55 protein-coding genes and 9 pseudogenes are annotated in these 57,671 nt (G+C 30.7%); 33 read left to right on the top strand and 31 right to left on the bottom strand.

The window, feature by feature from the left end:
• Window positions 1-570 precede the first annotated feature (570 nt).
• The 3 genes from thyX to bhDAH_RS07435 form a co-directional block, all read right to left on the bottom strand.
• The gene (gene thyX / locus bhDAH_RS07445; RefSeq protein WP_015633360.1) at window positions 571-1,410 is read right to left on the bottom strand and encodes an FAD-dependent thymidylate synthase; all 840 of its coding nucleotides are present in this window, start codon (window positions 1,408-1,410) and stop codon (window positions 571-573) included.
• A 256-nt stretch (window positions 1,411-1,666) separates the two neighbouring features.
• Window positions 1,667-2,557 (bottom strand): P12 family lipoprotein, encoded by an 891-nt coding sequence (locus bhDAH_RS07440; protein ID WP_015633359.1) that lies wholly within the window; start codon window positions 2,555-2,557, stop codon window positions 1,667-1,669.
• Between the two features lie 374 nt (window positions 2,558-2,931).
• A complete protein-coding gene (locus tag bhDAH_RS07435) occupies window positions 2,932-3,561 on the bottom strand; it encodes a Vsp/OspC family lipoprotein (RefSeq protein WP_015633358.1) in 630 nt (209 codons plus the stop codon).
• Between the two features lie 768 nt (window positions 3,562-4,329).
• On the opposite strand from bhDAH_RS07435, the gene bhDAH_RS07430 reads away from it, so the two are divergent.
• Entirely contained in the window at window positions 4,330-4,860 is a 531-nt protein-coding gene (locus bhDAH_RS07430) for a hypothetical protein (protein ID WP_015633357.1), read from the top strand.
• Window positions 4,861-5,421: 561 nt separating this feature from the next.
• On the opposite strand, the gene bhDAH_RS07425 is transcribed toward bhDAH_RS07430, so the two are convergent.
• The 4 genes from bhDAH_RS07425 to bhDAH_RS07410 are packed head-to-tail and all read right to left on the bottom strand — an operon-like array spanning window position 5,422 to window position 8,295.
• Window positions 5,422-5,976 (bottom strand): chromosome replication/partitioning protein, encoded by a 555-nt coding sequence (locus bhDAH_RS07425; RefSeq protein ID WP_062705975.1) that lies wholly within the window; start codon window positions 5,974-5,976, stop codon window positions 5,422-5,424.
• A gap of 55 nt (window positions 5,977-6,031) precedes the next feature.
• Window positions 6,032-6,796 (bottom strand): ParA family protein, encoded by a 765-nt coding sequence (locus bhDAH_RS07420; RefSeq protein ID WP_062705978.1) that lies wholly within the window; start codon window positions 6,794-6,796, stop codon window positions 6,032-6,034.
• Entirely contained in the window at window positions 6,772-7,347 is a 576-nt protein-coding gene (locus bhDAH_RS07415) for a DUF226 domain-containing protein (protein ID WP_149029016.1), read from the bottom strand. The genes bhDAH_RS07420 and bhDAH_RS07415 overlap by 25 nt, the downstream gene beginning before the upstream one ends.
• Before the next feature lie 6 nt (window positions 7,348-7,353).
• Window positions 7,354-8,295: a plasmid maintenance protein gene (locus bhDAH_RS07410; protein WP_062705982.1), complete on the bottom strand. Its 942-nt coding sequence runs from the start codon at window positions 8,293-8,295 to the stop codon at window positions 7,354-7,356.
• A 226-nt stretch (window positions 8,296-8,521) separates the two neighbouring features.
• Between bhDAH_RS07410 and bhDAH_RS07405 the strand changes: the two genes are divergently transcribed.
• From bhDAH_RS07405 to bhDAH_RS07395, 3 genes are all read left to right on the top strand, one after another.
• A complete protein-coding gene (locus bhDAH_RS07405; protein ID WP_062705985.1) occupies window positions 8,522-9,160 on the top strand; it encodes a hypothetical protein in 639 nt (212 codons plus the stop codon).
• A gap of 131 nt (window positions 9,161-9,291) precedes the next feature.
• Window positions 9,292-10,641: a protelomerase family protein gene (locus tag bhDAH_RS07400; RefSeq protein WP_062706037.1), complete on the top strand. Its 1,350-nt coding sequence runs from the start codon at window positions 9,292-9,294 to the stop codon at window positions 10,639-10,641.
• Window positions 10,642-10,738: 97 nt separating this feature from the next.
• Window positions 10,739-11,182, top strand: a complete 444-nt coding sequence (locus bhDAH_RS07395) for a hypothetical protein (RefSeq protein ID WP_062705988.1) — start codon at window positions 10,739-10,741, stop codon at window positions 11,180-11,182.
• On the opposite strand, the gene bhDAH_RS07390 is transcribed toward bhDAH_RS07395, so the two are convergent.
• The 4 genes from bhDAH_RS07390 to bhDAH_RS07375 form a co-directional block, all read right to left on the bottom strand.
• Window positions 11,166-11,447, bottom strand: a complete 282-nt coding sequence (locus bhDAH_RS07390) for an acylphosphatase (RefSeq protein WP_062705991.1) — start codon at window positions 11,445-11,447, stop codon at window positions 11,166-11,168. The genes bhDAH_RS07395 and bhDAH_RS07390 overlap by 17 nt on opposite strands.
• An 85-nt stretch (window positions 11,448-11,532) precedes the next feature.
• Window positions 11,533-13,161 carry a PTS transporter subunit EIIC gene (locus bhDAH_RS07385; protein WP_062705994.1) on the bottom strand — a complete coding sequence of 543 codons (1,629 nt, stop codon included), beginning with the start codon at window positions 13,159-13,161 and terminating at the stop codon, window positions 11,533-11,535.
• A 170-nt stretch (window positions 13,162-13,331) separates the two neighbouring features.
• On the bottom strand, window positions 13,332-14,915 hold the full coding sequence (locus tag bhDAH_RS07380) for a PTS transporter subunit EIIC (protein WP_247098916.1): 1,584 nt from the start codon (window positions 14,913-14,915) through the stop codon (window positions 13,332-13,334).
• 188 nt (window positions 14,916-15,103) lie between these two features.
• Window positions 15,104-16,351, bottom strand: coding sequence for an ankyrin repeat domain-containing protein (locus tag bhDAH_RS07375; RefSeq protein ID WP_062706000.1), 1,248 nt, complete (start codon window positions 16,349-16,351; stop codon window positions 15,104-15,106).
• 94 nt (window positions 16,352-16,445) lie between these two features.
• On the opposite strand from bhDAH_RS07375, the gene bhDAH_RS07370 reads away from it, so the two are divergent.
• Window positions 16,446-17,009 carry a hypothetical protein gene (locus bhDAH_RS07370; protein ID WP_025407025.1) on the top strand — a complete coding sequence of 188 codons (564 nt, stop codon included), beginning with the start codon at window positions 16,446-16,448 and terminating at the stop codon, window positions 17,007-17,009.
• 8 nt (window positions 17,010-17,017) lie between these two features.
• Here the strand turns inward: bhDAH_RS07370 and bhDAH_RS07365 are convergent, their stop codons facing one another.
• Window positions 17,018-17,710 (bottom strand): ImmA/IrrE family metallo-endopeptidase, encoded by a 693-nt coding sequence (locus bhDAH_RS07365; protein WP_025407026.1) that lies wholly within the window; start codon window positions 17,708-17,710, stop codon window positions 17,018-17,020.
• Window positions 17,711-17,783: 73 nt separating this feature from the next.
• Between bhDAH_RS07365 and bhDAH_RS07360 the strand changes: the two genes are divergently transcribed.
• The 4 genes from bhDAH_RS07360 (at window position 17,784) to bhDAH_RS07345 (ending at window position 21,867) form a co-directional block, all read left to right on the top strand.
• Window positions 17,784-18,263, top strand: a complete 480-nt coding sequence (locus bhDAH_RS07360) for a hypothetical protein (RefSeq protein WP_247098915.1) — start codon at window positions 17,784-17,786, stop codon at window positions 18,261-18,263.
• Between the two features lie 88 nt (window positions 18,264-18,351).
• Window positions 18,352-18,750: a hypothetical protein gene (locus bhDAH_RS07355; RefSeq protein ID WP_420869287.1), complete on the top strand. Its 399-nt coding sequence runs from the start codon at window positions 18,352-18,354 to the stop codon at window positions 18,748-18,750.
• Between the two features lie 109 nt (window positions 18,751-18,859).
• Window positions 18,860-20,215 carry an NCS2 family permease gene (locus tag bhDAH_RS07350; RefSeq protein WP_149029015.1) on the top strand — a complete coding sequence of 452 codons (1,356 nt, stop codon included), beginning with the start codon at window positions 18,860-18,862 and terminating at the stop codon, window positions 20,213-20,215.
• A gap of 833 nt (window positions 20,216-21,048) precedes the next feature.
• A complete protein-coding gene (locus tag bhDAH_RS07345) occupies window positions 21,049-21,867 on the top strand; it encodes a CRASP family complement regulator-acquiring lipoprotein (protein ID WP_062706006.1) in 819 nt (272 codons plus the stop codon).
• A gap of 182 nt (window positions 21,868-22,049) precedes the next feature.
• Here bhDAH_RS07345 and bhDAH_RS07340 read toward each other — a convergent pair whose 3' ends face one another.
• Window positions 22,050-22,343, bottom strand: coding sequence for an adenine deaminase C-terminal domain-containing protein (locus bhDAH_RS07340; RefSeq protein WP_236842425.1), 294 nt, complete (start codon window positions 22,341-22,343; stop codon window positions 22,050-22,052).
• 311 nt (window positions 22,344-22,654) lie between these two features.
• Window positions 22,655-23,044, bottom strand: a complete 390-nt coding sequence (locus bhDAH_RS07335) for an amidohydrolase family protein (protein WP_236842426.1) — start codon at window positions 23,042-23,044, stop codon at window positions 22,655-22,657.
• Window positions 23,045-23,770: 726 nt separating this feature from the next.
• On the opposite strand from bhDAH_RS07335, the gene bhDAH_RS07330 reads away from it, so the two are divergent.
• The 6 genes from bhDAH_RS07330 to bhDAH_RS07305 all read left to right on the top strand — a co-directional run bounded on the left by bhDAH_RS07330 (window position 23,771) and on the right by bhDAH_RS07305 (window position 29,828).
• Window positions 23,771-24,574, top strand: a complete 804-nt coding sequence (locus bhDAH_RS07330) for a 5'-methylthioadenosine/adenosylhomocysteine nucleosidase (protein WP_062706009.1) — start codon at window positions 23,771-23,773, stop codon at window positions 24,572-24,574.
• A 315-nt stretch (window positions 24,575-24,889) separates the two neighbouring features.
• A complete protein-coding gene (guaA, locus tag bhDAH_RS07325; protein ID WP_062706012.1) occupies window positions 24,890-26,428 on the top strand; it encodes a glutamine-hydrolyzing GMP synthase in 1,539 nt (512 codons plus the stop codon).
• A 19-nt stretch (window positions 26,429-26,447) separates the two neighbouring features.
• Window positions 26,448-27,905: an IMP dehydrogenase gene (gene guaB / locus bhDAH_RS07320; protein ID WP_062706016.1), complete on the top strand. Its 1,458-nt coding sequence runs from the start codon at window positions 26,448-26,450 to the stop codon at window positions 27,903-27,905.
• A 500-nt stretch (window positions 27,906-28,405) separates the two neighbouring features.
• Window positions 28,406-28,555, top strand: coding sequence for a hypothetical protein (locus bhDAH_RS07315; protein ID WP_155719672.1), 150 nt, complete (start codon window positions 28,406-28,408; stop codon window positions 28,553-28,555).
• Between the two features lie 129 nt (window positions 28,556-28,684).
• Complete coding sequence (locus tag bhDAH_RS07310) at window positions 28,685-29,563, top strand: hypothetical protein (protein ID WP_062706019.1); 879 nt, start codon at window positions 28,685-28,687, stop codon at window positions 29,561-29,563.
• Window positions 29,564-29,660: 97 nt separating this feature from the next.
• Window positions 29,661-29,828 carry a hypothetical protein gene (locus bhDAH_RS07305; RefSeq protein WP_155719673.1) on the top strand — a complete coding sequence of 56 codons (168 nt, stop codon included), beginning with the start codon at window positions 29,661-29,663 and terminating at the stop codon, window positions 29,826-29,828.
• A gap of 548 nt (window positions 29,829-30,376) precedes the next feature.
• Here the strand turns inward: bhDAH_RS07305 and bhDAH_RS07300 are convergent.
• A complete protein-coding gene (locus bhDAH_RS07300) occupies window positions 30,377-30,952 on the bottom strand; it encodes a hypothetical protein (protein WP_062706022.1) in 576 nt (191 codons plus the stop codon).
• Window positions 30,953-31,233: 281 nt separating this feature from the next.
• Here bhDAH_RS07300 and bdr (bhDAH_RS07295) point away from each other — a divergent pair, with 281 nt between their 5' ends.
• The 5 genes and pseudogenes from bdr (bhDAH_RS07295) to bhDAH_RS07280 all read left to right on the top strand — a co-directional run bounded on the left by bdr (bhDAH_RS07295) (window position 31,234) and on the right by bhDAH_RS07280 (window position 33,538).
• Entirely contained in the window at window positions 31,234-31,383 is a 150-nt protein-coding gene (bdr, locus tag bhDAH_RS07295; protein ID WP_236842427.1) for a Bdr family repetitive protein, read from the top strand.
• Window positions 31,384-31,758: 375 nt separating this feature from the next.
• A complete protein-coding gene (locus bhDAH_RS07290) occupies window positions 31,759-31,980 on the top strand; it encodes a hypothetical protein (protein WP_062706025.1) in 222 nt (73 codons plus the stop codon).
• Between the two features lie 453 nt (window positions 31,981-32,433).
• A pseudogene (locus tag bhDAH_RS07705) lies at window positions 32,434-32,611 on the top strand (single-stranded DNA-binding protein); the annotation flags it as partial.
• 206 nt (window positions 32,612-32,817) lie between these two features.
• Complete coding sequence (locus tag bhDAH_RS07285; protein ID WP_155719674.1) at window positions 32,818-32,964, top strand: hypothetical protein; 147 nt, start codon at window positions 32,818-32,820, stop codon at window positions 32,962-32,964.
• Window positions 32,965-33,121: 157 nt separating this feature from the next.
• Window positions 33,122-33,538 carry a DUF261 family protein gene (locus bhDAH_RS07280; RefSeq protein ID WP_062706028.1) on the top strand — a complete coding sequence of 139 codons (417 nt, stop codon included), beginning with the start codon at window positions 33,122-33,124 and terminating at the stop codon, window positions 33,536-33,538.
• A 105-nt stretch (window positions 33,539-33,643) separates the two neighbouring features.
• Here bhDAH_RS07280 and bhDAH_RS07275 read toward each other — a convergent pair whose 3' ends face one another.
• Together bhDAH_RS07275 and bhDAH_RS07270 are read right to left on the bottom strand one after the other, a co-directional pair.
• Window positions 33,644-33,961 (bottom strand): hypothetical protein, encoded by a 318-nt coding sequence (locus tag bhDAH_RS07275; RefSeq protein ID WP_247098914.1) that lies wholly within the window; start codon window positions 33,959-33,961, stop codon window positions 33,644-33,646.
• A 939-nt stretch (window positions 33,962-34,900) separates the two neighbouring features.
• A complete protein-coding gene (locus bhDAH_RS07270) occupies window positions 34,901-35,317 on the bottom strand; it encodes an Mlp family lipoprotein (protein WP_015633338.1) in 417 nt (138 codons plus the stop codon).
• Window positions 35,318-35,488: 171 nt separating this feature from the next.
• Here bhDAH_RS07270 and bhDAH_RS07265 point away from each other — a divergent pair, with 171 nt between their 5' ends.
• Both bhDAH_RS07265 and bhDAH_RS07260 read left to right on the top strand, forming a co-directional pair.
• The gene (locus bhDAH_RS07265; RefSeq protein ID WP_015633339.1) at window positions 35,489-36,049 is read left to right on the top strand and encodes a DUF603 domain-containing protein; all 561 of its coding nucleotides are present in this window, start codon (window positions 35,489-35,491) and stop codon (window positions 36,047-36,049) included.
• A 16-nt stretch (window positions 36,050-36,065) separates the two neighbouring features.
• Window positions 36,066-37,104: pseudogene (locus bhDAH_RS07260) on the top strand (PBSX family phage terminase large subunit); the annotation flags it as partial.
• Window positions 37,105-37,431: 327 nt separating this feature from the next.
• Here bhDAH_RS07260 and bdr (bhDAH_RS07625) read toward each other — a convergent pair.
• The gene (gene bdr / locus bhDAH_RS07625; RefSeq protein WP_338023263.1) at window positions 37,432-37,638 is read right to left on the bottom strand and encodes a Bdr family repetitive protein; all 207 of its coding nucleotides are present in this window, start codon (window positions 37,636-37,638) and stop codon (window positions 37,432-37,434) included.
• Window positions 37,639-38,282: 644 nt separating this feature from the next.
• Here bdr (bhDAH_RS07625) and bhDAH_RS07250 point away from each other — a divergent pair.
• The 4 genes from bhDAH_RS07250 (at window position 38,283) to bdr (bhDAH_RS07235) (ending at window position 41,896) form a co-directional block, all read left to right on the top strand.
• Window positions 38,283-38,927, top strand: a complete 645-nt coding sequence (locus bhDAH_RS07250; RefSeq protein WP_015633340.1) for a Vsp/OspC family lipoprotein — start codon at window positions 38,283-38,285, stop codon at window positions 38,925-38,927.
• A gap of 377 nt (window positions 38,928-39,304) precedes the next feature.
• Window positions 39,305-39,949, top strand: coding sequence for a Vsp/OspC family lipoprotein (locus tag bhDAH_RS07245; RefSeq protein ID WP_015633341.1), 645 nt, complete (start codon window positions 39,305-39,307; stop codon window positions 39,947-39,949).
• A 377-nt stretch (window positions 39,950-40,326) separates the two neighbouring features.
• Window positions 40,327-40,977, top strand: coding sequence for a Vsp/OspC family lipoprotein (locus tag bhDAH_RS07240; protein WP_015633342.1), 651 nt, complete (start codon window positions 40,327-40,329; stop codon window positions 40,975-40,977).
• A 514-nt stretch (window positions 40,978-41,491) separates the two neighbouring features.
• Complete coding sequence (bdr, locus tag bhDAH_RS07235) at window positions 41,492-41,896, top strand: Bdr family repetitive protein (RefSeq protein ID WP_015633343.1); 405 nt, start codon at window positions 41,492-41,494, stop codon at window positions 41,894-41,896.
• Between the two features lie 561 nt (window positions 41,897-42,457).
• Here bdr (bhDAH_RS07235) and bhDAH_RS07230 read toward each other — a convergent pair.
• Window positions 42,458-42,892: an Mlp family lipoprotein gene (locus bhDAH_RS07230; protein ID WP_015633344.1), complete on the bottom strand. Its 435-nt coding sequence runs from the start codon at window positions 42,890-42,892 to the stop codon at window positions 42,458-42,460.
• Between the two features lie 35 nt (window positions 42,893-42,927).
• Window positions 42,928-43,536: an Mlp family lipoprotein gene (locus tag bhDAH_RS07225; RefSeq protein WP_015633345.1), complete on the bottom strand. Its 609-nt coding sequence runs from the start codon at window positions 43,534-43,536 to the stop codon at window positions 42,928-42,930.
• Between the two features lie 186 nt (window positions 43,537-43,722).
• Between bhDAH_RS07225 and bhDAH_RS07220 the strand changes: the two genes are divergently transcribed.
• From bhDAH_RS07220 to bhDAH_RS07210, 3 genes are all read left to right on the top strand, one after another.
• Complete coding sequence (locus bhDAH_RS07220) at window positions 43,723-44,370, top strand: Vsp/OspC family lipoprotein (RefSeq protein WP_015633346.1); 648 nt, start codon at window positions 43,723-43,725, stop codon at window positions 44,368-44,370.
• A 413-nt stretch (window positions 44,371-44,783) separates the two neighbouring features.
• Window positions 44,784-45,371 (top strand): Vsp/OspC family lipoprotein, encoded by a 588-nt coding sequence (locus tag bhDAH_RS07215; RefSeq protein ID WP_043924568.1) that lies wholly within the window; start codon window positions 44,784-44,786, stop codon window positions 45,369-45,371.
• A 126-nt stretch (window positions 45,372-45,497) separates the two neighbouring features.
• Window positions 45,498-46,532: a variable large family protein gene (locus bhDAH_RS07210; RefSeq protein ID WP_043924569.1), complete on the top strand. Its 1,035-nt coding sequence runs from the start codon at window positions 45,498-45,500 to the stop codon at window positions 46,530-46,532.
• Window positions 46,533-46,655: 123 nt separating this feature from the next.
• On the opposite strand, the gene bhDAH_RS07205 is transcribed toward bhDAH_RS07210, so the two are convergent.
• The 9 genes and pseudogenes from bhDAH_RS07205 to bhDAH_RS07700 all read right to left on the bottom strand — a co-directional run.
• Window positions 46,656-47,279, bottom strand: a complete 624-nt coding sequence (locus bhDAH_RS07205; protein WP_043924570.1) for a Vsp/OspC family lipoprotein — start codon at window positions 47,277-47,279, stop codon at window positions 46,656-46,658.
• Between the two features lie 141 nt (window positions 47,280-47,420).
• A pseudogene (locus bhDAH_RS07200) lies at window positions 47,421-48,529 on the bottom strand (variable large family protein).
• Between the two features lie 249 nt (window positions 48,530-48,778).
• The gene (locus tag bhDAH_RS07565) at window positions 48,779-48,910 is read right to left on the bottom strand and encodes a hypothetical protein (protein WP_257722533.1); all 132 of its coding nucleotides are present in this window, start codon (window positions 48,908-48,910) and stop codon (window positions 48,779-48,781) included.
• A 279-nt stretch (window positions 48,911-49,189) separates the two neighbouring features.
• Window positions 49,190-49,450: pseudogene (locus bhDAH_RS07195) on the bottom strand (P12 family lipoprotein); the annotation flags it as partial.
• Between the two features lie 263 nt (window positions 49,451-49,713).
• Window positions 49,714-50,541 (bottom strand): annotated as a pseudogene (locus bhDAH_RS07190) (variable large family protein); the annotation flags it as partial.
• Window positions 50,542-50,599: 58 nt separating this feature from the next.
• The gene (locus bhDAH_RS07185; protein ID WP_015633347.1) at window positions 50,600-51,703 is read right to left on the bottom strand and encodes a variable large family protein; all 1,104 of its coding nucleotides are present in this window, start codon (window positions 51,701-51,703) and stop codon (window positions 50,600-50,602) included.
• A 122-nt stretch (window positions 51,704-51,825) separates the two neighbouring features.
• Window positions 51,826-52,902, bottom strand: coding sequence for a variable large family protein (locus tag bhDAH_RS07180; RefSeq protein WP_015633348.1), 1,077 nt, complete (start codon window positions 52,900-52,902; stop codon window positions 51,826-51,828).
• Window positions 52,903-53,007: 105 nt separating this feature from the next.
• Window positions 53,008-54,031: pseudogene (locus bhDAH_RS07175) on the bottom strand (variable large family protein).
• 123 nt (window positions 54,032-54,154) lie between these two features.
• Window positions 54,155-54,519 (bottom strand): annotated as a pseudogene (locus bhDAH_RS07700) (variable large family protein); the annotation flags it as partial.
• Between the two features lie 40 nt (window positions 54,520-54,559).
• Here bhDAH_RS07700 and bhDAH_RS07695 point away from each other — a divergent pair.
• From bhDAH_RS07695 to bhDAH_RS07165, 4 genes and pseudogenes are all read left to right on the top strand, one after another.
• Window positions 54,560-54,907, top strand: coding sequence for a hypothetical protein (locus bhDAH_RS07695; RefSeq protein ID WP_144033222.1), 348 nt, complete (start codon window positions 54,560-54,562; stop codon window positions 54,905-54,907).
• Between the two features lie 36 nt (window positions 54,908-54,943).
• Window positions 54,944-55,118: pseudogene (locus bhDAH_RS07690) on the top strand (variable large family protein); the annotation flags it as partial.
• A 121-nt stretch (window positions 55,119-55,239) separates the two neighbouring features.
• Window positions 55,240-55,333: pseudogene (locus bhDAH_RS07745) on the top strand (variable large family protein); the annotation flags it as partial.
• A 175-nt stretch (window positions 55,334-55,508) separates the two neighbouring features.
• The gene (locus bhDAH_RS07165; protein ID WP_043924572.1) at window positions 55,509-55,691 is read left to right on the top strand and encodes a hypothetical protein; all 183 of its coding nucleotides are present in this window, start codon (window positions 55,509-55,511) and stop codon (window positions 55,689-55,691) included.
• 97 nt (window positions 55,692-55,788) lie between these two features.
• Here the strand turns inward: bhDAH_RS07165 and bdr (bhDAH_RS07160) are convergent, their stop codons facing one another.
• Window positions 55,789-56,592, bottom strand: a complete 804-nt coding sequence (gene bdr / locus bhDAH_RS07160; RefSeq protein ID WP_015633349.1) for a Bdr family repetitive protein — start codon at window positions 56,590-56,592, stop codon at window positions 55,789-55,791.
• A 697-nt stretch (window positions 56,593-57,289) separates the two neighbouring features.
• The gene (locus tag bhDAH_RS07155) at window positions 57,290-57,427 is read right to left on the bottom strand and encodes a hypothetical protein (RefSeq protein WP_247098913.1); all 138 of its coding nucleotides are present in this window, start codon (window positions 57,425-57,427) and stop codon (window positions 57,290-57,292) included.
• Window positions 57,428-57,671: the final 244 nt, after the last annotated feature.

Raw genomic sequence — 57,671 nt, 5'->3', positions numbered from 1 at the left:
ATAATGCTACACATCTTACTACTAATAATTTTGGTTACCAAAAAGAACAGCAAGCAAAGACAAAATGAGATAAGCTTAAAAAAGGCGTAAGTTCTTTGATTCCAAAAGTTCAAGAAAGTAATAAAAATACCTATAAAACATACGAAGAAATAGAATTTATAAAAACGTATCCCAAAGACCAAAATGAGTTAGAACAAACTTGACGGTACTACTGATGCTAGATAAGTTTACCTTTAAATTAAGTACTTTAAATAAAAATTACTAAGATAGGCCACAAGTAAGCCTATCTTTACTGTTAATACATATATTCGTTTATTAGAGACTAGAATACAATTTACAACAACAAGATAAAGGACCTTATGTATAAAAGATAGGTATCTTAATAACACCACCTAAACAATTAACTTTAGACCATAGAACTTATGATAAGAATTTATATTATCCAAAATACCATTGATAGAAATATCCTCAGCTGGTGCTGCAACATCAGGAATTGAATCTTTAGTCACAATGTTTTACTTTGATTTATTACTACTTAAGTTAAATAATGCCATAAAGAAGTTTCGTTTATTATACAATATTAAGTTTATCTTGTAGCCTCTTTAATGCCTTATCACTTAATTTTAGTTTACTGGTATCCAAAACTCCAGAAATTGCAACTATCTCTTCATAAGATAATCTACACCCTTTTAAGATATGATTTTTGAAACTTTTAGTAGCAATAGGCACAATCTTTTCAATAATATCAAGCAATATCTTGGCATATTCGCGCATTTCCTTTGATGAATGTTCTCTAACCTCTTTTGACTCATTTAAAGCTAATCTTAATTTTATAAAATGAAAAAGATTATTTAAATCAATCTGCCAATACCATTCGGTATATAAACTTAAGGGCAAAACTATTCTAGAGACTTCCTTTGAAACATTATAATCTATCATATTTTGATATAGCTCGTAACAAGAACTTTGAATTTCCTTTAAATTACTTATTATATCCTTTGTAAAGTTATATGTAATTCCTTCATCCTCACCTTGACTATTCTCAATATTTTGAATTTTCATGTCTTCTTCTAAAGGCACATAGAACTCTTCCCTCATCAAACTATAAGAACCAGAAACTTCATTCATCCTTGCTGTTCTATGTCTCATCCATTGTCTTGCAATAAATATGGGAGCCTTAACATGAAATGCAAACACTACTTGTTCAAATGGACTTGTATGTTCATTTCTGATTAAATAATCGATAAGCTCATTATCTTCCCTCTTAATGCTCTCACTTCGATATGAAATCCTTGCTGCTTGAACTATTCTTGCGTCACTACCCATATAGTCAATAAGCTTTATAAAGCCTTTATCCAAAACCTTATATTCCTGATTTAACAAGCCCTCTTTTTCGATCTCAGTATTCAAACATGTACCCCCACTTTTTATTTATTCGTTACTCAATTTACATTATTATAACAAAGCTATTTAACACCTTTCAAAAACAATTTGGAACAATAATCCTTATACTTACAAACCCTTAAGATATGGTAATAAAAAATGCATAGTCAATTACAAAGGTAAGCATTTTTAGAAACTTATTTAAAAAATTAAAGAGAGCCCCCTATAAAGGAACTCTTCTTGCAAATACTAATATTATAAAATATTTAAACCTTTGGTATCTCTATCTTACAAGACTTGATAGATAAGATTTAGCTTCTTTAATGAGTTCCTCTATATCTTTCCTTATTCCCATTGCTTCTCCTATTTTCCCAGAAGAAGATTCTAATAAACTTAAAGAATTTTCTGCATATCGTCGTGCTTCTCTGGATAATTGTCCTGATAAATAATTAGCTACTCTTCTGAAAGAGGACCGTAATGCATTTTTTAATCTTTCAGTAATGGCTTCTTTTAAAGTTTTTTCAGCTTCTTCAAAAAAGTATTTTGCGGAACTTCTTTCATTAAAGCCTGCATCAACTTGGGTCATCAACATATCGATCTGAGTCCTTTTTTCATTGAACCTATTTTGCAACTTAATTAGTTCTTGTATCTTTGCTCTATCTGTTTGACTATTGATTTTAGGAAGAGACCTTTGCTCTTGAAGTTTCGTCTGAAGTTCTGAGAATATTCTATAAAAATCGGATTCCAATTGCTTAGACTCTGATTGAAGCTTGCGTGAGTTCTCAATTAATTGATCAAATTTGGAATCTTCAAGGACACTTTTTACCTTTTCAATTTCTTCTTGTGCTTCCTTTTCTTCTTTAGTGCTTGGAATTAAATCTTTTTCTTCTATTTCTATAGTTTCTTGTTGAGGATATTGAAATGCCGGAATAGCATCATCAACAGGTGCTACAGGATCGCCCTGAACTACTTGACGTACTCCTTCTTCCATATTTTTAACAACATCTACTTGCTCTTCTTTACCTTCCTGTTTATGGTCTGAACCTTCTATATTTTTATTTTCTTCTAAAAATTTTTCCCTTGCTTTGCTTAGCAAATCATTAAGGGCATCTATATCACATGATAACAAACACAATAATATGAACATACATACTGTTAAAATACTTTTTTTCATATTTCCCTCCTGAGATATCAAATTACTCAATTATTGAGTCTCAATATTGAAATACAATAATTACTAACAAATATATACCATTTAATTTAAATTACAAAAATAAATTCTGTAGAATAGTGAGATTATTTTACTCTGTGCCACTTAAAAGCAGTACAAAGTTATTTTACTAAGCAAACTTATACAATAAAAAATATAATCTTAATCTAAACGCTGGGAAAGTAAATAAAGTAAAGATAAAAGATGGTCTTAAATAATATCAGAAGCTAAGAGCATAGTGCTCTTAGCTTTCTATTTATTGACTTTATTTTTCCAGTTACTTACATTTTGATTAAAATTTAATCTTATAATAATATTTAAAATTATATATACCTTAGTTAAGGTTTAACAGGGGTCGCTGGCTTAGCAGGAGCAGCTGTAAGCTCCGCAATTGCAGCTTCTACTGCATCTTTAGCAGCGGTTAACAACTCATCTATTGCTGTATTTAACTTACCAAGTTCTTCAGCTCCCTTAGTACTATCAGCATTACCTTTCTTTATAGCCTTTGGGGCTTCAGCACTTTGACCAAGATTATTATGCTGCGCTTTTACTTTGGTTAAGAAATCATCACTTCCCTTCTTAGCAGCAACAACCTTTTCCTTTAGTCCAGCAAACTTGCTGGCCCCAATTTCCAATTTTGTCAACTTACCCTGTACATCTGATATTAATTGATATACCCCTGCAACTAATGAATCATTTTTATCTGCTTCAGCAGTAAGACCATCTGCATTAACTTTCTGTCCAATAGCTTTAGCAAGCTCATCAATAGACTTAACTAAGGTCTCTACTTCTTGAACACTTGCAGCAAAAGTAACAGCGTTTTTTATATTTGCACTTATTTTTGATAAATCAAGAACTGTTCCATCAGATTTAGTTACTTCACCCTTTTTAAGCTCTGGGCCTCCATTATTACAAGATATAAATAAAAATAAAGTCATCAATATCGCACTTAATGTATTCTTCTTCATTATTATGTGCCTCCTTATTAACATACATTAATAGTGCAAAAATTTTACTTTTCAAGTTTTTAAAAAAAATTATAAAAAAATTCGTAAATAATTTTACAAAACAAAAATATTATCAATATCTATACAAATCTATATAAATAATTCAAGCAAAAAATGTAACTAAACATCAATAAAACTCAATAAAATTACACTCAATTTGAATAATACATTCAACTCACATCCCAAACAACTTTGTTAGCTGCACAAAGAATTAATTACAAATATGTGTTAAATCTTATAATCTCACGGCACATGAGAATAATGGCAGGATAAAATTAATAAAATCTATATAGAACTATATATTATTTAAAATAAAGCAAAGCACTTACATACATTTACATGGCAATATCACCAGCTACTAAAACATCAAATAAATTTGATACTACTTAAATAATATAATACTTTACATAACGGTAAGTTTAAATACATAAATAGACAGCCATATTTCAAAATATTTATGATACAATCTGTGACTAAATATACTATTTTCAAGTAATATCCTAAGTCGATGAACAGATAAATTAATACTTTAAAGGAAAGAATAATTTCTCTGTAATTAAATTAAACACAATTATAAATTCATTAAAGTTTAATTTAAGATTATTAATCTTGTTTTTCAAATTTATTAAAGTATAATGTTTAAAAGATATCATAATGATTATTTACAAAAACTATAAATGATGCATAAATAATATACTATATATTAACATAGTATTAAAAGGAGGGGATATGTCATTTTCTTTCAAGAATTTTAAATTAACAAAAATGTTATTCATATTTTTACTTGCAGCATGTTCTTCCTTGCAAGTTGAACATGATAAAATCAATAACAAGGTAAGAATATATCAATATTTAAACGAAAACTTCGAATTAAAAGGCGTGGTTGATCATCAAAATAACACAACGCAAATATTTTTATATACTAAAATAAGAAATCACAGTATAGTTAAACAAACTCCATTAATACTACCAGATGGCACTAAAATAGAAGGTAAAACAAGCTATGAATATGATAGTAAAGCTTCGCTTGGCAAATGGGTTAACGCCTCCTCTTTTAGCTTAAACAAAGCCATATTAAAGAAAATACTAAATGAAGATGAGCATGTATATAACAAGGAAGACATTAAAGTTCAAGTCGGCCTAGAAACATTGAAAATCAATAAAGCCAAAATTATAGAATTCCTATCAAAATTGAACGCAATTGAAAAGCAACATACCCAAAAGCAACATCCCGACAAACAAAATACTCACAAACAATAATCAAAGCTTTAAAATTAACGATACATCCCTAAACGTTAGTTTTAAAGCTTTTTTATTATCCTTATCAACTTATCAACTAATAAGCTTATATAACCACTTGCTCATAAAAGCATCACCTTTAAAGTGAAATCACTATAGATTTTAAAACAAATTTTTCAAAAGAAACAAGAAAATTTAATACAAAAACTAATTTATTAATTAAAGAATAAACATATAAAATATAAGCTATACAATAACACCATATTTAAACCCAACACTATATATAGAATGGAAGGCGAAAACAAGATAATGACCTGCATAAGAAATTTAAAATCTACATATTTAAACTAAATTAGCATAAAATGACAAAGGCTACCTACCGTAGCCAACCTATTATTCTAATCAAACAATAAGAGTGAGACTTCAAATCTCAGTCTATAGGATAATTATAAACTATTTTATTTTTTTGTAAAGTCTTTTTTGAAAGTTTTTATGCTATTTAAAAAATATTCTCAAGAACCTATTATCAAAACTTGATAAGTTATCAAACCAATATAAATACCCAATTAAGACACAATGGGGTTATTGTACTTTTACAGTATTATATCTATCGCGCATCTTATTAAAAAAATCTTTTTCATTCTTGTATATTTCTTTAAGCAAAAAGCTAGCAAATTTTGTATTGGATTTGTAAAAATGAAAACTCTCTTCATCATCTAGTTGAAACCTTAAAGGTCTTAGAGGGTTGACATTGCTTTTACTAATGATATTAGTATTTTCCAGCACCTTAATTGCATAATCTACCCCTCTACTTAAAATCAAATCATAATCAATCTTACCGCTATCAATTCCTGTAACTAACTTAATATACCTATATATGGAAGTTTTTGCTATTTTATAGCTCTTGATAAAAGCTGTAAAACTTTTATATCCATCAAGAGCATAGTATTTGCTTTCATTAATTTCTTTTAAAATTCTGGCTGTTTCTATCTTATTATAAGATTCTTCTTTGATTAAAATCTTAAGCTTTTCTTTTAATTCTAAATATCTCTCTTCTCTCGTCTTATTTAAAGTCTTAATCTTGCAAACTTCTAAATCAATTCTCCTAACTATCTCTATTTTTCTATTCTTACTCATAATATACCTCATTGAGCTAGTTCCAAATGGAACTGCTAGTTCCATTTGGAACTAGTCATTGACTATTAATCTTACTTAAAAAATTCTCTAATATTTCTTGATAAGCTTTGTAATAGTCTTCATTTGGATTAAAATCGCCCCTATAAAAAATAGTTTTTCTTAAATTATCTCTCTTTGGAACACTTCCTAAAAAATTTTCCTTATACTCACTCTCAATAAATTCTTTCAATTCCTTATCTATGTTCTGCCTTTCAATTAGGTTAGTTACTAAATAAAACGTTGGCAATTCACTTCTAAATATATCTCTTAATCTGTTAGTTATTAAATCTAAACTCTCAATCGCCCACTGATCGGTTGGTAAAGGAATGACAAGATAATCAGTGATTATTAAACTATTATTAAGTAAACTTCCTAAAGTAGGGGCTGTATCCATAATGATAAAATCATACCTATGTTGTATATAACTTAAAAATATTTTAAGCAGACTTTCTTTCAAAGATATATTTTCTTCATTAAACTGACTTAAGGTCAAGTGACTTGCTATAAAATCAATATTCTCATTGATCTTTACAACTGAATTTTCGATATCTAATTCCTTTTTTAAGACTCTGTATATATTTACTCTCTTTATATCTATATTTTGACCCTTTAGGAGATTAATATAAAAACTTGTACTACTAGCTTGTGGATCCAAGTCAATGAGGAGTATTTTATACCTTTTATTTGCAAGAATATTACTAAAAAACAAAGCTGTTGTACTTTTTCCGACACCGCCTTTAATTGAGGCTACAGTAATTATTTTTGGTTTTCTTCTATCCATCTTAATATTCCTTTGTCTTTAAGATATTCTTTTCCGTAAAATTGGTGCACTTCTCTTTCCAACTTTAGAGTCCTGTCTAATAAAGAATTATAGAAAAGCTTTTCTCTATTCTCTACCCTCAGCAGCGTATGTAAACTTCTTAGATAACAAAAAACACTTCCCTTTTTAAATCTAAACTCAATGTAAGAAATTTTTGTTAGTTTGGATATTTTTTTTACTTCGTTTTCCCTATAATTGATGATAAATGGTTTTGGTAGCTTTGTAAATCCATAGTAGATGCCTATGAATTTATCCCCTTGCCTCATTTGAAACAAATGAAGACTTTCGTATTTATTAGGATCGAAAACGTTTCTAAAACACAGCCAAAATTTACCCTTATTTGGTCTTGCTTCAAAATTATTTATCATGCTGAAAATCTTTGTGTGGTACATTTTTTTATAATCTTTGTCTTCAATTTTTTTAAAAAAGTTTTTACCCTTCCGATCTAATTCTAATTTTCTTGCCATTAACTTTGCTTTTAACTCATGTGTTGCCTTTTCCACTTTTTCCATATTTCCTTAATTAGAAACTAACAATCTCACTTTCACAATGTCCGTTATTAACTCGCTTACCTTTATCATTCCATTTGGAGCGTCTATGTAGTTCATCTTTGGTTTTCTTATCCTTTCTTGATCTTGGTATGAATTTTGTGCTTTGGTTCTGTTTTTGTCTTTGAATTCTCCTATTATCATATTGAAATCCGTTTTTATATTCCTTTTTGACATAAACCATATTTTGTTCTTTTTTTTCTTGAGTATTGTCTTAAAGAAACTTACTGCATCATTTACATTATATTCTCTTAACTCTTCCATGAAGTCTTTTAGATTCCATAGCGTGTTTTTGTAGCTTATCTGTTTTTTTACAATGGTTTTTATTTCATTGAGATCTTTCTTTTTTATTTCTTTAAATCTTTGTAATATGATTCTTTCTAAGTTCTTCTCTTTGTTTTTTAGATCTTGTGAATTAGAGTTCTTATATTTATAATATTTACTTTCTATATCACTTAATAGATGTGAAAATATTTGATGTGAAATTTTGAATTGTTGATTTTGTTCTTTCAATTTATCTTTTTTAATAACATTGTCTCTTGCTTGATCTATGTTTTTTTTTCTTTGCATGAAATAGGCTTTGCTTATTGCTTTGTTAGCTATTTTTTCAAGAGTTTTGTTGATTATGTAGTAAGTAAAACTACCATTGTTTTTTCCAAGTGGGTTAAAATCTATTTTTAATAGACCAATTTCTTCAAAGTTTTTAATGTCGCTTTGTATGGTCCTTTTTGTTACTTTTTTAAATCCTTTTTTTTCTAAGATTGAATTTACCATCATTACGACATTTCTTAAGGAATACCTTCTCTTATTTTTAAAATAATTGTGTTGCAACTTTTGAATTACCCAAAACACCTTTAATCTTCGATCTACTACTTTGTTAAATGGCATCTTGCTGATCTTTTTTTGTCTCATTTTAAACTCCTATAGTTTGATCTTTATCTTTAAAATGCTAATAATATTCTAATTAAATGTTAGGAAAAAGTAAAGCCTTTAAATAATACATTCATACCTTAAATTTGTTTTTATATTGTTTTATTTTGATAGTCGTAAAATTATGTTGTTCTAATTTGTGAATTATTTGCTATATTGTTAAGTAGATATTTTTTTAAGGATAGGTAGATTTTATAACGGGGGATTTTTGAAAATAGTTTACAAGATTTTTTTATCTTTCATTTTCATATTTTGTTCCTGCAATTTTGATACTGCATCAAAATTTTTTATTTCTCTAGAAGAAGCAATAAAATTGGAAATTTCAGGTTATGAATGTTTAGGTCGTAATAAATTTAAAACTTACGTTCATTCTAAAAAGTATTTTGACTCTGTTAAGGATATTAACGGTTATTCTTATTACTTTATATTGGATAAAGACATGAAAAGTATTGTTATGCAGATAATTTTGTATTCAAAAATAGCAGGTTTATTGGATTATAAATTTGGGTTTGTTTTTGATTTTGGCTTTAAGTTTGATTTTTTTAATGCGGCTCTACCCGATTCATTTGAGTTTCAAGTTAAAAAAGTCTTTAAAAAAGAAACCGTCTTAAACAGTAATCTTGATATAGATAAGGATATACAAGTTTCTACTTATACTTTTAGTTTAGAGCATATAAAAAAGATTAATCGTGAATTTGAGATTAAAAATCATGAAAATGATATTAATTCAAGTACAGGTGAACTTATGTACCTTGTGGGAAGTCCCAAATATTCTACCTTGAGAGAAGCATATATTGTTCTCTATTACTATGTTTTTAAGGCTATTGAGAGATTTATGCAACAATAATAGCTATTGATAGTTTTTTATTATTATAAATTTTATTTAATCATTTATCTTTATTATTATTTTTATTTTATAAGTTGGTAGCATCTTAAAGAGATGCTCTTATTATTTTTTCTTGCTATAATTTGTTTAGTATGTCGTTGAAAGTTAATATAAAAAAAGAGCTTGAATGTTTTAGAAAAAACCTGGAAGAAATATATGTTAGGTATTTGAAATGCGAGATTTCATATCCTAAATTAAATAAAAATCTAGTTATTCTTGCTGAAAAACATAAAAGCATTCTCTTAAGGAAGGATAAGTTTACTAATCTTTCAATCATATTAAATCTTTCTAAAACCCGTAAAATAATAAAGGAATATATCAATCTTTCAGTGATTGAGGAGATAAGACAGAAAAATAAGCTTTTGTTTTTTTGGGTTCCCAAAGAAGTAAAGGCACTATCTAATATCGATATAAAAGATTTATGCAAAATTGAGGAGTTGATGGTTGCTAATAATATTTTGGGTCGAAAGGTTTATTTTGAGTCTTTCTTAAGCTTGTTTAAAAGTCCTGAATGGTTGAATAATTATTCACATCATTATAAGATTTCAAAAATTAATAGCTATAGAAGAGAGCAAATATCAGTTAAGATAAACTTAAAAACTTATACTGAGATAATAAATATCTTGTTGACTCAAAAAAGGGATATTAGGTTAAAGTTTTATGGGGTATTAATGGCAACTGGACGGCGTCCTGTTGAAATAATGAAAGTCTCTAAATTTTATGTTGAAGATAGTGAACATATTCTTATGAAACATATTGCAAAGAAAAAAGAGCATAATTTAATTCATGAAATTGTTTTCCCCACTTTTGCTGATTCCCAATTGATTATTGATTCAATAGAGGATATAAGATATATGGAAAGAACAGAAAAACTTTCGAAAGAGATTATATCTTCAAATCTTGCTTATAGTTATAATAGGCTGTTTCGTAAGCTCTTTGAAAATATATTTGAACCTGAAGAGTCAGTTTATTTTTGTAGAAGGCTTTATAGTAGATTTTCTTATCTTGCATTTGCCCCAAAGAACATGGAGCTAAATTTGTGGATAACCACGGTTTTAGGACATGAGCATGATGATATAATAACGGCTTTTCATTATAATCGTTATGTCTTAGAAAACTTAGATGAGAATGCTGATATTGATTTGCTTAAGTTGATTGAAAGACGGATATATACGTATGTTAGGAGAAAGACTACATATTCTGTTATTACTATGCAAAAATTAAATGCATTGATAGAAGAGTGTGGCGTTATGGATGATAATTATGCCAAGACTTTACATGTAATTAAAGATTTGATGAGCGAAGATGGTTTAGAGGAGTTGGAAATGTTAAGGGGCTTTAATGTTAGAATTCGTAAGGCTTTCAAGCAAAAATATGGTTATAATTATAACTATGCCAAGCTTGGTGAGTATTTAGCTTTAATTTTTGGATATGATGTTTAAGGGCATTGTAAAAAATTAATTTTGCTTTTATGTTCGATATCCAATTAATTTGGAGTATTTTTAAAATACCCTGATTTGTAATATATTTGTTAATTGTATGGACACAGGATTTCTTTATTTTTTTAAGAAGGCATTAAGTGCCGATGATAATAGAATGATTTATATTTCTTATCTTTATGATAATTTGGTTTCAATTGAACCGATGCAGGATTGGTTGAAAGTTGATTTTAGAGACTCTAAGAGAGGCAAGAAATATTTTTTCCTTTTTAAGAGAAGTAAATTAAATGGAGAATTTATCTCTTGTAATTTTTTAAGGACGGAAACTAATTATGGGCTTGACATTAAATTTTCCGATGGCAATCTAAATATTTTTTGTAAGGATAAAAAGTCATTAGATTTTTTGAAGTTTAGAGTTGAGCATTTCTTTAAATCTAATTCAAGGCCTCTTAATTTTGCAAATAAAGGTAGTAATAAGGCAAAAATTGGTAAGATGAGAGTAATCAAGGGTAAGACTAGTAAAAATATTAATAGTAGGAACTGAAGTTCTTGAAATCGAAGGGATATCTTTCATCTAAGATTTTTTTTTCTATTTTTTCAATTTTTGAATAACCATTGCCTTTTTTTAAGGTGTTTTCAAATAATTCAATTTGTTCTTTATTGCTGAAAAAGGCTACTATTTCAACCCTTCCATCGTCTAGATTCTTAACAAATCCTTTGATCGCTATTTTAGTTGCGATTTGTTCCGTAAAGAACCTAAAGCCTACACCTTGTACTTTACCAGAAATGAAGTATTGATTTTTATGCATAGTCTTATCCTTTTTTGTAAAATATAAGAGGAGAGATTTTAAAATGCCTCTCCTCTTATTGATAGTTTATATTCTTAAATATTTCTTAGGCATTGATATAAATTTTATCCATTTCCATTCTTATATTGTCAGATAATCCTCCAAATATAATCTGGACACTATTTCCCTTTTTAAGCATTCCGCTTGCTCCAATGGATTTAAAATAAGTAACGGGCTTTACTAATTCTATTTGATTGACATTTATTCTTAATCTTGATGCACATGCGTCAAGGTATGTGATGTTGTTTTTACCTCCAAGTCCTTCTAGTACTTTTCTGGCAGTTTCCGATATTTCTGTTTTTTGTGAACTTATGTTTGTAATATTTTCTTCTTCTTCACGGCCTGGTGTTTTTAGGTTGAATTTTATAATTGCAAATTTGAAAATGTAGTAGAATCCTATGAAGTAAAATATTCCAATGGTAGGAATCATTATCCAAGTTGTTTTACTGTTGCCTTGCAGTATGCCAAATAGGAACATATCAATAAATCCACCAGAGAATGTTAATCCAACCCCAATGTTGAAAATATGTCCTAATAGATGAGCGAGTCCAAATAAAGGAACATATACAAGATAGTAAAGAGCAGGAGCTGCAAAAATGAATGCAAATTCAATAGGTTCTGTTATTCCTGTTAACATTGATGTGAAGCTAGCTGATAATAATAGAGAAGCTGTGTTTTTTTTATTCTCATGCTTAGCAGTATGATACATGGCAAGAGCAGCTCCAGGTAATCCAAAAATCATTACTATAAATTCACCACTGAAAAATCGTGTTCCTTTTGCAACTTCAAAATGTATAGTATTAGGATCTGAGAGTTGTTTAAAGAAGATATTTTGTGCTCCTGAAACCAATTCTCCATTAATTTCCATTGTTCCACCCAAAGATGTTTGCCAGAATGGCATGTAAAATATGTGGTGAAGGCCAAAGGGTATTAAAGATCTTTTTATTGCTCCATATGCGAATGAACCGAAATAACCAGATTTTTCTATGATATTTCCAAATGAAAACATCATTCCTTGAATGAATGGCCAAATGCATGTTAAAATTATTCCTACTATAAACATTACAAGTGTGGTTATGATGGGAACGAATCTTGATCCTCCAAAAAATGCTAGAAATGTTGGTAGTTGGGTATTATGCAGTCTATTATGAAGCATTACTGCAATAAATCCTGCTACCATTCCTCCCATTACGCTCATTTGAAGAGAAAAGATCCCAAGTACATTTGTATATTCTTGACTTTTTGCGATTGCTTCTGCCTCAGGTGTTCCAATTGCTATTAATGCTTCTGCATTTACAGTTGAGGGATTAATGCCTTGAATAGATAAAACTCCATTTATAGTTTGATGCATGACTAGAAATCCTACAACTCCAGCAAGAGCTGCTGTTCCTTTTTCAGCTTTTGCCAATCCAATTGGAATTGCCACTGCAAACATTAAAGGTAAGTTTGCAAAAATTACTTCACCTGTATATTTCATTAAAGACAGTATTGAACTTACTAAAGTACCCTCTCCAAGTATGCTTTCAATTCCGTAAGCTTGAATCATTGTTTTGTTGGTAAGTGCACCACCGACTCCTAGTAAAATCCCAGCTATTGGTAGAAGAGCTATTGGTAACATAAAAGCTTTTCCTACCTTTTGTAATATTGTAAATATAGATTCTGATGATGTTGACATAACATCCCCTCCCTTAAATTGTTATTAAAATTTAATATAATTAACATTTTTAATTATATTGTCTAATTAATATTAGCAATATTTGTCGATCTTGTAAATAAATTCAAAGACAAAATTATTTATAAAGGAATAAGCATTACTCATTCCTTTATAATTGCTGTTGTTGAGGTTTATAGTTCTTTAATTATTTTTTCTAGTTCTGTGTTGACGTTATCTGATACAACACCAAATATAATTTGCAATCCTTTATCTTTTCTTATGATGCCTTTAGCACCAAGTTCTTTAAAGTAAGCATCATCTTTAACAGGATTGATATCGTATACTTCAACTCTGAGTTTTGTAATGCAGGCACTGTGGTATTTAATATTAGCAATTCCCCCCAGGCCTTTGATGGTTTTAGTTGTAATTTGTCTTAAGTTTGCAAGTATTTCTTTTGAGCTTGACTTTGTGGCAGTTACTCCGTCGTCTTCTCTTCCTGGGGTTTTAAAGTCAAATTTGACTATGGTCCATTTAAAGACAAAGAAATATATAAAGAAATAAGGTATTCCGACATAGAGTATGTTTATCCAACTTGTTCTTTCATTTCCTTGAAGTATTCCGTAAAGGAGATAATCAATAAATCCATCTGCAAATGTTACCCCTACTCCGACATTTAAAAGGTGCATAAATACAAATCCCATGCCGTACATAAAGACGTTAAACCCAAAAAATAAAATAGGTGCTGCGAAGAGGAATGTAAATTCAATAGGTTCTGTTATTCCTGTTAAGAATGATGTAAATGCTACAGAGCCTAGAAATGCTGCCATTTCTTTTTTTCGCTCAGGTTTTGCTACCCACCACATGGCAAGTGCTGCTCCAGGAAGCCCAAAGGCATGTCCCGGCCATTTTCCAACCCAAAACCTTGTTCCTTTTGTAACTTCAAAGTGTCCTGAAAAATTTGGATCTGCAAGTTGTGCGAAAAATATTTTTTGTGCTCCTGAAACCAGTTGTCCGTTAATTTCCATTGTTCCGCCTAAAGGTGTTTGCCAGAATGGCATGTAAAATATATGATGAAGACCTGTTGGGACTAGTGCTCTTTCAATTATTCCAAATAAAAAAGAACCGAAATAACCAGATTGCTCTACAATTTTACCTGTCATGGCAATTATGCTTTGTATGGGAGGCCAAATAAATACAAGTATTATACCAATAATTAGCATTGTTCCGGTTGTAACTATTGGGACAAATCTTGTTCCCCCAAAGAATGCTAAAAATTGAGGTAGTTTAATGTCGTAGTACTTGTTGTGAAGATATGCAGCAATGAACCCTGAGATCATACCCCCAAGTACTCCTATTTGAAGAGTATGCATTCCAAGTACATTTGTATATTCAAATGATTTTGCAACAGCTTGTGCTTCATTAAATCCTATTGTCATTAGATATTCAGAGTTGACCGTTTCAGCACTTATTCCTTGTATTGCAAGGGTACTGTTTATAGCTTTGTGCATAATTAAAAATCCAATTCCGCCAGAAAGGCCTGCTGAACCTTTTTCTATATTGGCAAGACCAATGGCAATGCCTAATGAGAATATTAGCGGTAAATTTTCAAATACCACACCACCAGTGTCCCTCATGACCGATAGAATAATGTTTAAAAGAGTTCCTTGTCCCAAAGTGTTCTCAAGTTTGTAAGCTTGAATCATTGTTTCATTGGTAAATGCTCCACCAATTCCTAGTAAAATCCCGGCTGCTGGTAGAAGGGCTATTGGCAGCATGAAGGCTTTACCGATTTTTTGAAAAATAGCAAATTTGTTTGAAGTGGTAATCATAATAAATTCTCCTCGTGTTCATTGCATTAAATATAACATATATTAATTAAATTAATTAATATATGTTATATTTAATGCAGTAATAATTAATAATTAATTATCTTTATTATATTTGTTAAAGTTACTGGTATTATTTATTTTATAATAGTGTTTAGGTATTTATAGATTTCGCTGTCCTTAGGAGCATAATCTAATGGTAACTTTTTATTCAAGTCCCTTGTATGTGGGTTTACTCCTTTTTCTATAAGAGCTTTAATGAAGCTAATGTCGTATCCGTTAATGATGGCATTGTGAAGTGCGGTTTTGGCTTCCTGATCTGTTAGATTGATGTTGAAATCTTTTGACATTACATAATTTATTATATTCTTAGATTTTGATTTTACTGCGTGAGTGAATACAGGGCTTCCATCGGAAAATATTGTATTTAATGAGAAAATGTTTGGATTTTGTTCTAAAAAGAGTTTAAACTCGTCTAGGTTATCATTGCTTACTAATACTTTTAGCTTGCGTTTTTCTTCGATATATGCTTTATATTCATTTTTAGTTTTCATACTCTTTAAAAAATCATCTTTATTCTCTTTTAAATCTATATAGTAAGGAAGTGTATCAATATTATTTTTATAATAATCAATGGTAACTTGGGTATTATTTGAATCAAGATAATAAACATTTAGCAGTTCTTTGAAATAATTATCATCATTTTTAATGATCTCGAATTTGACCTCATGTTTTTGATATCCTTTAAATGGGATTAAATTGTAATTTTGATCGTAAAATAATAAATCCGTTATTTGGCCTTTTAAGTCTTTGAGTACGGGAATGATATTTCCATCCTTATCAACACCTATGTCTGATATTTTGTTATTGAAACTAGGTAATTTATATTTGTTGTACATTGGCAGGATTTCTTCTTCTAATTTTACAATCCTGTCTTTAATTTCTGTGTTCATTGATTTAATATAGGCATTATAGTTTTTAACGATATCAGCTGCTGGTTTGTTTATATTTTTTGAATATTTTTCAAAGCTAGCATTAAATATGGTGTTTATTGGTGTTAGTTTTGACATTAATTCCATTTTAATTGGTGCTTGTAATCTTGATAGATATGTTTGTAAAAATGTTGCATTGATTTTATGTATTTCGAAAAAATCTTCTTTAAATGTTTGAAAATCTTCTAATAATTGTCTTTCTGAGAAATAATTGGACAAGTTAGAAGTGGTTATAACAAGGATAAATAGCATTAGGTAGTATAAAGAGTTGAATTTTTTCATTTTATTCTTGATTTTGATTCTTAAATTTTTGTTGAAAATAGTAAAAGACGTGGTTCCTATAATAATATATCCAAGATACATAAATATTTTGCTTAATGCATAATAGCTCATTTGAGTTCCTTTAGGTTAAATTTTATATTATTATATCAAAACAGATCTATTTTATTTACTTTGTTTTTGCGAAAAAGTATAATCAGGTTGTTATATGCGTGTATTTTTAGATTTTTGTGTGTTTTTTATCTTTTTATTTTTTGTAAGTTGCTCCACAATTTTTTTAAATGATTCTGAAAAGGGAGACAATTTAGATTTATTGGCTTTAAAAGCTTTAATGATATATCCTGAACTTAAGATTTCAAATTCTGATCTAAAGAGGTATGCAAATTTAAGTGACTCTTCTAAGCATAGTTTTGATATTTTGAAAGGAGAGCAAGAGACCTCAGTTTATATTTCTGAGTCTAGTTATAATGACAATATTGAATACATTAAGAGTCTTTACTTATATAATAAGAGATTATATAAATTTATCTTAGCTTATAGTGTAGTTCAAGGTTCGTCTTTCAAATCCGAAGTCCTGAGGTATTTAGATAATCATAATATTAAAGAAAAATTTCCTTTAAGAATAAATTTTCCTTCTCATAAAATATATATGGATAATGGGTCTTGGATTGTGCTTAGAAAAATCTTTTTGGATATGCTTATTCAGGATAAAAAGGCTTTAATTGTTGCTAAACAAAAGCTGGAGAATATGCTTGAAAGCTTTTCCAAGTAATAAATTATTTATTCTAGCTCTTCAAAAATTTTTTTTATGCTTTCTTTTCTTGTGATTTCTCTTTGTTCTAAATCAATTGCTATTGATTCTTTTAGCTTGTCTATATTTTGAAGTAAAAGCTCTTTGGCCCTTGCTTTGTCTATTTGCTTGACTTTTAGTTTCTTTTGTATCTTGTTTTCTCTTTCAAGCCTGTGAATCTCATTAATCATGCTTAACTTAAAGTGTATTATATTTTCAGATACTTGAAATTCTTTTGCCATCGATTTTTGCGGATATTTTATCGATTTATATTGAGGTACTTTTAGTTTTAAAGTAGTAGTTGGGATTAATAAGTTTGTTGCAAATATGTTGGCTTCTATTGTCATGTGGTTATCCTGAGTATTAATCGTATCTGTTCTCTTTGATGGGTTAAAAACCTGATATTTGTGCATTAAATAATGACCAAGTTGTTGTGCTATTGCAAATCTTTTATCTTTTAGATTCATTGTTTCGTTTATATATATAGCCTTTTTGTTTGGTTTAATATAGCCAGCAAAATTTTTGTATTTGTCTTCAAATGCAATTTCAAATATTTTAAGTCCTTCTCCAATTGCAATCTTTATTATTGGCACTGGAATGAGCAATACAGCATATTTTGAGATTATATAATCAGAATAAATGTAAGGGGTTTTAATATATGAGCTAAAATTATTGGATTTCATTCAATGTAAACATTCTCCTTTTCATATTGTATAATATAATTGAATTATGAGATATAGTTTTTTCTTATTTGTATTGTTTTTTTTTTCATGTAAGACTTTAAGTGTAGATGAATTTTTAGATGTAAAATTTGACAAGATTGAGAGGGCTAATTACTTTCTTTATTTTTATCCAAATAGTCAAATTTACATAAAGAGGGATAAGTCGACTAATAATTTTTCTGTATTTTTAAATGTTGTTCTGAATTCTAAGTTAAATTTTAATAGCGGTTATTTGAAATTGATTCAAGATGATAACTATATTGGTAATATTAATATTACCAAGGTGGTTGGTATTGGAAATCTCAGGTTCTTATATGTTGATATTGATAAAAACAATTCTGATCTTATCTTAAGGGCTCTTAATCCCCACAAGAGTTTGTCTTTTGTTTTAGATGATAACTCTTATCAAGTATGGACTAGAGGAACTTTTAAATATGATGCCAGATTTATTGATGTTGACTTTGAGAGTACTAGAGATACTCTAAAGTATGCTCTTGATAATAATATTTTATAGTAAATTATGTTGTTATATAAGAATTCATAGTAATTTGATGATAAAGGTTTTTAATAGATATATTATTTTTTTTTGTTTTATTTTTTTGATGTTTTCTTGTTCAACTATTGATTTGGGGAATATTGAGGAGTTAAGTAGGAATTCAAAATATATTAGATTGATTCTTGATAAGAATAAAGTTTCTTTAAGGCATTATTTTACTATTTCTGGAAAATTTAATTTAAGATATAAGGAGCCATTGTTCTTGCAATGTGGTAATGACATAGTGGCTGCGTTTTTGCTTGGGCGTTATAAAAGAATTGGCAATGAATATATTCAGACTTTCTTTAGTGTTGGTAAGGATATTTCTTTAAAAGTATACTTAGAGCTTGTTAAGGCTAGAAAATTTTTTATTGTAAACAGTTTTGGCAAGGTTCTTAAAACTATTGTTTTCTCGTATTTGCCCGATAGTGAAGATATTTTATTTCAAAATAATAAAATTGTCTGAGATATATTTTTAATTTGTTTTTTTTAATTTTAGTGTTAAGGATTAATGACAATAGTATTAATTTTAGTTTTTTATCCAATGAAAACAGTTTAAAAGGAGGTATTATCATTTGAGTAAAAGTAGAGAGACATTGATGTCGCAGATTAAGAATAATAGTCTTGATTATAAAACAGAGATTATAGCTGGGCTTACAACATTCTTAAGCATGGCGTATATAATAGTTGTTAATCCTTATATACTCTCTAGTACAGGGATGCCTTTGGGAGCATTGGTAACAGGAACATGCTTAACGGCTGGATTTGCTACCATTTTTATGGGTATTTTTACTAATACTCCTTTAGCATTGGCTTCTGGAATGGGCATGAATGCATTTTTTGCATTTTCTGTTGTTAAGGGTATGAATATACCTTGGGAAGTCGCCTTAGGAGCGGTTTTCGTTGAAGGTATTATTTTTATCATTTTGTCTTTATCAAAGGCACGTGAGGGAATTGTAAATGCTATACCAATGAATTTAAGAGGTGCTATTACTGTTGGGATAGGGTTTTTTATTGCCTTTATTGGTTTTATTAATAGTGGAATCATTGTTAAGAATGATGCTACATTAATTGGCCTTGGACGTCTGCTGAATTTAAAAGTTTTACTTACATTTGTAGGTCTTGTTGCCATATTTGTTTTTGAGCTTAAAAGGATTAGGGGCAGTATATTATTATCAATTTGTATAACTACTTTAATAGCGTGGTGTTATGCTTTATTTGATAGAGAAGCTGCTTTGAATATAGGAATTAGATTGCCGGATGGTTTTTTAAGATATGAGTCAATTGCGCCTATATTTAATAAATTAAGCTTTTCTTATGTGTTAGGTGAAAATTTTTGGAATTTTATTTTTATAGTATTGATTTTGTTGTGCAATGATCTATTTGACACTGTTGGAACTTTGGTAGGTGTTGCTTCAAAGGGAGATTTGGTTGATGATGAGGGAAAGATACGAAATGCTGATAAAATATTACTAGTTGATGCTATTGCTACCACTTTTGGTGCGGTTATGGGTATGTCTCCTGTAACTACTTATGTTGAGAGTTCGACAGGTATAGCTGAGGGTGGAAGGACAGGATTTACATCAGTTGTGACAGGCATTTTATTAATATTGTCAGTATTTTTTGCGCCTTTGTTTATTGCTGTTCCTGCTAGTGCAACTTCAGCTGCTTTAATATATGTGGGATTCTTTATGTGTAAAGAGATAAAGAATATAGATTTTTCAAACATGAGAGAAGCTATTCCTAGCTTTTTGATATTATTTTTGATTCCTTTAACTTATAGTATAGCTTCAGGAATAGGAATTGGGATAATTTTTTATGTGATTATAAATGTATTGCATAGTTTTATTACCAAAGAAAGTGTAAAAATTGTTCCCACCATACTTTTATTATTTATTATTTTTATTTTAAAGTTAATATTTTCTCATTAAATTTTTTGCTCTATTGATTTATAACAATAGAGCAAACAGGTATTTTATAGTCTGTTTATTGGGTTTTATTTAGTTTGATTTTGCTTTTTTCTTAGGCTGCCTTTTGTTTTTCTTTATATTGTTAGTGATTCGGATAACTTTCTATCTGTATTGACTACCGTTGAATATATATTAGCTATTTTATTGAGCAGTTTATTTAACTGTATTTATAAATTACTTATATTCCTATTCTTTCAAAGAACTTAGTTATTCCTGAGATTAGATATTGTTTAGCATTGTTATTCGGTATCTTTTATTCCTGGCCTATGCCCTATTGAATTGAAGTTAAGAATTTTGTAGATATATCTATGGTTTGTACTTTTGTTGCTTTTATATTGGGATTATCAACTTATAATCTCATCGATTGAATTAGCATCATTACTAGAGACATTCTTTCATTTTAACTTCAATTTGTTATGGAGGGGGATTATAAGAGATTGCTAGAATAAGAATTAAATTATCAGTAATAGACCGAATACTTATTGCCTTTTTGACTTTTATATAGTAAATATATTCCATTGATTTTTGATCCGCATGTTATTGGCTTAATATCATTGTGTTTAAGACTTACTGTAAGTTCTTTTTTTAACTTATATCCATTTGTTTGTGAGATATTTTTTATTTGTTTTCATGATTGAGAATCAATAAGATACTAGTGATCTTAATCATGTTATTATTCTATGTTAAAATCTAATTTAATAGATAGTCTAATTTAATAGATAGTCTAATTTATTAGTTAATATTAAGTTATGTTTGGTATAGTATCATAGTTGGTAATGACAAGGGGAGTCTTTATGAATGGATATTTGCTTGTCTTGTCAATTGTAGGTTTAGTATTAATAGCTTGTAGTTTGAATGGTAATGATGAGCATAATAATGGTAAATCTAAAATAGATAATGGACGTAATAAATACATTGTAAGGAAGATTGGAGTTAGAAAATCCAAAAGTGAGTTTGTTAAGGTAAAAGTGAAGAAAGAAATTTCTGCTGAGGAAGTAATTTTTAATTTGCGATCCGCAATAGTTGATTTAATATCTAGAGAAATTGACAAGATAAAATATTCTGAATTAAAAATCATGAGCGAGCCTCGTGATTTTTATGGGTTGCCTTTTAGTTATATTCTCTGTAGAGAAGAAAAATTTCTTTTAGTATGTTTTAATCTGGAATGCACCAGGATGTATAGAAGAAGATTTTATGCATCATTTGATTATAATGAGAATAAACTTGAAGAGCTAGGAGCGTCTTTTGCTAAAATAAACTTTAGTGGGATTATTGATCTCTTAAACTGTATTTTTAGTGTGGTATCTTGTGAATATCAATTAAAGGTTGAATCGTTAATTGAAAATATGAATCTTAAAAGAAATATGTTTGTAATTATGTCTATTGAAAATTTAGATTATATTAAATCAAATCTTGAATGGCTTCTGTCTTTAAGGAAGGAATGGAACAGCAGAGTAGATGAAATGATTGGTTTTTTTAATAAAGATTTTAAGGGAACAGAATTGATGTTAAAGGAGTTCAATTTTTTCATGAATCAACGATTTAAGTTTTTAATAGAACAAATGGAAAAAGTTGGAGTATTGGTTGATGATCTTTTAGAATTGATGTCTTAATGTCTGAGGTTAAGCCTGATAGCTTTTTTTGTATTTATTTAGTTAGTCTAAAGATCTAAGAATGAAAAAGAGTTCTTTGTCATTTATTTTCAAGTGAGCACTACCGTTAATGGCATGAAAGATAAGGTCATTAAGGGAAAATCTAAGTTGGAACTCAAAACATCTCTATAAAAGTTATTTAGTTAAATATATTTAAGGGCAACTGCCTTGGGCATGAGCATGTTCATCAAACCTGCAATTGGTAGATTTAACATTAAACTATCTTTGTTATTCAAGGCACATAAGCCCCCGTTATTCTCGATAATAAGATTTGCTGTTTTGTATAAATATTCATAACTAGTATCAAGGACTATAATATTGTGAGAGTTATGGACAACCGTGCTTCCAATAGCCCCATTTTTGAGTCTGAAATTTTTTATAAAAGCGATTGATACTTTATTGTGGTTATTATATCGATTTATTACTTCTATTTTCAAAATGTCTTAATTGATGTTGGATTCAAAATCTGGAGCTAATAGATTACCATTGGCCATAGGTTTGTGAGTAATAATTTGATTATTAATGTAATTAATTGTTGGTATAGTTTTATTTTGTGTAGAAAATTTAAAATTTACAATGGACTTTTTCTGCAATTGAAATTATTTATAGGATTTTCATTTAGTAGTGGGATATATGATTGATCATCGCTAAATATCAATTTACCATTTATATAAGTTTTATCTATTTTAAATGTTTTTATATTTTTAGTAATGCTGATAAAATCAGCAGGATCGCCAACCTTCAGCCATCAAACTGGAATTTTATAGTGAATGACAGAATTAATACAGGCTATTTTCAAAACATCAACCAAATCATGACCATGTTCTATGGAACGTGCAACCATTAAATTTATATATCCGTTAAACAAGGTATTAGGATGTGCATTATCAAAACAAAACATTAAATAATCACGGTATTTTTTTGAACATTCGCTAATAATAGGGCGCAGAGCTGCGAAGTTTTTAGTTATACTTCCTTCTCGGATTAAAATTTTCATGGCTAAAGATAACTTATACTGCGCATCTTTTATTATTGAACATTCATAAGCAGTATTAATTCCTGGGGATGCGTATGTTAAAACTGAGCTTGGTGGTAAACTATTAACATTTGCTATTTCATGGGGATTGCTTGCTACCATGTTGAATGATTAGATGAGCAAAATGTGATGGAATAAGCAAGGAACTCTCTATGTGTATGTGGGAATCAATCCTGGTAATACATAGTCTTTGAAAGAGTCATTAGTTCTTTTTATGTCGAAAATGGTTCCATTTTTTATTCTTATGTGAGAAGGATGAATTTCTATATTCAAAATATCAATGTAGTTTGCTTTAATAGTAACGAATTCATTATTTGTCCTTTAAGATAGCTCTTTTTATAATATGTTACTGCAATATTGATTATGTCAACAACATATGCAAATTCAAAATTTCTGTTAAAATTTTATTAATACTTATGATCAAGTTTTGAGCGTCAAGATTTATGATTGGGAGCGAGCCTATTATATGTTTTGAATTTTGCAGCGCCTAATTACAAGTTATTTTTCATCTATTATAATTTTTAGTAGAATGTTATTTGATCGGTGATTTATTTAATCGTATTAATACATAATAAATCAAGAGATTTCATCTATAGTTATTTTTATATAGAGGTGAATTTTTATGTGCTTAATTTGTACCTTACTAAGATATATAAAGTTTGTAGTCTCTTTGATGAGTTCTTATTGTATCTAATGTAATTCTTATGCTAAAGTCAATATTGAGAAATAAGTAATATATATTATTTATTTTCATTGAAAAATTTGGAAAAGGTGTTAAGTATTACAATTATTAGTACTTTTTTGAAGCAATGAAGGAGTCTTGAATTAATGTGTCATCATAACTGTTTGGCATTTAAGTTATTGATTTTTTTATTAATTTGTTTCAATGGATATGCTGTTTCTAATAAAAATAGCAGTATTTTAATAGTATTTGCTATAGATTCGGGAGCTGCTGAGCTGAATAAGCTTATGTCTCGTAAGGAAGAAATAGTATTGAGGGATTATGGGATTAATAAAAAGATTGTTAAAGGCAAGATATCTAATCGCAATGTTATCTCTGCTGTTGTGGGGATTGGAAAGGTAAATACGAGCTTATGGACTAGTTATCTTTTGTCCAAGTATAATATAAGTCATGTAATTAATTGTGGTGTTGCTGGTGGGGTTATAAGCCCTAAGGTAAGTGATCTTAAGGTGGGAGATATAGTAATATCTTCAGAAGTAGCTTATCATGATTTTGATTTGATTAAATTTGGACATGAGGTTGGACAGGTTCCAGAATTACCCCAGAGGTTTAGTAGTGATAGAAATTTGCTTGAAAAGGCCTTGAAAGCTATTCAAACAAATCTTAAAGGTGTTGATGGATATTCAGGATTAATATTATCAGGAGATCAATTTATTGATCCAGCTTATATGTCAAAAATTGTAGCAAACTTTGAGGATATGATAGCAGTAGATATGGAGGGTGCAGCATTGGGACATGTTGCCCATGTATTTAATGTTCCTTTTATAGTTGTTAGATCTATATCTGATATTATAAACAATGAGGGCAATGAAGTTGAATACAATGAATATCTTAAGTTGGCAACGGTGAATGCAGCTATGATGGTACAGGAGATCTTGAGATTACTCTAGTTAATAGTCTGTTTTATAGTTATGAGTGGTAGTTTAGGCTTATAAGTTAATTTAACATCAAGATGTTTTTTAGTAGAATGTTAGATAAATAGATTTTATATAAGTTAATCAATGTTGATCGTATTAGCTTATATATTTGGAGTAGTGGATTAACAAAGCAAGTGCATTTTTGACTATAATTACTCAAGGAGTATAGATATAAATTTTTGTCTTGTTTCGTTAAAACATTGCATAAGAAGTTAGTTTGATTGTTAAGGTTGATAAAATTATCTTTTCCAAGATGATGAGTAAAATTAATTTTTGAAGGAATTTATAGTGAGTAATAATGCAGTGATTGTGTTAGATTTTGGCTCTCAGTATAGTCAACTGATTGCGAGAAAAATTAGGGAGGTAGGTGTTTATACAAGAGTCATTGCATATTCTATTTCTGCAGAAGAGATTAAGGATATGCATCCTTTGGGGATAATTTTAAGCGGAGGACCTGCCTCTGTTTATCTAGACGAAGCCCCTACTGTGGACATTGAGATTTTTAATTTAGGTGTACCGATTCTAGGAATATGTTATGGAATGCAACTAATCATTAAATTGTTTGGGGGCGTAATTTCTAAGTGCGATAAGCAAGAATTTGGTAATACTGAATTATTTATAGATGATAATCAGTCTAATTTATTTTTGGGACTTCCCAATAAGTTAGAAATAATGATGAGTCATGGAGACAATATTGTAAAGGTTCCAAGCAGTTTCAAACAAATAGCTTATACTAAAACTTGTATTGCATCTGTATTTAATGAAGAGCAAAAAATTTATGGGTTACAATTTCATCCAGAGGTAACTTGTTCAGAATCTGGAAATCAAATACTTAAAAATTTTATTTTTAAAATTTGTCAAGCTCAGGTTAACTGGAATTTAAATAATAGCATAGACGATCTTGTGGAAAAAATAAAACTTCAAGTAGGTGATAAGAAAGTAATTTTGGGACTTTCTGGTGGAACAGATTCTTTAGTATGTGCCTTACTTGTTAATAAGGCAATAGAGAGTAATTTAATCTGTATTTTTATAGATACTGGTTTGTTGCGCAAGAATGAAGCTAGGGAGATATTAGAACTTAATAGACAATATAATTTGAACATAAAACATGTTGATTCTTCTTCAATATTTTTGAATAATTTAAAAAATATAGATGATCCTGAAGAGAAAAGAAAAATCATAGGAAAAACATTTATAGAGGTTTTTGAAAAGATAGCCTTAGAAGACAAAGATGTAGAATTTTTGGCTCAAGGAACTATTTATTCAGATGTAATTGAGTCTGAATCGAGGAATGATGTTTTCTCCTCACATATCAAATCACACCATAATGTAGGAGGACTTCCAGGGAAAATTAAGTTAAAACTTTTAGAGCCGTTAAGGGAGCTTTTTAAAGATGAAGTAATTCAACTAGGAATTCAATTAGGGATTGCAGAGGATGTTCTTTATAGGCATCCATTCCCAGGTCCAGGATTGGCAATAAGAATAATTGGCAAGATCACTCAGGAGAAAATTAATATTCTGCAGAAAGCTGATAGTATCTTAATAGAAGAACTTTTGGCAAGTAATTTATATTATAAGATAAGACAAGCATTTGTAGTTTTATTGCCTGTAAAATCTGTTGGAGTAATGGGAGATAGCAGAACATATGAATATACAGCTGTTATTCGATGTGTTAATACTTTAGACTTTATGACTGCTAATTGGGTTGAATTACCTTATGATTTTTTAAAAAAAGTTTCTTCAAGAATAATTAATGAGGCCAGAGGCATAAATAGAGTCTGTTATGACATTTCTTCTAAGCCTCCAGCAACAATAGAATGGGAATAATAAAAATAAGGAGAACCTATTGATAGATAAGATAGTAAAAGAGGCTTTGACTTTTGATGATGTCTCTTTAATTCCTAGAAAATCATCTGTATTACCTAGTAATGTTGATTTAAGGACAAAGTTAACAAAGAATATATCTTTAAATATACCTTTCTTAAGCTCAGCCATGGATACAGTTACAGAAAGCCGAATGGCAATAGCTATAGCTAAAGAGGGTGGAATGGGCATTATACATAAAAATATCACCATTGAAGCCCAAAGAAAAGAAGTAGAGATAGTAAAGGCCTATCACCGGACCGGAATTATAAAAAATCCTATCACTATTGATGAGAATGCGAATGTACAAGAAGCCAGGATATTGATTTCGAAACATAAGATCTCTGCATTACCTGTAACAGATAAAACAGGCAAAATATTGGGCCTAGTAACTAGTAGAGACATTAAATATATTACGGATGATAATGTCCCTGTAATGAATGCAATGACTAAGAAATTAATTACGGCAAAAGAAGATATAACGTTAACAGAAGCTAAAGAAATATTGTCTAAACACAAGATAGAAAAGCTACTTATTGTTGATGAGGCAAACAACTTAAGGGGGTTAATAACTTGCAAAGACATAGATCACGTGGAGCATCAAGAGTATTTTCCTAATGCATGCAAAGATGTAAAGAATAGGCTAAGAGTAGGAGCAGCTGTTTCTACTGATGTTGATACTTTAGAGCGTGTTGAGGAATTAGTTAAAGCAGATGTTGATGTAATTGCTATTGATTCTGCACATGGACATTCTACGAGGGTGATTGAGCTTGTAAGAAACATTAAAAATAAATATCCCAATTTGGATGTTATTGCGGGTAATATAGTAACTAAGGAAGCAGCTCTTGATTTAATTGATGCAGGGGCAGATTGTTTGAAAGTAGGCATAGGTCCTGGAAGCATATGTACAACAAGAATAGTTGCAGGAGTTGGGGTGCCGCAGCTGACTGCAATTAATGATGTTTTTGAAGTTTGTAAACATACAAATACTTGTATTATAGCGGATGGTGGAATTAGATTTTCAGGAGATATAGTTAAAGCAATTGCAGTAGGAGCTGATAGTGTGATGATAGGGAATCTCTTTGCTGGTGCTCATGAATCTCCTTCAGAAGAAATAGTTTACAACGGAAAAAAATTTAAAATTTATGTTGGGATGGGCTCTCTTTCTGCTATGGCTAGGGGCTCCAAGTCAAGATATTTCCAACTTGAAAATAAAGAGTCTCCTGGCAAATTGGTTCCTGAAGGCATTGAAGGAATGGTTCCTTATGCTGGTAAACTGAAAGACATTATATTTCAATTAAAGGGAGGTCTAATGTCTGGAATGGGTTATGTGGGAGTGGGAACAATATTAGAATTAAAGACAAAGGCTAAATTTGTTAAAATAAGCGCTGCTTCTTTAAGAGAATCCCATGCGCATGATGTTTTGGAAAATAAAAAATAATCTGATTTAATTGTATCTAAAAATACTAAGGCTTTATAGTAGGCCTAATATTAAAAGGGAGAGAATTTGTCAAGTTCATCTTCCTTTTGATTTTGATATAGATATCTGCAAATCCTGTAATAATTTTTTGTTATTTGAGATGCGAATTTTTGTTGCTGTTTACTAGTATAGTAATACCTCAGTATCTTGGAATTCAAATATAACTAGCTTATTCTTCGCGCTATCTTGGGGGGGGGATAAGTTGCCCTTGTATATAGGTGGTAGCTGGTAAGAATTTAGCCTTCATTCAAGCAAATAGTACACTCAGATGAGTGAATACAAGGCAGTTCATTACGCGTGTGTGGGGCAATTTCAAGTCTCCGTATTTTTCTATTTAGTTTGTAACGTATGTGTTTACGGTTTTTATCCTTTTTTCTTCATTTAGAAATATGTATCCTTTAGCGAGAGTAGGCATTTGAGAGCTAATTTTTTGTTCAAAATTGCGATAAAGGCGTGATTAATTGTTTATTTATTATAGTCTACCAGATGTCGATGAAGTTCATCACATGAACATAGAGACAGATATTGGTAATTCTAAGGTTGATTATTTGATGATTGTTGTATGTTATATTTTAGGCCTTAAATGTATGAGCATTGACTATAAAGAATAGAATTAGATGTTTGGATTTAATATGAGTGTTTAAAATTATTTTAGTAAATGAAGATATATGTTTGATGATCATGATTTTGGAAGTAAAATGTTGTTCAAATGATTTTGATTTTAAAAAGGAGGAAATAATATGACTAGGAACAATATATGTGGATTAGTATTATTGACATTAATTTCTATGGTGTCGTGTCGAAATTCATTTGGATCGCTTGAAAGGAAAAGTGAAAATGGTGAAATTACAAGTTATTCTGGCATAAGAAATGGCTCTAATATTACTGAGAGTAAAGTAAAAAATTATTTTGATAAATTGAGTCTAGGTGATATTAACAAGCTTGAGACTTTTGTTGCTGATTCTAGCAAATATGTAGGACAGCTAAAGTTTATTAGTTCGGATTATGGTGGAGTTTATAGTATTATTAGAACTTATTCTAATTGCATAGGTGGTGATAATAGCGTGTGTAATAGTAAAGAATTTGCCAAGGTGCTTAGAGGTGCTATTGCTAAGATGAGTAATGCCGATCTTGTTAATAGGTTTGAAAGTCTTGCAGATGTCTTAAAAGATTATAATCCCCAAGCTTGGAAGGGTGCAATTGATAAATTTAAGGGGGCTATAAAACATGCTATTAATTCTTCTTCTAAAGGTGATGGGGTGCAACAGGAGCAATCTATAGCTGCTACTCGATTGTTAGCAGATGCTTATTTGAATTTCATAGATACTGCTGTAATTATGTATGTTGATGTATTTTCTATTATAGCATCTGGATGTTCTTCTAAAAGATTTGCTGGTACTGCTAAGAGTTTTTCCGAAATTTTAAAGTTATTTGTAAAGAAAGGTAATATTTTATCTATTAGTATTATGACAGATGCTCTTAGTTCTATTTTTCTTAATCGAGGAGATATTAGGAATGTTAAAGAGCATGCCGAGAGAGTCTTTAGTTATGAAAGAGGGAGAGAATTGTCTGATGTTATTGAGGAGCTCTATATTGCTTATAATGTAGCCAAACTATAACGGTAGTTAATAATTAGCATAGCATTATTATGTGTTTTAAAAATGTTTTTATTATTCAAATCTTAAGTAAATATAGTATCATATTAGCAGTGTTTTAGTGAGTTGTAGCTGTGTTTTAGGCTTTAGAGGGCAGATGGTAAGTTTAAATTTGTCGGAAGAGAATGCAAAATTAGTTTCAGGGCGTGGGATAGAAGAGGTAAGTATTCTTTACAGAATTAGGCGTGTAAGACATGAGCGATTTGTTGTTGGGTCATGTGGGTTATGAGAACAGGTTTAAAGCACTTAGGATAAAAGATAGAGGATTAGCTATGAGAGGTAGTATTTCTTAAAAAGAAGCAATGTAATTGTGTATGAGTAATAACTTATGATTTATCAATGCGGTATTATTATAAGGAATGTATTGGGTATCTAAATGAGAAAACAGATGCATAAGTTAAAACTTTAGTTGGAACTATAAAAAAATCTGGGTAAGTGGATATTTGATATTGAGTTTGTGATTGCAAGTACCAACAATAGCAGGATTTACTTTCAAATTAATATTAATAGCTATAAAGGTATTGATAGTGCTTTTTTAGATACGAGATTATTGCTTGACATTGTATCATATAATGAAATTATAGCCTAGAATAGAGTGATTTCAATTTTATGTTACAGATTAATGCATGATGGATATTTGTGGTGTGTATATGTATTTGTTATATATATCATATAGTGTGGAATGTATATGGCTAGCTGAGTTATGAATTTTTGTAAATTTATGATTAAATTTACAAAAGCTATTTTCTATATCATTATGATCAAGTGTGTCTATTGCTAGAAAGTATTCTTTTTCTGTTTCTTTGTATAAATCTGTAAATTTTTTAAAGTATTTTTGTATTCATGATAATGTTTTTTTGCCCCTGCCCCTCCTTTAGCTTTATAATTTAATGTGTCTACAACTTCTTTTGTTTCAGCAAAGATATTAGTTAGACCTATCATGTCATATATGAGATATGCTGTTTGGTCTGCATTTTTATTTTTAAGGGTATTGATAAACTTATATGATTTGTCAAATAGAGATTTATGCTTTTTGGGTAGGATATCTCCTGATGGTGGAGCACATATGTTGGTAGTGAAAGCTGTTTGAAAGTAAGATGCAAGATCTTCCTTAGATAGGGATTTAATACGGTTGATTTTTTGTAGGAAATATATTCCAAGATTGTTTAGGTTGTTAAAATTATCTTTCCATTCCTTTACTCTTAATAATTTTATTTTTGAATTTATATACCTGTAATGTTTTGCCCATTCTTCTCTTTTATCTGCAGATATATTAGCAAATATATTAATTGTAGATAAAAATAATAGAGAATATAATAAAAATATTTGTGATATAAATTGGACACTATGCATCTTATTTATTAGACTCTATTTATTCAATAATTAGAATGAGTTATATAATATAACATTATAGTATTGGTATATTTATATGATAATGGCGTTTTGATATTGCTTTTAATTTAGATGGATATGCTTAAGACATACCTATAATTGTTACACATATTTAATAAATGATCAAAATTAGAAGCAATAATGTTAGTTTATGGTGCTACGTTTCATAGGCGTAAAGACTTACTTTGATTTGGGATAAGCCTATCTTAAAGAAAGGCAGATATATAATGAGTTTATAAAAGATGGGTTTGGATAAGGCAATAGCACATGATTTATCTAGAAGATATTATCATAATGAATTTTTATATTTACATATATTTATATTTACATATAAAAATTTAGAGAGCTTGGAGAAACAATTTAATATTAAATTTGAGAATTGGGAGGACTAAATTGATAGTGTCGAGAATGAACTTAATAATGAGATAGAAAATGTAAGAAATATGATATTAAACCGATTACATTTAGAATGCTTAGAAAAGAGTTGTTCTTTTGATGCAAGCACGGTATTATTGACAAGACATTATTAAGATTGAGCTAAAGAGAAGGTTCCATATATAATTAAGATATGTAGTTAATAAGTACAGTACTAATAACTTGAAGCGTTTACTTTAAGACAAACAAGCTATCATTGAAAATGATGCTAATGCGATATATAAATTCACAAATAAATACGACAAAAATACTTAAACGATAAGGGGGTTAAAATTTTTAAATCTAAAAATGTAACTAATAATGTCAATTATCCTGTAAGCAGTAATAAATATATGAATAATAAAGAAAAAAGAGGAAAAGAAATAAAAAATGAAGATATAAATAACATGAATTTACGGATAAAGAATGTCTCTAAATGGAAAACAATGAGGTATCTAGACAAAGTAGAAGAGAATGCAAACAAAATACGATATGAAGATAGCATTATTAAAACAAGAGAATGGTTAAAGCATTTAAAGTTTGAAAAACTTGCTAATAGGAGTTATGATAATTAAAGTGAGGCTTGGAAATAGAATATGCAATGTTCTTTAGAGCGCTTAAAATCAAAAAGAGCAGATATTGAATTGAGACAAAAATAAATAAAAATAGTATTTTTATTCAGGTAGAGAAAACAAATGGTAGAACCATATACCATAAAAATTATCAAAGACTTTTATGTATTTGAGGTTAATCGAAAACAAAAAGGCAAATTCTTGGCATGCATGCGAGATATCTTTAACCCTGAAAGGGTAAATGCATTTAAGTTATTCTTCTATAAAAGGGAATGACAAGTTTTAAATATATATTATGGATACATAAGTTTAGAAAAGCCAATAATCATAAACCGCGAGGATTTTAAGATTTATGATTCTTGCTTAAAGCAAGAGTTTTTATAGAATTTGAAAAGACTTGATCGTGATTAAGGCGTATGGATATGATGAATAGACTTGATGACAAGGATAGTTCCTATTTTGAAGTTTAGTTTGGTTAATAACAGCAAGATAAAGAGAAATAACTAGTGGATAGACTATTTACAATTTTTGATTGTGTTCTTTTTGGAAAAGAGCTGGGACCCTCATTGCATTTCTTACAAAGGGAAAACAAGTTGTAGTTAGTGGGTCTTTAAGATATGAGAGTTGTCAAGAATAATAAAAGTGCACTATTTGAGTGGGTGAAATTCGAATGCTTGGTTCATCTATTAAAATTCAAGATATTCAAGTAACTAGTAAGATTGATTCTGATGAGGAGTTTTGTGAAGATATTCCTTTTTGAAGGATATAAGTTACAATCAGAATAGATTAGAAAGTAATGGGGTGGGCAAGGTTGTCTTTAAGCGTTAACTTATAGAAGAAATGATGGAATTCAATGATGATTTTGAAGATGTTTTATTTAGCAAAAGAGATGAGAGTGGATACATTGTTTTTTCAAAACTTGGAGATGAGAGATTTGCTATGAGGAATGCCAAGTTATGTCTTGATGTATTTACATGTGTGCAGTAAGCACCTTGATGAGGCTTAAGCATGTGGGATAACCAAGATTAATAAAAAATACTTTCAATTTTCTGGATTTTTAGATCGAATTTTAAATTTGTTTGATGATTCAATGCAATTTTTCACTATTATACAAATCTTGAGTGTTTAACAAGGGGGGTTAGGGATGAAAATAAAACAAGATGACCCAGGTCTCATTTCACAAATACAGCAGTGGGGATGTTACTTTTTATGTTTGCATTATTACATAGAGGAGTTTAGGAAGCTACGATTCAATATTATTGATATTAACAATAATTATTACAGGTTTATTCGTTTAGGATACATGAATAGTAGCTGTTATATTCTAGAGCCATGTAAGATATTAGGTTATTTTAGTATTAATACAAATGTTAAACGTGAGATTCAATCTTACAGATGTACAAGTCATGAATTTGAGATAAGTGAAGTAAAAATCAAAGGTATTCCAGGATATCACTTTATAGCAATTAATTCTAATAGTGTTCTTTATGACTCACTTGAACTTAAAGAGAGAGGCAAAGAGTATTATATTACGTCTAAGCGTATATTTAGGCGAGTGTGAGTTCTTCATTATGCAAAAAGAATAGATACCTAAAAGCTTTTTATTTTTGCTATTAAAGATTTATTAATAATAGTTTGGCAAAAATTTTTTAGCAAAAATTGTAAGTTATTTCAAACTGTTTTTTATATTTTTATATGCTTGGACCCTACTTGCAGGAAATAGTTCATAGGCGTTATAAATTTCGGTGGTAGATAAGTATTTCATAAGTTCTTTTATTTTAAGTGAGTTGTCCCCATGATATTTAAAGATATTACAGCATATATGTAATCTAAACCTAGCTTTAAGAAGCAATGATTTAAATTGTTTTGAGATTTCAGTTATGCTAATTCTATTGTCACAGAATTTGTGTTTACTTTTTTGAAAAAAATAAGTACGCCTTTTGTCTTTTCCTTTGCTTGCAAAGTATGCTTGATGTGCTTGCATAATAGCATCAAATTCAGACTTACTAATAACTACTTCTCTTATGCAGATACTACTTCTCTTCTTTGCTACATTAACACGAAGAGAATAGAATACTTCACCATCACTGCTTGTTTCTTTTGATACATCAGATAGTCTTACATTTTGTATCTCAACACCTCTGCAACCAGTAATACTTAAGATATATACAAACCATCCAGAGATTGGGTTGATTTGTATAAGCTCTTTTATATATTTTTTTACTAGTCTGATTGTTTTGTCATTTAGATAAAATCTTAAAGGAGTGTTTTTTTATTGTTTTGAAGCTTTATTTTTACTCTTAAGTGTACTTTTAAGTTGTGACAATTCTTTATTGAGGCGTTCATTTTGCTTTATTAGTTCATTAATAAAGTTAAGATTACTCTTAGTTAAGGGTTCCTTTTAATACATTTTATTGTTAACTAAAGATTTTAAAAATATTTAAAATTAGTTACAAAAATGTTAGCAAATACTTGTATTGTAAGTCAATTCTAATGTCGCTTCATTGCATAAAATACCCCCTCTAAGGTGCTTTATGTAGGAGTAAAAGGTGTTTTTAGAGACTGTAGCACAAGATATCTAGCATACTTTGTGGTATCTTTAACAAATACTTAAAAATATTCCCTGCATATACTCTATTCCTTATTTTAATAGCTTTTCATTTTACAATGATGTTTCTACTCTTATAAAATTTAATTACCTTCTCTTTGTTAACCAATTGTTTACTTTTATAGTTACTCTTACCATTTTTATAACGAGTTTAATTTATTTATCTTTACTGCTTTTTCTGACAATTTCTATTCGTTTATTTTACTTCTTTGTTTTCTTTATCTTTGTTTGTAGCTTTACTTTCTTAAATCTTCCTTTCTTAAATATTATTTCTTAATTTTCGTCTTTTATTCTTGTTTATATGCTAATATCTCTCTAGTTATCGCAAGTACTCTTTGCCCCATCTTGAAGACCATCTAATTTATTCTCAATTTCACCTTCAAAATATGCCTTTACTAATGTTTTAAAAGTACTTTTTCCCTCATCATTTCCATTACATTTTTTAGCTTCGGTATTTATATGTTCAAGTGAGCCTTTAACTTTACTTTCATCTTGCCTTAGAATTTCATTTAGCTTATTATCATCACCCAAAGCATCTTTTAAGAAATCTAATCCTTTCTTTTGTTTTTCTGTTAATTTTTCTCTTAATGCTTCCTCAGGTGTTTTTTGTACTTTTTGTGTTGTTTCTAAATCTCTTTTATTTCTACTTTTAATTTTTTTATCTTTATTGTTATCTTGATTGCAACTACTAATTAGTAGTAATAAAACCAAAATAAAATTAATTTTACTCATGTAAATTTCCTTATCTTTAATATTTGTGATTTAAACAATATATAGCAGTTTTTCTTATGTTGTGTGAGCCTCTTATAAGTATTAATTGATTTTGTAAAGTTGATTGTTTTGTTATAGAGTTTATATTGGTTTTTGTTAAGTTTTGTTAATTTAGACTAGGGTTAAAGAGATATGAGAAGAGTAAAGAAGTCATTTGATGATTATGTTGTGTATTTTAAAGAAGGCAGGCTTAATGACGCACAAATAGCAAAAGAGCTGGGAGTAAGTCGTGTTAATGTAGGAAAGATGAGACGCAAGCGGGAGGAGATTAAGGATGACCATGAATACGTTAAAGAAACTGCTAAGCTTACTATTCGTGAGGATACTTTAACTAATATTTTGCTTCATGCTTCACAAAGTACAGCCCAAGCGCGTGATCTTAAAAGTCAGTTCAGTATGACCAGAAGCATGTTGGGAATTGAATTTATAAATTCATTTAGTCGTTATTTAGAGTTGGAACTTAAAGCCCATAATCACGAGATAGAAATATTAGAAGATAAGATTATAAGTTTTGATAATAAAATTAGAGATAATAATCTTTCGCATTCAGATGAAGAGAATAAACAACTTGAAGAATTAAAACTTAAACTGGATGAACTTAAAAGGGAAAGAGAACTTAAGAAGATGTCACTTTATTATAAGACAATGCTTAAGCTTAAAGCTACTGATGTTGATGTGAGATCTAAATTTTAAATTTAAAGGTTAGGAAATGGATATATATAAACTACCTCTTTTTAAGGAAATGCAAAAAGAATACAAGCGTGAATTTGGTATTGATATAGCAGATTTAATTAAACTGAAAGCAGCTGTTATTGATTTTAGAGGGTTTGAAAAGACATATTTAACTAAGAAACAATGTGAGGTTTTAAAATTAATTGAGAATAATAATCGAAGTAAAATTATCCTGTCAGGTGGTATTGCCAGTGGTAAAACATTCTTGGCTTGCTATTTATATCTAAAGATGCTCATTAAGAATAGACATTTTTATAAGCAGGATACCAATAATTTTATATTAGGTAATTCCCAAAAATCATTAGAGATTAATGTTTTAGGGCAGTTTGAAAAGATTGCTAGCATGCTAAGAGTACCCTTTACGCCAAAGTTTTCTAATACATCATATTTTGAAATAGACTCCTTAAGAGTCAATCTATATGGTGGAGATAAGGCAAGTGATTTTGAAAGGTTTAGAGGAAGCAATTCCGCTCTTATTTATGTAAATGAAGCAACTACACTGCATAAGGAAACGCTAATAGAGTGCTTAAAGAGACTTAGAGTAGGTATGGAAACTATTATATTTGATACAAATCCAGACAGTCCAGAACATTTCTTTAAAACTGATTATATTGATAACAAGAAAACTTATTCTACATATAACTTTACAACATATGATAATGAACTAATATCAAAAGAATTTATTAAAACCCAAGAAGAGATTTACAGGGACATGCCAACATATAAGGCGAGGGTACTCTTGGGGAGAATGGGTTGCGTCATACGATTCGATATTTACCAATATTAATCTTACTAGTAATCATGAATTTAAGGCACCAATAGCATATTTAGATCCTGCATACAGCATTGGAGGCGATAATACTGCTCTTTGTGTTTTAGAAAGAGTAGATCAAAAGTATTATGCATTTATATTTCAAGAAAAGTTACCAGTTGGTGACTACTCAAGGGTATTGGATACAATTAAGACTATACTTATACTTGCTAATCTTAAGGCAAAGTTCTTTAATGCGCGAAATCCTTAACTATTGATTTATTATAAGATTATATAGTAAAGAATGTGAATTAAGATGAGACGAATATTTAACAATTCATTAATTTGTGTAGAAATAATTGAAAAGAGGGGCCAAGAAGGGGTTTACTTAACTTAAAGTTATTTATTTAATAATAATGCTGATAGTGCAAAATTTATTACATTAAGTGTGATAGCAATTCCAAGCATTGAGGTATGCAATCTTAATATATTTCTAATTTATAATGTGGCTTTATCAATTTTACTATCAAACTTCGCTTTTTAAGTGAGATATTTGGTTTTGATTTCTTTTTGAGAAGATTAATCTTTACATTTAAGTTATTCTCAACAGTATCAATTTTATTATCAAGTTCAGTTCTAACAGATATAATCTCAGATTTAAGCTACGTTCTAACATTTCGGGTTTTAAGTTAAAGGTATTCTCTAGATACTTAATATCTTTATAAGTAAGTTCATTTTTATAATAGCGGCAAGATAGATCAACGGCAATATTTCTATTAATCCCAGCTTTAGTAACCATTTGTTAAGTAATTACTGGTTGTGCAAGTCCCATAAAAATTTCCTTATAAGGATTATGCAGTATTTAAGTGTTAATGGAATTTGCTTTAGTAGAATGCTTGTAGGGTGTAGTGATTACTTTTTGAAGATGTTAGACAGGATTTCTAATTGATATTTATAGGTAGATTTGCAAGAGATGTCCATTTATTTGAGTAGTAGATTAGGGCTTATGAAGTGTATGGTTATGCTTAGAGTTTGTATTGCTAGAGAAGAATTTTTCTATTACAGAGGCAATAATATTTTGAAACGGGATTTAGAATTTTTATAACAATCTAAATTGTTTTTATTAAGCCTAACAATATCAAATGAGTGTATGTCCTTTAATTTTTTCTTTATATTTTGAAGCATAGGTTCATTAACCAATGCTATGTGATTATATTAATTATTTTATTGTTAAATAGTACAACATTGTTTATAAATTCTTTCTTTTCATTAAGAATTAAAGCATAAATATTTTGCAAATCTTTGGTTTTGATGTTAAATTCAAAGAATTTGTGTAAGTATTTATTTAGTTTTTATGTTTGGATTGTGAGTATTGTACTATTGGGCTAATGATAGTTCTGATGCTGAATTTAATGAATAAGTTAAAGAGAGGCACGTAAAAAAATGAGAAAAAGAATAAGTGCAATAATAATGACTTTATTTATGGTGTTTATGTCATGTAATAATGGAGGGCCAGAGCTTAAAAGTGACGAAGTGGCTAAGTCTGACGGAACAGTACTTGATTTGGCAAAGGTAAGTAAAAAGATAAAAGAGGCTAGTGCTTTTGCAGCAAGTGTTAAAGAAGTAGAGACTCTAGTTAAGTCAGTAGATGAGCTTGCTAAAGCTATTGGAAAGAAAATTAAAAATGATGGGGGTTTGGATACCGAAGCTGGTCAAAATGGGTCGTTAATTGCAGGAGTGCATAGTGTAGTATCAGCTGTGAAAATTAAAGTGGGAGCATTGGAAACAACAAGTGGAATTTCTAATGAGTTGAAAACTAAGATTACTGAGGTTAAAAGTAAAGCCGAAGCATTCTTAAATAAATTGAAAGATGGGCATACTGAACTTGGTAAAAAAGATGCTTCTGATGATGACACAAAAAAAGCTATAAAGAAAGATAATAGTGATAAAACTAAAGGAGCTTCTGAGCTTGAAGCACTCAACACGGCAGTTGATGCCTTGTTAAAGGCAGCTGAGGGTGAAGTAGAAGCTGCAATTAAAGAGCTTACAGCTCCTGTTAAAGCAGAAAAACCTTCTCAAAATAACTAACTAGGGAATAAATAATTTAAGTAGTTATTATAAGATAAGTTATTAAGTAAGCTGTAAGAGCAGGGAAAAATAAAGTCAAAAAGGAATAGGAAGCTAGGAGCGTAATGCTCTTAGCTTCTGATGTTATTTAGGGAATGTTTATTTGTATATAAAATTGTTTATATGAGTAAAGATTGAATATAAATAATTGCAAGTGTGATATTAAGAGTATGTTTTTATTGTAATCAAATAATTAAATACTTTAAAAGTAAGCTAAATGTGTGTAAGTAAAACAGAAGGATAAAAAACAGGAGAATAATGAGTTATATCATATGTCAATACCAAAAAGTCATTGTGGGTTTATATTTTTTTATGATATAGGGAAGGCACGTAAAAAAATGAGAAAAAGAATAAGTGCAATAATAATGACTTTATTTATGGTGTTTATGTCATGTAATAATGGAGGTCCAGAGCTTAAAAGTGACGAAGTAGCCAAGTCTGACGGAACAGTACTTGATTTGGCAAAAATAAGTGCAAAGATAAAAGAGGCTAGTGCTTTTGCAGCAAGTGTTAAAGAAGTTCATACTTTAGTTAAGTCAGTAGATACGCTTGCTGGTGCTATTGGAAAGAAGATTAAGTCCGATGGGAAGTTTGATGCTATGGCTGGTAAGAATGGATCATTGCTTGCAGGGGCATATAATGTTGCGTTGGATATAAATAGTAAATTGACAGTATTAGATGGTAAGGCTGGACTCTCTTCTTTACTTAAGGCAAAGGTTACTGCTGCAAAAACTAGTGGTGAATCATTCTCAAATAAATTAAAAACCGAACATACTGACCTTGGCAAAGAAGAGGCTAGTGATGATAATGCAAAAGCAGCTTTACTTGTAACAAATGCTACTAAAAATAAAGGGGTCACTGAGCTTGAAGCACTCAACACAGCAGTTGATGCCTTGTTAAAGGCAGCTGAGGGTGAAGTAGAAGCTGCAATTAAAGAGCTTACAGCTCCTGTTAAGGTAGAAAAACCTTCTCAAAATAACTAACTAGGGAATAAATAATTTAAGAAGTTATTATAAGATAAGTTATTAAGTAAGCTGTAAGAGCAGGGAAAAATAAAGTCAAAAAGGAATAAGAAGCTAGGAGTGTAATGCTCTTAGCTTCTGATGTTATTTAGGGAATGTTTATTTGTATATAAAATTGTTTATATGAGTAAAGATTGAATATAAATAATTGCAAGTATGATATTAAGAGTATGTTTTTATTGTAATCAAATAATTAAATACTTTAAAAGTAAGCTAAATGTGTGTAAGTAAAACAGAAGGATAAAAAACAGGAGAATAATGAGTTATATCATATGTCAATACCAAAAAGTCATTGTGGGTTTATATTTTTTTATGATATAGGGAAGGCACGTAAAAAAATGAGAAAAAGAATAAGTGCAATAATAATGACTTTATTTATGGTGTTTATGTCATGTAATAATGGAGGTCCAGAGCTTAAAAGTGACGAAGTGGCTAAGTCTGACGGAACAGTACTTGATTTAGCAAAGATAAGTAAAAAGATAAAAGAGGCTAGTGCTTTTGCAGCAAGTGTAAAAGAAGTTCATGCTTTAGTTAGGTCAATAGACGATATTGCTAAGGGCATTAAGAAAAAAATTGCTGCAAATGGGTTGGAAGATGATGCTAATGGTAGTAATCACCATACTCCATTGATGGCAGGGGTATTTAGTGTGGCTACAACTATAGAAAAAAAATCAGGAGAGTTACAAGTAGCACAATCTCTTAAAAATTTAGGTGAAAAAGTTAAAGATGTTGAGGCTAAGGCTAAAGCATTTATAATTAAGTTAAAAAATCAACATGCTACTTTGGGAGCTGCGGATGGAGCTGCTACTGATGCGAATGCAAGAAATGCTATAGATAAAAGCGATGCTACTGGAGGTAAAGGTAAGGAAGAGCTTATTGCTTTAAATACAGCAATAGATGGGTTGTTAAAGGCAGCTGAGGGTGAGGTAGAAGCTGCAATTACAGAGCTTACAATCCCTGCTAAGTCAGCAACTCCCGCTAAGTCTTAACTAAAGTATAAATAATTTAAATATTATTATAAAAATTATTCCTATTAGTACTGTTCTTGATTTAGCTACAATAAGTTAAAAATAAAAGACCCTATCACCTTTACGACAGATACTAAAGGAGGAAAGTGTTACTGATGTTAAGACTAAAAAATTAGGAGTTAGCGACTAAATAAAATCTGATGCTGAACTATCCAGAACATTACTTTGATATTGGTTTGAGTTTATTGATAGACTTTATCACTTAAGCTAGGAAAAGCTTTACGAGTACCATCCAATATATAATCCATAATTAAAACCATACTTACTAAACTTAATTTGAATATACTTTATGTTGAAGTTAGGGATAATGTATCTGGACAGGGTAGTTTTATTAAGACATTTTTTTACATTTAGAACAAATATGCATCGTATTTATTCGTAACTTTAAATATACCTTTTCTTAAGGCACATTTTCCCAAGATAAAGTTTTTATAACATGTAAAATATTATATTATAATTACATAAGGAGATTCTTATGAGATGTGAACAACCAGTAATTACACAACAAATGGTTTTAAGTGAGCTTGTTAAAGCTGGGATAAATAGAGACATTGCTGCTGACCTTTTTTATAGGTATTGCCGTAATGAGCTTACTCATAAGGATATTGAGCATTTAAGAGAAAACTTTGATATAAAACTTGAAATGTTAGAACGCGGCTTAAAAGCTTACATTAATGAACTTGGCAATAAAATAGACACTGTTAGAAATGAGTTAAAATTTGATATTAAAGACCTTGATAATAAGATAGACATTAACAAAATGGAACTTAAGAGTACGTTAAGACTATATAATTGGATGTTTGGTACTCCTATTGTACTTAATATAGGGATATTTTTAGCATTAATATCAATGTTAAGTAAGCAACTTTCAGTTAGGTAACCCTTCATCTTAATGCCTCTTTTAATCAATTGTTTTTTTGTTAAAGACAATTAGACCTTGCTGATTGTTGCATGATATTTAGTTTCTGCAAGGTAAAGGTAGCGATGGGATTAAATTTCAAGATTAATGCAAGAGATTTATACAGGTATTCTATCTTTTTTAAGAATTATATAAAAATATAGCAGAAGATGTGCTTAAGATGAAAACTTTTTTGTAATGTGGTTTCTCATCTAAGTTTAGCGAAGATTTAGAGGCTTTAAAGATAGAGCTTAAGGCAACATTATTTAACTTGATTTATACAGTCAATGATGTTGGATACATTTTAGTTGAAACCGCAGACCAGCTTAGTGAGCTTAATTTAGAAATTAATACGGAATTATCATTAATTAAGTGTTCTCTTTTAATAGCTTTGTAATTTGCAGTGATACGTATTGTTCTTCAAAATTTAATTCTTTTGTAGGGATTTTGTCTAGATGTTGTGTTGTACCCTCTCTTAAATTTTTAGGTCTTAAATATCCTTTTTTAAATTTGCTTTTTTACTTGAATTATGCTCAGGTGCATTTACCCACCCGCCGATCCACAAGTGCTTATTGCCCCGGCTTTAAAACCATTTAGTGTATTGTTGTTCATTGTGTTAAAATATCCCTTTATTACTTCTTTAAAAGTGTTTTTGCCTTGATCATTACCACTACACTTTGAAAGTTCATTCTTTATATGTTCAAGCGCATCTTTAATCTTAGATTGATTTAAAAGCACAAACTGATTGAATTTACTCCCATCATCCAAAGCCTCTTTTAAGAAGTTTAAATTTAATTTTTCAATATCATTTAACTTTTCTCTTAACGATTCCTCAGGTGTTTTTTGTACTTCTTGTGCTTGTTCCCTTAAGTCGTCTCTTTTAGATCTACTTTTAATCCCTTTATCCTTATTGTTATATTGACCGCAATTACTAATTATTAGTAATAAAATTATTAAGACAAAATTAATAACTTTCATATCAAATTTCCTTATCTTAATATTAATAATTTATTTTATTCCCAATTTTTAAGTCCACCCCAATGACTATTGTCGCTCGTAAGACCATCTTTAAGACATTCAAACATTTCCTTATTAGTTGGCTTGTTGGGTATGTCGTTTAAAATGCCCCTGAAGAACTGTTCTATCTCGTTAGTACCATTGCCGTATTTACCATCATTGTTGCCCGCTTGACAATCAATAGCGTCACTTATATAGGTGTCAAAATCTTTATCACTTGCTTTTTCTTGTCTTTTCTTTTCTAAGAAGTTATAAACATCGGTAAAAGCATTGGCTAATTCTTTTTGTTTTGGTATGTCCTTTGAAAGCCAAGTAAGAAAGCTTGTGCATTTACTCTTATCATTTTGACATCCTTGAATTTGATTTTGTAGCTTTTCAACGACCTTCTCAAGTGCATGCTTTAAAGAGTTAAATTTCTTTCTCTCATCATCAGTTAGAGTAATAGCCTTTTCTTTTATCTCATCAGTTTCTTTATGTAAATTATTCATAGCTCTTTTAGAGCTACTATGTGATTGATCTTCAGTAGGTGCTATTCTTACTTTATATCCTTTGCAACAATACAATAATACTGCTACGAAGAGCATGAACCTTATAAGTTTGCTCATGTAATCCCCTTATCTTTATGATTTAAACAATATATAGCAGTTTTTTTCTTGATGTATAGATTTTTGTGAGTCTTCATTGGTTTTATAAAAATTATTATTTTTTGCATTTTAGTAGTTTAAAAAAGCTTTTTTGGCTATCTAGTCCCTTTGCCTATATAGAAGAGTAATAAGGAGGCACGTAAAAAAATGAGAAAAAGAATAAGTGCAATAATAATGACTTTATTTATGGTGTTTATGTCATGTAATAATGGAGGTCCAGAGCTTAAAAGCGACGAAGTAGCTAAGTCTGACGGAACAGTACTTGATTTAGCAAAAATAAGTAAAAAAATAAAAGACGCGGTTGAGTTTGCAGCAAGTGTAAAAGAAATAGAGACTTTAGTTAAGTCAATTGATGAGCTTGCTAAAACCATTGGACAGAAGCTTACGAAAGATACAGGTGTTCTTGCAGCTGATGCTAATAATAATAATGGGGGATTAATTGCAGGGGTATATGGTATAGTAACGGATGTAGGTACTAAATTGGACGGGTTATTAAAAGTAAATGGAATTTCTGAAGATATTAAGACAAAAATTAATGATTCTAAGAGTAAAGGTACAGCATTCTTAAGCAAAGTGAAAGGGGATGATGATCTTTGTAAAAAAGACGCTACAGATGCTCATGCAAAAAATGCCATAGATAAAAACGATAATACTGGAGGTAAAGGTAAGACTGAGCTTATTGCCCTAAACACAGCAATAGATGAGTTATTAAAAGCTGCTAATGAGGCGGTAGAAGCTGCAATTAAAGAGCTTACAGCTCCTGTTAAAGCAGAAAAACCTTCTCAAAATAACTAATTAGGGAATAAATAATTTAAGTAGTTATTATAAGGTAAGTTAATTAAGTAAGCTGTAAGAGCAGGGAAAAATAAAGTCAAAAAGGAATAGGAAGCTAGGAGCGTAATGCTCTTAGCTTCTGATGTTATTTAGGGAATGTTTCTTTGTATATAAAATTGTTTACATGAGTAAAGATTGAATATAAATAATTGTAAGTATGATATTAAGAGTATGTTTTTATTGTAATCAAATAATCAAATACTTTAAAAGTAAGTTGAATTTGTATAAGTAAACCAAAAGCATAAAAACCCGTATAATAATAAGTTTTATTTTATTTCAATGCCAAAAAGTCATTGTGGTTTTTATTTTTTATAATATAGGAAGGCACAAAATAATGAAGAAGAATATGTTAAGTGAAATGTTAAACTTTATTTATGGTATTAGTAAGCTGTAATAATGGAGGGCCAGAGCTTAAAAGTGACGAAGTAGCTAAGTCTGACGGAACAGTACTTGATTTAGCAAAGGTAAGTGCAAAGATAAAAGAGGCTAGTGCTTTTTCAGCAAGTGTTAAAGAAGTAGAGACTTTAGTTAAGTCAATTGATGAGTTAGCAAAGGTTATTAAAAAGAAAGTTGACGCAAATGGGCTTACTGATAATAATGAAGCAGATAAAAATAGTTCTTTGGTCGCAGGAGTATATCAAATAATAACGGAGATGGACACTAAATTGACAGCATTGGAGGCTAAATCAAGTGAATCACTTAAGGTAAAATTTGAGGATGTTAAAAAGGCAAGTAAAGCATTCTTAGATAAATTGAAACAAAGTAATGCTGACCTTGGTAAAGATGCTGATGCTCCTAAGGCTATAGGTAAAAACGATAATTCTGGAGATAAAGGAGGAAAAGAACTTTTTGCTTTAAACACAGCAGTTGATACCTTGTTAAAGGCAGCTGAGGGTGAAGTAGAGGCTGCAATTACTGAGCTTACAGCTCCTGCTAAGCTAGCAGCTTCCGCCAAGTCTTAGCTAAGGGAATAAATAATTTAAGTAGTTTTATAAGATAAGTTAATTAAGCAAAAGGCAAGAGCCAGAAAAAATAAAGTCAAGAGATAGAAAACTAAGGGTATAGTTTTCTATCTCTTGACTTTATTTATGGTATTAGTAAGCTGTAATAGCGGTGGGGTTGCGGAAGACCCTCAGAGTAAATTTTTAGAGTTAGTAATAGACCTAGGTAATGATTTTTTAAATGTGTTTACATCATTTGGAGATATAGTTTCCAAGGTATTAGGTTTTAGTACAGAGACAAAAAAGTCTGATGTTGGAGCTTATTTTAAAACAATCCAAGATACTATACAAGGCACTAAGGACAAGCTTAATAAAATTGTTACTGACATGAAGAGTGAAGGAAATCCTAATGCTTCTGCAACTGAGACTGCGGTAAAAACACTAATTGATAATACTCTTGATAAGATAATAGAAGGTGCTGAGACTGCAAGTGAGGCTATTGGTGATGCTGGTGACCCAATTGGTAATGTTGCTGCTGGTGGTGCTGGTGCGGGTACAGGTGCTATTGGGGATGGTGTTGATAATCTAATAAATGGAATTAAGGCAATTGTAGAAGTAGTACTTAAAGAAGGGAATGCTGAGGCTGGAGATGGTAAAAAGGCCGATGCTCTTGGAGCAAGAGGTGCTAATGCTGGTGATGCAGGAAAGTTATTTGGTAATACTGGTAATAATGGTGCTATTGATTCTGCAGATAATGCAAAGAAAGCAGGTGCTGATGCAGCAAAAGCAGTAGGGGCAGTAACAGGTGCTGATATATTACAAGCTATTTCTAAAGATGGTGGTGATGCTGCTAAATTAGCTAAGAATAGTGCTACCGTTCAGGTGACTGGTGTTGCTGTTGATGTTAAAGATGCGGTTATAGCAGGAGGAATTGCACTCAGAGCAATGGCAAAGGGTGGTAAATTTGCTAATGATAAGGATGCTGTTAATGCTGATGTTGTTACTGCAGTTAAAGGAGCAACAGTAAGTGCAGTAACTAAAGCACTAGATACATTAACTATTGCAATAAGAAAAACAATTGACGCAGGCCTTAAAACAGTTAAAGAAGCTATGAAAATTAATGCTAATGATACTCCTATAACTCCTGAGCAGAATATCCCTAAAGCTACTACTAGTAACTAGTTAATGGTAAATATAAAGTCATTGTAAGGGAAAAGCTTTTCTTGTTTTTGATGCAGAAGTGTAGTTTGCCTTTTGCTTAATTAACTTACCTTATAATAACTACTTAAATTATTTATTCCCTAGTTAGTTATTTTGAGAAGGTTTTTCTACCTTAACAGGAGCTGTAAGCTCTTTAATTGCAGCCTCTACTTCACCCCCAGCCGCCTTTAACAACTCATCTATTGCTGTGTTTAATTTAATAAGTTCAGCAACTCCTTTATCACCGTCCTTTTTTCCAATTCTATCTATAGCCTTTTTTGCATCTTCATCAGTAACACCATCTTTACCAAGGTCAGCATTCTTCTCTTTCAATTTATTTAAAAATGATGTATTTGCAGCTGTTGCAGCAGTAACTTTTACTTTCAGATTCTCAGAGATCCCTTCCTTTTTCTCCAATTGTGCCAATTTAGTCTTCACATGCAACACAACATTAAATGCTCCTGCAAGTATTGATGCATTCTTATTTGCCTGATTATCAAGCTCAGTAGCAGAGTCTTTAATTTTCTTTCCAATAGCTTTAGCAAGCTCATCTATTGACTTAACTAGAGTCTCTACTTCTTTAACGCTTTCTGCAAAAGCACTAGCCTCTTTTATCTTTGCACTTATTTTTGCTAAATCAAGTACTGTTCCATCAGACTTAGCTACTTCGTCACTTTTAAGCTCTGGCCCTCCATTATTACATGATATAAATACCATAAATAAAGTCATTATTATTGCACTTATTCTTTTCCACTATTATATTTAACTTCTTATTTTCCTTAAAACAAAGTAGAAGGCAACCTAGATCCATCTCTCTAAGATTGCCTTCTGCTTTTATTCCTCAATAATCTCAATTTACTATTTATCTTATTAATCTGCCTTCTTACTTGGTTCTGAAATTGGTGCTTGCGGACCTCTTGCTTTATCTATTTTTTCTTTTGCTGTTCCAAGAACATTCTTTACCGTCTTCTTAATTACATCCTCTATTGCTACTAATAACTTATTTGTTGCAGCTATTCCTACTCTTTGTACTTCTTCTTTCCCTCCTTGCGCACCATCTGCTGCTCCTGATGCTAGCTACCTGCCTTAACCAATGAACGTAGTGCTATTCCCCCTGCTACTGCTGCTTTTGGGGTATTTGCACCTGCTAAGTGAGCATCTGAACCTCCTTTTGCAAAAGAAACCGCACTTGCATCTTCCTTTGCATTAGCTGATAGTGCTGCATCACTTTCTTTTGATTCAATTATTGATTTTAAAATTTCCTTTCCACTTACTGCTGTCAATATTATTGCTGCTTTACCTGCATCTGTTGCTGCTGGATTACCACCACTTGTAGCTAATGCCTTAGCCCCATCCTTATTGTCTACTCCATTTACTGTTAATGTTGTAGCTCTTGCTTCTAATACCTTAACACCTACACTTGTTGCTGCTTTTACTATTTCTTGCAATGCATTAAGAGCTTTCTTTAGTGAGTCCTCATGTACTGTTGTTCCTTGAGTATTAGTTGCTGCATCACCTACTACCTTGTCATCACCTACTTCTTTTAAGGACTCTAAATGGCCCTTCAATATTTGTAAAACCCCCTTAGCTTCATTAACCGCTTCTCTAATTGGATTTTTTGATGAATCGCTTTTATCAACACCTAATTCTGCTTTTATCGCTACTTGTTCCAAATCATTTGACGCCTCTCCAAGCTTCGCATCTAGGCTGTTAAAATAACCTCCTACTTCTTGCTTAGCTGTATCTGATTTTGCAGTAAATCCCAACACATTTGATACTAACTCTATAAATGCGTAAAAAGCATTCTCCGCACTCCTACCTAACTCCATTAGTGAATTGCCTAAATTTCCATTTACTCCTCCTGATGCTCCGGGCTTACCTGCTTCTGGTTGTTGTTCACATCCTATCATTAGAACAACTGGCATAATCATTATACTTATATTTAACTTATTAATTATTGCACTTATTCTTTTTCTCATTTTTTTTACGTGTCTCCTTTTAACTTATGCATTAGATTCAGCATCAGAACTAAAGATTTGAAAATATTTATGCCTTAATTTTTAATGAAAGGAAAAAGCTTATAGGCGACAATGCTATACTATTTAACAGTAATACAGCATTTAACTGTAAATATAATCACATAGCATTATCTAATGAACCTATGCTTCAAAACATAGAGAAAAATTGAAATTCGACATTGTTAGGCTTAATAAAAACAATTTAGATTGCTATAAAAATTCTAAATCCCGTTTCAAAATATTATTGCCTCTGTAATAGAAGAATTCTTCTCTAGCAATACAAGCTCTAAACATAATTATGTACTTCATAAGCTCAAAGCCCACATTCAATCTACGACTCAAAGCAATGGATATTTCTTACAAGTCTACCTATAAATATCAACTAGAAATCCTGTATAGCATCCTTAAAAAGCAAACATAATCTAAATAGCATTTTACTAAGGTCAAATAAATGTAATTATTTTCAAAAACTTATTTAAATTTAAATAAAATTTAAGAGAGCTCCCTTTAACAAGGGAGCTCTCTTTCAAATACTAATGTTGGGGGATGCTTAATACCTTTACATGTTTTTTTATCTTTCAAGATTCGATAGAGCAGATTTAGCCTCTTTAATAAATTTTTCTATCTCTTCCTTTCTTTATCTCCCCTTGTTTTAGTTAGCTTCGCAGAAGAATATTCTAATTGGCTTAAAAAATTTGCTGCGCTACTGCTTGCCTTTCGAGATAATTGTACTAATAAACGATCGTTTGCTTTTCCGAAAGAATAAAGTAATACATTTTTTAATCTTTCAGTAATAGCTTCTTTTAAAGTTTCCTGTGCTTTATCAAACAAGAATTTTGCAGATTCCAACTCGCTCAGTTCACTATCAACTTGATTTATAAGACTTTCAAGATTTAAATCACTTACCTATTGACTTTAAAAATCTACTCTGAGGATTCTCTGCTACAGGACTGCTATTACAGCTTACTAATACCAAAAATAAAGTCATATTATTGTACTTAATCTTTTTTCACTTACGTACCTCCCCTAACCTATGCATTGCCTTCTGCATCAAAACTAATCGCTAGCAAATAGTTCCCCGCTTTACAGAGAATAAAAGAAGCATTTCCCTTAAATGACTTTGTATTTTTAGTATTTATCCTTAACTAGTTATTAGTAGTAGCTTTAGGGTGTTCTGTTCAGGGCTTATAGGAATATCATGAAGATTAATTTCCATAGTTTCTTTAACTGTTTTAAGTCCTGAGTCAATTGTTTTTCTTATTGCAATATTTAGTGTATCTAGTGCCTTAGTAACCACACTTATTGCCGTTCCTTTAACCGCAGCAGTAACATCAGCACTAGCAGCATCATTACCATTAGCAAAGTTACCATTCTTAGACATAGCCCTTAAAGCCATACCTCCTGCTATAGTTCCATCTTTGGAAGCTACAGAAGCATTCCCAGTTGTTTCTTTCGCCAATTTAGCAGCATTACCCCATCTTTAACCATGTCTCGTAATATATCAGCATCGGTTACTGCTTCAACAAGCCTTTGATGCGTTGGCTGCTGATTTCTTGGCATTAGCAGCAGTATCAGCGTAGTAGTTATAAATAATTTTCCTGTCTTGCCATTAGTAGCAGCACCTTTTGGGGGGGTGAACCATCTTCGGCCTTTTATCATTGCCAGCATCAGCATTTCCTTCTTTAAGTATTACATCTACAATTGAATTAATTTCATTTATTGGTTTATCAATATCATTGTCTTTAACCCCGGACAGCATTACCAGCACCATCAGCAACAACATTACCAATTGGGTCACTAGCATCACTTGCAATCTTAGCACCTTCTATTATCTTATCAAGAGTATTATCAATTAGTGTTTTTACCGCAGTCTCAGTTGCAGAAGCATTAGGATTTCCTTCACTCTTCATGTCTGATACCCTTTTCTCAAGGGATGTTTTAGTAGATGTAACGGCATCTTGTATTTTCTTAAATTAGTTTTCTGCTTTATAGAAAACAAGAGAAGCGCTTCCCTTAAATAACTTTATATTTTTAGTTTGATGATTTATTAGTAATTGGTTGAGCAGTATCAGATTCAGTAGCTTCACCAGTAGCCTCAGAGTATTTTATTCCCTTTACTGCTTCTTTAATTTTATCAAGTTCTAGATTTACTGCTTTTCTAATTATTACGTCCAGTATTCCTAATACCTTATTTACTGCACTTGCTGCTGCTGCCTTAACTGCACCAGCTTCATTTGCAGCATTAGTAAATTTCCCACCTTTGGTAATTGCCTTAAGAGCAACAGCTGCTGCTAAGTCCGCATTAGTGATCGCACCATTATGATTATCACCACCAGCAGCAGGTAATTTAGTAGCCAATGTTCCTGCATCATTATTGGCATTATCAGCAGTATTAGCACCAGCTGTGGTCTGAGAATTTTTAATCTTATTAATCATTGCCCATGGATCAGCTTTATCTACCTCAGCAGCTAGTGCAGGACCAGAATTAGCATCAGGTGCTGCGGCATTGGCTTTACCAACAAGTGCTGCGCCAGCAGTAGCACTGCCACCAGCCACTTGAGCCCCAGCATTTCCAGTATTAATTTTTACACCAGAATTTTCAGCAATATCAATTATTTCTTTAACCCCTTCAATAACCGTATTAACGCTATCTTTATTAGCAGCAACAGCACTACCACCAACAGCGGCTGCTGCACCAATACCATCAGCAATATCAGTATTGCCAACCGCCCCAGCTAGCTTAGTTACAGAATCAATTAGTTTTGTAAGTACTGCACTAGCACTATTAATAACAGATTTAACCTCTGTAGTATCAGCATGTGGCGCTGCAGTTACTTCTTTTAACAACTCATCTAACTTAATCTTAGTGTCTTTAAGTCCCTTTCCTACACCTTCAAAGTGTTCTCCCACTTTGCTTCTCTTATCATCGGATTTAACAGCATTAAATCCTAATGCATCACCTATTGCATTTCCAAAAATTCCAAATATATCTTGGAATCCTTGCCCTATCTTTACTAATGAATCAAAAAATGTATTCTTACTTTCTGCTGCTAGTTTCTCAGCCTCAAGTTGATTACTACAGCTTGCTAATACCATAAATAAAGTCATTATTATTGCACTTATTCTTTTTCTCATTTTTTTACGTGCCTCCTTTTAACCTATCTATTAGCTTCAGTGCCAAGATTATAAGCAAGCAAATAGTTTTCCCGCTTCATAGAAAACAAGAGAAGCGTTTCCCTTACAATGACTTTATATTTTTAGTTTGATGATTTATTAGTAATTGGTTGATCATCCCCAGATTCAGTAGCTTCACCAGTAATCTCAGAATATTTTATTCCCTTTACTGCTTCTTTAATTTTACCAAGTTCTAGATTTACTGCTTTTCTAATTATTGCGTCCAGTATTCCTAATACCTTATTTACAGCACTTGCTGCTGCTACCTTAACTGCACCATCTTCATTTGCAGCAGGTTGAGTAAACTTCCCACCTTTAGTTATAGCCTTTAGTGCAACAGCTGCTGCTAAGTCCGCATTAGTAGCTGCGGTGCCATTATTAGCAGCATTAGCACTACCAGTCGCTAGTTGTCCAGCGTCATCATTAGCCGCAGGTGCAGCAGATGCAGTAACAGCTTTAGCATTTTTAATCTTATCAATCATTGCCCATGGATCAGCTTTATCTACCTCAGCAGCTAGTGCAGGACCAGAATTAGCATCAGCTTGAGCATTATTAGTCAGTACTTTAGGTCCATTAGCATTAGCTACTTGAGCACCCGCAGTTCCTTTTTCAATCTTTACACCGGACTTTTCGGCAACTTCAATTATTTTTTTTACTCCTTCAATAACGGTATTAACATCAGCAATATCAGCAGGTGTTGCAGCAGCAGCTTGAGCAGTACCAGCATCGCCTATGGGAGCTTCGGATTTAGTTGCCCCAGCTAGTTTAGCCACAGAATCAATTAGCTTTGTAAGCACTGCACCAGCATTATTAATAACAGCTTTAACCCCTGTAGTATCAGCATGTGGCGCTGCAGTTACTTCTTTTAACGACCCATCTAACTTAATCTTAGTGTCTTTAAGTCCCTTTCCTACACCTTCAAAGTGTTCTCCCACTTTGCTTCTCTTATCATCGGATTTAACAGCATTAAATCCTAATGCATCACCTATTGCATTTCCAAAAATTCCAAATATATCTTGGAATCCTTGCCCTATCTTTACTAATGAATCAAAAAATGTATTCTTACTTTCTGCTGCTAGTTTCTCAGCCTCAAGTTGATTACTACAGCTTGCTAATACCATAAATAAAGTCATTATTATTGCACTTATTCTTTTTCTCATTTTTTTACGTGCCTCCTTTTAACTTATGCATTAGCATTATCATCAGAACTATCGTTAGCTAATAATTTTCCTTAAATAGCTTTATATTTTTAGTATTTATCCTTATTAGTTAGTAGTAGTAGCTTTAGGGGCGTTCTGATCAGGACTTATAGGAGTATCATTCGCATTAATTTTCATAGCTTCTTTAACTGTTTTAAGCCCTGCATCAATTTTTTTTCTTATTGCAATAGTTAATGTATCTAATGCCTTAGTAACTGCACTTACTGCTGCTCCTTTAACTTCGGGAGCATACTCAACAGCATCAGCACTAGGACCAGCGAACTTACCACCCTTAGCCATTGCTCTTAAAGTTATAGCTCCTGCTATAGTCCCATCTTTTGCATTAGCTTTAGCAGCATTAGTAGCAGCCTCACTACCATCCTTAACCATTGCTTTTAAGATATCAGCACCAGTTATTGCTCCAACTGCTTTAGACGCATCGGACGCTGCTTTTTTTGCATTATCAGCATCTCCAGCATTAGCAGCATCAAATAGTTTTCCTGCTTCACCACTTCCATTATTAGTTCTTGAGGTAAGACCGTCGGCTTTTTTATCGGTACCTGCCTCAGCGCTTCCTTCTTTTCCAAGTACCACGTCTATAATTGACTTAATTCCTTTTACTAGACTATCAATATCAGTTCCAGAAGCACCTGCAACATTAGTAGCACCTACATTACCAATTGGGTCACTAGCATCTCCAATAGCATCACTAACGGTCTTAGCACCTTCTATTATCTTATCAAGAGTATTATCAATTAGTGTTTTTACCGCAGTCTCAGTTGCAGAAGCATTAGGATTTCCTTCACTTTTCATGTCAGCGACAATTTTATTAAGCTTGTCCTTAGTGCCTTGTATAGTACCTTGTACTGTCTAAAATAAGCTTCAATATCAGGCTTTTAGTATTGGTGTTAAAACCTAATGCACCAGCAACCATATCCCCAAATGATGTAAACACATTTAAAAAATCATTTCCTAAGTCTATTACTGACTTTAAAAATTTACTCTGAGGATCTTCCGCAACCCCACCGCTATTACAGCTTACTAATACCATAAATAAAGTCATTATTATTGCACTTATTCTTTTTCTCATTTTTTTACGTGCCTCCTTTTAACTTATGCATTAGATTCAGCACCAGAACTATCATTAGCAAATAGTGTTCCTTAAATGACTTTTATTTTGGTAGTATTACTTATTAGTTACTAGCAGTAGCTTTTAAGGGGGCTCTGAACAGGACTTATAGGAGTGTATCATTAGGATTAATTTTATAGCTTCTTTCACTGTTTTAAGTACTGTGTCAATTGCAATAGTCAGTGTAATCTAGTGCTTTAATAACTGCGCTTACTACTGCTCCTTTAACCGCAGTAGAACAACTCCTTGAGCATCAGCATCACTAGTAATTAGCAAACTTACCACTATTATAGTCCCATAGCTCTTAACGTTATAGCATCTGCTTTGGGGGCAGGCCCAACATTGACATCATTATTCTTAGCTAATTTAGCAGCACATCGCCATTATCTTTAATCATAGCTTGTAATATGCTAGCATCTGTTACTGGCTCCAACTGATTTAACCGCATCAGCTTTCTGTCCCTTCTTTGAGGGCCAACCCCAATCTCAAGTGCCACATGCCGATACTACAGGAGTTAGATCTGTGATTCAAGGTGCTACAAAATCAATTGATTCTGTAAGCAAACTAGGCTTTAGGGTAGCTAAAGAAGGTGGTAGCATTCCTATTGGTGATTCTAATACAGTTGGTGGAGCAGCAGCCGCTGAAGAAGTTGGTGTTAATACGATTATTAAAGGAGTTAAAAAAATAATTGAGGTTGCCGAAAAGTCTGGTGTAAAGATTAATACTGTAAATGCTGGTGCTGATGTTGCATCAGGTGGCTCTTCTGGTACTGCACCTGCTATTATTACTGTCAATGCTGCCGGGGGGGGTATACCGCTAAAACTAATGCAGACTTAAGCGACAGATGTTTTGCACTAAAGGCTATGTAAATTTAGTGCTGTAAATAAGGCATTAGGAATACTGGACGCAATAATTAGAAAAGCGGTAAATCTTGAACTTGGTAAAATTAAAGAAGCAGTAAAGGGAATAAAATACTCTGAGACTACTGGAACTGATGCTACTGGAGCTGATACTGCTCAACCAACTACTAAATAAATCATCAAACTAAAAATATAAAGTTATTTAAGGGAAACACTTCTTCTTGCCTTTTTGTAAATCAGGAAAACTATTTGCTAGCGATAGTTCTGATGCTGAATCTAATGCATAAGTTAAAAGGAGGCACGGAAAAAATGAGAAAAAGAATAAGTGCAATAATAATGACTTTATTTATGGCATTAATAAGCTGTAATAGCTGGGGTTGCGGAAGATCCTAAAACTGTCTTTTACCTATATAGCCGCGAAAAGCTTAATGGTGCTGAAGAAGCGCAAATTGTAGCAGCTAGTACATCAATTGGGCATGTAAGCTGTGTTGATATTTTTTTCAAGTTATTGTTGAATCTGGTAATGCTGCTAATAACGATATTTCGATTAATATTGTGAAACAAAGCGCGGTTCTTTGATGAATAATATTTTGGATAGGATTAATGAAGATTATAAGGAAATTTTTCTTGGCAATTTAGAAAAAAAGGCCATTGTTAAGAATCCTGAGGTTGTTGTTAAGGGGTCTGGGGATGTTGGTTCATTAGAGGGAGAAGAAGCTTCTGAAGGCAAATTACAAGGTAAGCAAGTTAAGAACTGCTAAAAGGACTAAGCCAGCAAGTCCTTAGGGTTATATACCATTCTGGCTTGTGTGAATTACTGATTATGTAGTCAAAGACCATAGAATTAGTAGTTCACATTTACTTGCCCAAAACTGAATAAATAATTGAAATTAATGTTAATAATATTCCTATATTAAGTGTGATAATAGTGCCAAACATCCAATTATGAAGTCTTAATGTGCTCTTAAGTTCCATTTTGTTAACATCAATTTTATTATCAAGGTCTTTAATATCAGATTTTAACTCATTTCTAATGTTGTCTATTTTATTATCAAGGTCTTTAATATCAGATTTTAATTCATTTCTAACGTTATCAATCTTGTTATCAAGGTCTTTAATGTCAGATTTTAATTCATTTCTAACGTTATCAATCTTGATGTTAAGATTATTCTCAACAGTATCAATCTTGTTATCAAAGTCTTTAATGTCAGATTTTAATTCATTTCTAGCGTTATCAATCTTTATGTTAAGATTATTCTCAACAGTATCAATCTTGTTATCAAGGTCTTTAATGTCAGATTTTAATTCATTTCTAACGTTGTCAATCTTTATGTTAAGATTATTCTCAACAGTATCAATCTTGTTATCAAGGTCTTTAATGTCAGATTTTAATTCATTTCTAACGTTATCAATCTTTATGTTAAGATTATTCTCAACAGTATCAATCTTGTTATCAAGGTCTTTAATGTCAGATTTTAGGCTTGCTTCAACCTTTTCAAGCTTAAGGTTAAAAGTAGTCTCTAAATACTCAATATCTTTATAAGTAAGCTCATTACGATAATATCTGTAAGACAAATCAGTAGCAATATCTCTATCAATACCAGCTTTAACAAGTTCAGCGATAACCATTTGTTGAGTAACTATCGGTTGAGGAAGTCCCATAAAATCTCCTTATAAGTATTATACATTGTTTTATTGCAAAAGGATATGAGAGAATAGTTGTTTTTGAATCCTATTAGTTAATTTATAATTAATACCAAGTTGTTTGAGGTGTAGATTAATATAAGATTTGAGTGTATGTAAGTTTTTACTTGATTTATTATCAAGGAAAAAGGATTCAATTAGGGTAGCAATATTAGAGTACAATTTATTATTGCTATTTTTATAGAATAGCAAATTAGAAGTATGTATGCGTAATGATTGAAAAGAATTAATAAACTTTAAGTTTTTATAGCTATTTAGAGGAGTAGTTTTGTTTACAAGTTTGATATGCTTATGTTTTAGATTTTGTGAAGAGGAGTGGTTATAAAAGCAAAAAGCATTTTTTCTATGGGAGGAATTAAGAATAGCATAGTAAATGGATTCTAGATGTTTAGAGGTGATGTTTGCTAGGAATAGTTTTTTAAGAATACGATTAATTTTCCAAGCAAGGATAGTAGAATTAAGCTTTTTTAGAGAATAAATGGCGTTTGTAATTAGTTTTGGGTTAAGCAAAGTATGCTTTTTAATTTGTAAACCAGAAGATAAAGCATAAGAAATACTATTATCTGTAAGGTTAGTGATAGTAAAATTTTTGTTATTTAGAGTGGACAGAGGTATACCGGAAGAGAGTATAATGCCAATTGATTTAAGTTCTGTACTATTTGATAGTAAGAAATAATTTTTTAGAGAAAGAAGTAATTTCTTTAGGATTTATTTCAAGTGAATCGGTAGTAGATATTTTGGTAATAAATTTTTTAGATTTGATTTTATTAAAAATATTTTTTATACTAATCATTGTATAGAAATATATATCTATTTATAAAAATGTCAACTTTGGTATATTTTCGTGACAACTATGGTGCATTTTCATAGCAACTTTGTCCATTTTGGCGTCAACTCATAAAAATAAGAAATGAAAAAAATCAACTTTGTTCATTTTCGTGGCAACTTTGTTCATTTTGGTATCAACTTTGTACATTTTCATAGCAACTTTAGTCAATATTATAATTCAAAGAATCTCATACTAATAACAAATTATA

Source organism: Borrelia hermsii DAH (genome assembly GCF_023035675.1).
Classification (GTDB): Bacteria; Spirochaetota; Spirochaetia; order Borreliales; family Borreliaceae; genus Borrelia; species Borrelia hermsii.
This window is presented reverse-complemented; position numbering and strand designations above follow the sequence as displayed.

Bases quoted from the DNA above. Each gene is read 5' to 3' on its own strand.
- bhDAH_RS07440 (WP_015633359.1), bottom strand. From the start codon at position 2,557: ATGAAAAAAAGTATTTTAACAGTATGTATGTTCATATTATTGTGTTTG.
- bhDAH_RS07435 (WP_015633358.1), bottom strand. From the start codon at position 3,561: ATGAAGAAGAATACATTAAGTGCGATATTGATGACTTTATTTTTATTT.
- bhDAH_RS07430 (WP_015633357.1), top strand. From the start codon at position 4,330: ATGTCATTTTCTTTCAAGAATTTTAAATTAACAAAAATGTTATTCATA.
- bhDAH_RS07425 (WP_062705975.1), bottom strand. From the start codon at position 5,976: ATGAGTAAGAATAGAAAAATAGAGATAGTTAGGAGAATTGATTTAGAA.
- bhDAH_RS07420 (WP_062705978.1), bottom strand. From the start codon at position 6,796: ATGGATAGAAGAAAACCAAAAATAATTACTGTAGCCTCAATTAAAGGC.
- bhDAH_RS07415 (WP_149029016.1), bottom strand. From the start codon at position 7,347: ATGGAAAAAGTGGAAAAGGCAACACATGAGTTAAAAGCAAAGTTAATG.
- bhDAH_RS07410 (WP_062705982.1), bottom strand. From the start codon at position 8,295: ATGAGACAAAAAAAGATCAGCAAGATGCCATTTAACAAAGTAGTAGAT.
- bhDAH_RS07400 (WP_062706037.1), top strand. From the start codon at position 9,292: ATGTCGTTGAAAGTTAATATAAAAAAAGAGCTTGAATGTTTTAGAAAA.
- bhDAH_RS07395 (WP_062705988.1), top strand. From the start codon at position 10,739: ATGGACACAGGATTTCTTTATTTTTTTAAGAAGGCATTAAGTGCCGAT.
- bhDAH_RS07390 (WP_062705991.1), bottom strand. From the start codon at position 11,447: ATGCATAAAAATCAATACTTCATTTCTGGTAAAGTACAAGGTGTAGGC.
- bhDAH_RS07385 (WP_062705994.1), bottom strand. From the start codon at position 13,161: ATGTCAACATCATCAGAATCTATATTTACAATATTACAAAAGGTAGGA.
- bhDAH_RS07380 (WP_247098916.1), bottom strand. From the start codon at position 14,915: ATGCTGCCAATAGCCCTTCTACCAGCAGCCGGGATTTTACTAGGAATT.
- bhDAH_RS07375 (WP_062706000.1), bottom strand. From the start codon at position 16,351: ATGAGCTATTATGCATTAAGCAAAATATTTATGTATCTTGGATATATT.
- bhDAH_RS07370 (WP_025407025.1), top strand. From the start codon at position 16,446: ATGCGTGTATTTTTAGATTTTTGTGTGTTTTTTATCTTTTTATTTTTT.
- bhDAH_RS07365 (WP_025407026.1), bottom strand. From the start codon at position 17,710: ATGAAATCCAATAATTTTAGCTCATATATTAAAACCCCTTACATTTAT.
- bhDAH_RS07355 (WP_420869287.1), top strand. From the start codon at position 18,352: ATGTTTTCTTGTTCAACTATTGATTTGGGGAATATTGAGGAGTTAAGT.
- bhDAH_RS07345 (WP_062706006.1), top strand. From the start codon at position 21,049: ATGAATGGATATTTGCTTGTCTTGTCAATTGTAGGTTTAGTATTAATA.
- bhDAH_RS07335 (WP_236842426.1), bottom strand. From the start codon at position 23,044: ATGGTAGCAAGCAATCCCCATGAAATAGCAAATGTTAATAGTTTACCA.
- bhDAH_RS07330 (WP_062706009.1), top strand. From the start codon at position 23,771: ATGTGTCATCATAACTGTTTGGCATTTAAGTTATTGATTTTTTTATTA.
- bhDAH_RS07310 (WP_062706019.1), top strand. From the start codon at position 28,685: ATGACTAGGAACAATATATGTGGATTAGTATTATTGACATTAATTTCT.
- bhDAH_RS07300 (WP_062706022.1), bottom strand. From the start codon at position 30,952: ATGCATAGTGTCCAATTTATATCACAAATATTTTTATTATATTCTCTA.
- bdr (WP_236842427.1), top strand. From the start codon at position 31,234: ATGGGTTTGGATAAGGCAATAGCACATGATTTATCTAGAAGATATTAT.
- bhDAH_RS07290 (WP_062706025.1), top strand. From the start codon at position 31,759: ATGAATAATAAAGAAAAAAGAGGAAAAGAAATAAAAAATGAAGATATA.
- bhDAH_RS07285 (WP_155719674.1), top strand. From the start codon at position 32,818: ATGATGGAATTCAATGATGATTTTGAAGATGTTTTATTTAGCAAAAGA.
- bhDAH_RS07280 (WP_062706028.1), top strand. From the start codon at position 33,122: ATGAAAATAAAACAAGATGACCCAGGTCTCATTTCACAAATACAGCAG.
- bhDAH_RS07275 (WP_247098914.1), bottom strand. From the start codon at position 33,961: ATGCAAGCACATCAAGCATACTTTGCAAGCAAAGGAAAAGACAAAAGG.
- bhDAH_RS07270 (WP_015633338.1), bottom strand. From the start codon at position 35,317: ATGAGTAAAATTAATTTTATTTTGGTTTTATTACTACTAATTAGTAGT.
- bhDAH_RS07265 (WP_015633339.1), top strand. From the start codon at position 35,489: ATGAGAAGAGTAAAGAAGTCATTTGATGATTATGTTGTGTATTTTAAA.
- bdr (WP_338023263.1), bottom strand. From the start codon at position 37,638: ATGGTTACTAAAGCTGGGATTAATAGAAATATTGCCGTTGATCTATCT.
- bhDAH_RS07250 (WP_015633340.1), top strand. From the start codon at position 38,283: ATGAGAAAAAGAATAAGTGCAATAATAATGACTTTATTTATGGTGTTT.
- bhDAH_RS07245 (WP_015633341.1), top strand. From the start codon at position 39,305: ATGAGAAAAAGAATAAGTGCAATAATAATGACTTTATTTATGGTGTTT.
- bhDAH_RS07240 (WP_015633342.1), top strand. From the start codon at position 40,327: ATGAGAAAAAGAATAAGTGCAATAATAATGACTTTATTTATGGTGTTT.
- bdr (WP_015633343.1), top strand. From the start codon at position 41,492: ATGAGATGTGAACAACCAGTAATTACACAACAAATGGTTTTAAGTGAG.
- bhDAH_RS07230 (WP_015633344.1), bottom strand. From the start codon at position 42,892: ATGAAAGTTATTAATTTTGTCTTAATAATTTTATTACTAATAATTAGT.
- bhDAH_RS07225 (WP_015633345.1), bottom strand. From the start codon at position 43,536: ATGAGCAAACTTATAAGGTTCATGCTCTTCGTAGCAGTATTATTGTAT.
- bhDAH_RS07220 (WP_015633346.1), top strand. From the start codon at position 43,723: ATGAGAAAAAGAATAAGTGCAATAATAATGACTTTATTTATGGTGTTT.
- bhDAH_RS07215 (WP_043924568.1), top strand. From the start codon at position 44,784: ATGGTATTAGTAAGCTGTAATAATGGAGGGCCAGAGCTTAAAAGTGAC.
- bhDAH_RS07210 (WP_043924569.1), top strand. From the start codon at position 45,498: ATGGTATTAGTAAGCTGTAATAGCGGTGGGGTTGCGGAAGACCCTCAG.
- bhDAH_RS07205 (WP_043924570.1), bottom strand. From the start codon at position 47,279: ATGACTTTATTTATGGTATTTATATCATGTAATAATGGAGGGCCAGAG.
- bhDAH_RS07185 (WP_015633347.1), bottom strand. From the start codon at position 51,703: ATGAGAAAAAGAATAAGTGCAATAATAATGACTTTATTTATGGTATTA.
- bhDAH_RS07180 (WP_015633348.1), bottom strand. From the start codon at position 52,902: ATGAGAAAAAGAATAAGTGCAATAATAATGACTTTATTTATGGTATTA.
- bhDAH_RS07165 (WP_043924572.1), top strand. From the start codon at position 55,509: ATGAATAATATTTTGGATAGGATTAATGAAGATTATAAGGAAATTTTT.
- bdr (WP_015633349.1), bottom strand. From the start codon at position 56,592: ATGGGACTTCCTCAACCGATAGTTACTCAACAAATGGTTATCGCTGAA.
- bhDAH_RS07155 (WP_247098913.1), bottom strand. From the start codon at position 57,427: ATGATTAGTATAAAAAATATTTTTAATAAAATCAAATCTAAAAAATTT.